Genomic DNA, 55,441 nt, shown 5'->3' with positions numbered 1-55,441 from the left:
GACGGCGGCCTGCATCTTGGTCGGATCCAGCTGGAAACGGCCGGTGAGGGCGTCGCGCAGCGTGCGGCCGACCAGCAGATAGAGCTGCTCGGCCAGGTCGCTGGACAGTTTCGGATGCCGGGCCAGGGGCGAGCGCAGGGCGACGACCTCGCGCGAACGGTTCACCAGCTTGCCCATGGCGCCGGACGAGATGTCGGCGGTGTCGTTCGAGGCCAGGGCCGTCAGGACGGCGGGCTCGTCGCGCTCGATGATCGCCTCGACCACCGAGGCCTGCAGCTTCGGCCGGCGGGCGATCTCGATCTGGTGTTCCAGCGTGGCCTGGACCAGCAGGCGGATCAGGTCGTGATCCTGCAGCACGGGACTGCGGGCGATGATCGGGCGGGCGATCTCGATCTCGTCGAGGGCCATGATGTTGATCAGGGCCGAGGGGGCCCAGTCGGCGTCGGCCAGGCGTTCGGACAGGCGGCGGCGGATGTCGCGCTCGGCCTCGACCACCAGGGTCATGAAGATAGAATTCAGAAGGGCCTGGATGTCGGGATGGGTCGGCTCGCCGCTGGCCTGGCCGGCCTCGCACAGATCGACGATCCCCGTGAGCAGACGCTCCCGGTCCCCTGGCTCGCGGCTGCGGGCCAGTTTCATCAGCGATGCGATCTCGACGGCTTGGATGGTCCCGCCTCCTCGAATCCGGAAGACCGGACGAGGATGACCTTGCTGCCCCCAAATGAAAACATGCTTAAACAGGGCAAGGACACGGACGCCGTTTGGCGCGGCGAGATGTCGCAAGCTTGAGTGGAGGATGCGTAGTTGGCTCAAGACCTGATCCTGGCCCTCGACCAGGGTACGACCAGCACCCGGGCCATCCTGTTCGATCGCGCCGGCCAGCCGCTGGCCGAGGCCTCGCGGCCGCTGCGTCAGAGCTATCCCGCCGACGGCTGGGTCGAGCATGACGCAGAGGAGATCTACGCCGCCTGCGTCGCGGTTCTGCGCGAGACGGCCGAGACCTCCGGGCGCGCCGCCGACATCGCCGCGATCGGGATCACCAACCAGCGCGAGACGGTGGTGATCTGGGACAAGGCGACCGGCCGGCCGATCCATCCGGCCATCGTCTGGCAGGACCGCCGCACCGCCGACGTCTGCGCCAAGTTGAAGGCCGAGGGCCATGAGCCGCGCGTCACCGAGCTGACCGGCCTGCTGCTGGACCCGTACTTCTCGGCCACCAAGATCGCCTGGATCCTCGACAAGGTCCCGGGCGCGCGGGCCAGGGCCGAGGCGGGCGAACTGCTCGCCGGCACGATGGACTGCTGGGTGATCTGGCGGCTGACGGGCGGGGCGGTCCACGCGACCGACGCCACCAACGCCTCGCGGACCCTGCTGTTCGACATCGGCGCCCAGGCCTGGTCGGACGCGATGCTGGACCTGTTCAACGTGCCGAGCGCCCTGCTGCCCAAGGTGCTGGACTGCGTTGACGACTATGGCGCCTCGCAGGCCCAGGTGCTGGGACGTGAGGTTCCGATCCGGGGCGTGGCCGGCGACCAGCAGGCGGCGCTGATGGGGCAGGGCTGCGTCGCCCCCGGCCAGATGAAGGCCACTTACGGCACCGGCTGCTTCATGCTGATCAATACCGGTGAAGAGCGGCCGATCTCTCGCTCGCGGCTGCTGACCACGGTGGCCGCGCGGGTGAATGGCAAGACCACCTACGCGCTCGAAGGCTCGATCTTCGTGGCGGGCGCGGCGATCCAATGGTTGGGTGAAGGACTGGGCATCACCGGCGGCCCCCGCGCCGCCGAAGCCTTGGCGCGAGCGGCCAAGGCCGATCACGGCGTCGTCGTCGTGCCGGCCTTCACCGGGCTCGGCGCGCCTTGGTGGGACGCCGGCGCGCGCGGCGCGATCTTTGGTCTGACACGCGACGCCGGTTTGCCGGAGATCGCGGCGGCCACATTCGATAGCTGCGCGCTCCAGAGCCGCGACCTGATCGAGGCCATGCGCGCCGACGCGGCCTCGGCCTTTGGCGAGGCGGCGCAACTGCGCATCGACGGCGGCATGTCCAAGAGCGCCTGGTTCTCGCAGCGCCTGGCCGACCTGACCGGCCTGCCGGTGCGCCGCGCCAGCTATCAGGAGACCACGGCCCTGGGGGCGGCCCTGTTCGCCGGCGTCGGGGCAGGGCTCTACGCCTCCGTCGAGGAAGCCGCCGAGGCCAGTCCGGCCGCCGAGACCCTGACGCCGGCGATCAAGGAGCATGCGCGGGAAGCCGCCTACGCCCGCTGGCTGGATGCGGTGCCGCGCGTCCGGTCCTGACGATCCCCGGTTGCGATGACATCGTTGTCATGGTCTCTAAGGTCTGACCAATCAGAAGCGGAGACCGCCATGACCACCCGACGCACCCTGCTGAGCGCCGGTGTCGCCCTGATCGCCGGAGGACGATCGATCGCCGAGGCCGCCGCGCCGGCCTATCCCAAGATCGGCCGCATCCGTCGCCTGTCGCCCGAGCTGGACGCGATCATCGACGCCAATGCGCCCATCGAGCAGATCGCGGATGGGATCGCCTGGGCCGAGGGCCCGGTCTGGCATTGGGAAGGCCAGTACCTGCTGTTCTCGGACGTGCCAGGCAACGTCATGTATCGCTGGAGCGCCAAGACCGGGAAGACGGTGTTCCTGAAGCCGTCCGGCTATGACGGCCCGCCGACCAAGATCTTCCGCGAGGCGGGTTCGAACGGCGCGACCATGAGCCTAGCCGGCGAGCTGGTGATCTGCGACTGCGGCAACCGCAGCCTGGTCAAGCTCGATCTGGAGACCAGGAAGAAGACGGTCCTGGCGTCCAGCTACAACGGCAAGAAATTCAACAGCCCCAACGATGTGGTCGAACGGCGCGGTCCGGAGGGCGTGCGAGGCTCGTTCTACTTCACCGATCCGCCCTACGGCCTGGAGGGGCTGGACGCCTCGCCCGCCAAGGAGATGCGGTTCAACGGTGTCTATCTGGTGCGCCCGAACGGCGAGGTGGCGCTGGTCGACGACAAGCTTTCCTTCCCGAACGGCGTCGCCCTGTCGCCCGACAACAAGCGGCTCTACGTCTCGGTCTCGGATCCCAAGCGGCCGGTGATCATGGCCTATGACCTGGGCGCGGACGGTCTGCCCAAGTCGGCCAAGGTGTTCTTCGACGCCACCGAGCTGCAGAAGGCCGGCGGCCCGGGCCTGCCGGACGGCATGAAGGTGGACGGCGAAGGCCGCCTGTTCGCCAGCGGGCCGGGCGGCATCATGATCCTGACGCCGCAAGCTAAGTTGCTGGGTGTCATCGAGACTGGCGGTCCGGTCGCCAACTGCACGTTCGGCGACCGCGACGGCAAGACCCTGTACCTCACCTCTAACCACGTCGTGGCGCGCGTGCGCACCAAGACGGTCGGTCTGGTTCGATAGCGATGAATCCTCTCGCCAAACACGCCGTTCTGGCGGCTTTACTGCTGGCCCCCGGCCTGGCCTGCGCCCAACAGCAGATTTCGCTATGGCCCAATGGCGCGCCGGGGTTCGAAAGCCGCAAGGCGATCCCCGAGCAGGCCGCCGACTACTGGGTCAAGAGTGTCAACAACCCCTCGATCACCGCCTATCTGCCGCCCAAGGAACTCGCCAATGGCGCGGCCCTGATCGTGCTGCCGGGCGGTGGTCACGTGCGGCTGGTGATCACCTCCGAGGGCTCGGAAGTCGCCAAGCTGATGAATCCCAAGGGCATTGCGGTCTTCGTGCTGAAGTACCGATTGTTCCGCGAGGAAGGCTCGCCCTACACGATCGACCACTCGCGCCAGGATGCGGTCCGAGCCGTTCGCTACGTCCGCAGCCATGCGGCTGAGTTCGGCGTGGACCCCAAGCGGATTGGCCTGATGGGCTTCTCCGCCGGCGGCGAGACGGTGAACCTGGAGGTCTACCAGGGCGCGGCCAACGACCCGAAGACCGACGCCGTCGACGCGGCCAGCGCGCGGCCGGACTTCCAGGTCTTGGTCTATCCCGGACCGCTGGGCGTACCCGACAAGGTGCCGGCCGACGCGCCCCCGGCCTTCATGGTCGCGGCCAATGACGACGAGTGTTGCTCGGCGCCGCTGGTGGACCTGCTGCCCAAGTTCCGCGCCGCCAAGGTCCCGGTCGAGCTGCATCTCTACCAAGCTGGCGGTCACGGCTTCAATCTGGGCCTGCGGACCACCAAGGCCTCGGTCAAGGTCTGGCCGGACCGGCTGCTGGAGTGGATGGCCGACGGGGGCTGGCTGAAGCCCAGATAGAGTCTGCAGGAGCAGGCTCTATCTTCTTAAGCAGAGGCGCGTCTGGCGGCGAAACCGCACACACTTTCGCCTGACGCGCGCCCCCTAGGGGTTCTCGTCCAGATACGCCTTCACCCGCGCGAACAGCTCCTCGAACATCGGCGTCGTCAGGCGGCCGGTGTTCGTGTTGAGCCGCGAGCAGTGATAGCTGTTGAAGATCCGATAGGGGCCGGCCTGGAACTCCGAGCCATGGCCCGGAATTCCCGCCGAGGCCTTCAGGCCCAGGGTCTTCAGCACATTGCGCCGTGCGACGTCGCCCAGGGTGACGATGACCTTCAGGTTGGGGAACATGTCCAGCCGCGCCTTCAGGAACGGGCGGCAGTTGTTCTCCTCGGAGGTCTCCGGCTTGTTGCCGGGCGGGGCGCAGCGGACCGCGTTGGTCACGGCCGCACCGACCAGCTTCAGCGAGTCATCGGGCCGCGCCTCGAACTTGCCGATGGCGAAGCCGTACTTGATCAGGGTCTCGTAGAGTAGGGTCCCGGCATAGTCGCCGGTGAACGGCCGGCCGGTGCGGTTGGCGCCCTTGCGCCCCGGGGCCAGGCCCGCGACCAGCAGGCGGGCGTCTTTGTCGCCGAACGAGGGGGCCGGGCCGTTGAACCAGTCCGGATAGAGCTCCTGGTTCTCGCGGCGATAGGCCACCAGGCGCGGGCATAGCGGACAGTCGCGCGGCGGCTCGGCGGGGTTCGGGACGACTTCGCCGACGATGTTGGAGGGCTGGCTCATCTCAATACTCGTCGTCGGCTTCGCGTTCGGCGGGGGTGCGGTTGTCCGTGTACTGGCGGGGCGGGGCGCGCTGCGGGCGGCCGATGATGTTCCCCAGGTCGGCGAGGTCGACGAAGTTGTCGGCCTGGCGGCGCAGGTCGTCGCTGGTCATCGGCGGCTGGCTCTTCATGGTCGAGACCACGGTGACCCGGCGGCCCTTGCGCTGCACCGCCTCGACCACGGCGCGGAAATCGCCGTCGCCGGAAAACAGCACGAGGTGGTCGGCCGTTTCCGCGATCTGCAGCATGTCGACGGCGATCTCGATGTCCATGTCGCCGCGCCAGCGCTTGCGGCCCTGGCTGTCGGTGAATTCGCGCGCCGGCTTCGTGACCAGGGTGAAGCCGTTATAGTCCAGCCAGTCGACCAGCGGACGGATCGGCGAATAGTCGTCGTTCTCGGCGATCGCGGTATAGTAGTAGGCGCGGATCAGGATTCCCCGCTTTTTGAACTCGTCGAGGAGCTTGCGGTAGTCGATGTCGAAGCCCAGCGCCTTGGCGGCGGAGTAGAGGTTGGCCCCGTCGATGAACAACGCCAACCGGTCGGTCGGGTAGAAGGTCATGGGTAATCCCTTGAAAAATCAGCTCGATCGAAATGACTTGGACGAGGCCGTGATCGTGGCGCTCGGCTGCAATGTGGCGGGAGCCTACACGAGTCGCGAAGCCTTGTTGGAGGCCGCCCTGGCGGCGCTGGTCGAGGCGGGCCTGGAGCTCGTCACGCACTCGACGTGGTGGGCCTCGGCGGCTTGGCCCGACCCCAGCGGTCCCGAATATCTGAACGGCGTCGCCATCGTGAAGACGGCCCTGTCGCCGGCCGAGACGCTGGATGTGCTGCACGGGATCGAGGACCGCTTCGGCCGGGCGAGGGAAGAGGCCAATGCCCCGCGCACCCTGGACCTGGACCTCGTCGCCCACGGCCGGACGGTGCTCGAGGGCGACCTCGTCGTGCCGCACCCCCGCGCCCACGACCGGCTCTTCGTCATGGGGCCGTTGGTGGAGCTGGCCTCGGCCTGGGTGCATCCGGTCAGCGGCGAGCCGGCCTTCCGCCTGGCGGCCAATGCGACCGTGGGGCGCGACGCACGCTCCATTGCCAAAGTTTAATCCCCGCCCGGCGCGAGCGGCGCCCATAGTCCGGCCAAATTTCCGCACCAAGCGTCCGGGGGGACGCCCAAAGGATCCGCTCACATGACCTTCACCCGCTCGCTGCTCGCCTGCGCCGCCGCCTGCGCGCTGCTGACCGCCGCGCCCGCCGCCTTCGCCCAAGTCAAAAGCGGCGTCGACCTGACCTCGATCGACAAGACGATCAAGCCCGGCGACGACTTCTGGACCTACGCCAACAACGAATGGATCAAGACCCACCCGATCCCGGCCGACCGCAGCCGCTATGGCATCACCGCGGTCATGGTCGAGGAGGCCAGCAAGCGCACCGTCGACCTGATCCAGGACGCCGCCAAGGGCGGTAGCGGCGACGGCAAGCGGGTCGGCGACTACTACGCCAGCTACATGGACGAGGCCGGCATCGAGGCGAAGGGCGTCACGCCGCTGAAGGCGGATCTCGCCCGCATCGCCGCCATCAAGGACAAGAAGCAGCTGGCGACCGTGCTGGGCGGCAATGTCCGCGCCGATGTCGACGCCTTGAACGCCACCGACTTCTACACCGACAACGTGCTCGGCCTGTGGGTCTCGCCGTCGTTCGACGACACCAGCAAGTACGCGCCGTTCCTGTTGCAGGGCGGCCTGGGCATGCCCGATCGCGAATACTACGTCTCGGACAAGGCCTCGATGGTCGAGGCGCGGACCAAGTATCTGGCCCACGTCGAGAAGATCCTGACCCTGGGCGGCGTGGCCGACGCGGCCGCCAAGGCCAAGGCGATCGTGGCCCTGGAAACCCAGCTGGCCCAGGCCTCGGGCACCCGCGCCGACAGCGCCGACGTCCAGAAAGCCAACAACAGCTGGACCCCGGCTGACTTCGCCACGAAGGCCCCGGGCCTCGACTGGACCGCCTTCTTCGCCGCCGCCAAGCTGTCGGGCCAGCCGCGTTTCATCGTCTGGCATCCGACGATGGTCGCGGGTCTGGGCAAGGCCGTGGTCGGCGTCTCGCTCGACACCTGGAAGGACTACCTGACCTTCCACCTGCTGGACCACTACAGCAACGTCCTGCCAAAGGCGTTCGTCGACGAGCGCTTCGCCTTCTACGGCCAGGCCCTGCAAGGCACGCCGGCCCTGTCGCCGCGCTGGAAGCGGGCGGTGAACTCGACCAACGCCGTGTTGGGCGAGGCGGTCGGTAAGCTCTATGCCGACAAGTACTTCTCGGCCCAGGCCAAGGCTGAGGTGACGGCCATGGTCGACAACATGAAGGTCGCCTTCGAGAAGCGCATCGACGGTCTGGACTGGATGGACGCCAAGACCAAGGCCGAGGCGCGCAAGAAGGTCGCCGTGCTGAAGGTCGGCGTCGGCTATCCCGACACCTGGCGTGACTATTCGACCTATTCGGTGGTGCGCGGCGACGCCTTCGGCAACGTCAAGCGCTCGGAGCAGTTCGACTACGCCACGGCCCTGGCCAAGCTGGGCAAGGCGGTCGATCGCGGCGAGTGGGTGATGACCCCGCAGACGGTCAACGCCGTGAACCTGCCGATGCTGAACGGCCTGAACTTCCCGGCCGCCATCCTGGCCCCGCCGAACTTCGACCTGAACAACGACGCGGCCGCCAACTACGGCGCGACCGGTGCCACGATCGGCCACGAGATCAGCCACAGCTTCGACGACCAGGGCGCCCAGTTCGACAGCCAGGGCCGTCTGCGCAACTGGTGGACCGACGCCGATCTGGCCCACTTCCAGAAGGCGGGCGAGGCCCTGGCCGACCAGTTCGACACTTACAAGCCGTTCCCCGATCTGGCCGTGAACGGCAAGCAGACGCTGAGCGAGAACATCGCTGACGTCGCCGGCCTGGGCGCGGCGCTGGATGCCTATCACGCCTCGCTGAAGGGCAAGCCCGCGCCGGTGATCGACGGCCTGACCGGCGACCAGCGCTTCTTCCTGGCCTACGCCCAGAGCTGGCTCGGCTATGCGCGTCCGGCGGCCCTGCGCCAGCAGATCATCACCGACGGCCACGCGCCGGACCAGTACCGCGCCTTTACCGTGCGCAATCTCGACGACTGGTACGCGGCGTTCGACGTGAAGCCGGGCGACAGCATGTATCTGCCGCCGGAGAAGCGCGTGAAGGTCTGGTAGGCGCGCGCTGCCTAAAGGGTAGACTTTGACTTGCGAAGCGGGCATAAGCGCCCGCTCGCAAAAGCTGATGTTTCGCGCGACATTGCGTGTCGCCGCACGGAAGCCTATTTTGCGATTGCTAATCGGCAGCCCGAGGAACTCATGGCCCGCGTCACCGTCGAAGATTGCGTCGAGAAGGTTCCGAACCGCTTCTCGCTGGTCCTGCTCTCGGCGCACCGCGCCCGTGGCATCTCGGCCGGCGCGGCTCTGATGGTCGACCGCGACAACGACAAGAACCCGGTCGTCGCCCTGCGCGAGATCGCCGACGACGTCATCGACCACGAGGCTCTGAAGGAACACCTCATCAGCACGCTGCAACGCGTCGATGAGCACACCGAAGCCGAGGAAGAGGCCGAGACCCTGGCCCTGCTGGCCGATCCGAGCCACATGCAGATGAGCGAGCTGGAACTGGTCCGCGCTCTGCAGAGCGACCGCGACGGTGGTCAGGAGGAGCGGTACTGAGCCCCGAAGGCGCAGACCCTCTGACCCTGGAAGCGGTCGAACAGACCGCTTCACCCCAACGCGCGCCCGATGCCGAATCGGGCGCGTCGCCGTCTCAGGCCCCTGCCGAGCCGACGCCCAGCGCGGTCAAGCCGCGCAAGTTCCTTCGCCAATACGAACTGATCGAGCGGGTCCACGCCTATGACCCGACGGCCGACGAGGCCCTGCTGAACCGCGCCTATGTCTACGCCATGCGCATGCACGGCTCGCAGACCCGGGCCAGCGGTGACCCGTACTACGCCCACCCGATCGAGGTGGCGGGCATTCTCACCGAGTACCGGCTGGACACCGCGACCATCGTCACGGCCCTGCTGCACGACGTGATCGAGGACACCCCGGTCACCAAGGAAGAGATCGCCAAGCTGTTCGGCGACGAGATCGGCGAGCTGGTCGAGGGCGTCACCAAGCTTTCCAAGCTGGAACTGCAGGCCGAGCACACGCGCCAGGCCGAGAACCTGCGCAAGTTCATCCTGGCCATCTCCAAGGACGTCCGCGTCCTGCTGGTGAAGCTGGCCGACCGCCTGCACAACATGCGGACGCTGCACTTCATCAAGAACCAGGCGAAGCGCGAGCGCATCGCCCGTGAGACGCGTGACATCTACGCGCCGCTGGCCCGCAACATTGGCTGCCATCGCATCTGTATCGAGCTGGAAGAGCTCAGCTTCCAGCACACCAACCCCGTGGCCCGGGACGCCATCCTGCGCCGTCTGGATACGCTGCGCGAAGAGCAGGGCGGGGCGGTGGCTCTGGTCAGCCAGGAAATCGCCGCGCGCCTGGAATCGTCGAACCTGCCGGCCCGCGTCTTCGGCCGCGAGAAGTCGCCCTATTCGATCTGGCGCAAGCTGCAGCGCAAATCGATCGGCTTCTCGCAGATGTCCGATATCTACGCCTTCCGCGTGATCGTCGACAGCGAGGAAGACTGCTACCGCGCCCTGGGCGTCGTGCACCGGGCCTGGTCCAGCGTGCCCGACCGTTTCAAGGACTACATCTCGACGCCGAAGCGGAACAACTACCGCTCTCTGCACACCACGGTCGTGGGTCCGCGCGGTATGCGCATCGAGATGCAGATCCGCACCGAGAACATGGATCGCGTCAACGAAGAGGGCGTCGCCGCCCACTTCCGCTACAAGGACGCCTCCTACGGCCTCGATCTGGAAGGCATGGAGGCGGCCGGCGGTCGCGATCCGCTGGCCAACCTGCGCCAGCTGGTCCAGGTGCTGGAACACGGCGGCGACAGCGAGGAACTGGTCGAGCACGCCAAGCTCGAGATGTTCCTCGACCAGGTGTTCGTCTTCACCCCCAAGGGCAAGCTGGTCAGCCTGCCGCGCGGGGCCATGCCGCTGGACTTCGCCTATGCTGTCCACACCAGCGTCGGCGACACCTGTATCGGCGTGAAGATCAATGGGGAGCTGAAGCCGCTGCGCACCCCGCTGGTCAATGGCGACGTGGTCGAGGTGGTGCGTGGCTCCAAGCCGGTCGTGCCGCCGGACTGGCGCTCGCTGACGGTCACGGGCCGTGCCCGTTCGGCCATCCGTCGCCACATCCGCCAGACGGAAAAGGAAGAGTTCCTGCGCCTGGGTCGGGCTTCGCTGGAGCAGGTCTTCGAGCGCGCCGGCAAGAAGCTGAAGGACGTGTCGCTGCGGCCGATCCTGGAGCGCTTCGCCCTGGAGAGCGACGAGACGCTGTTCGACGCCGTCGGGCGCGGCCGGGTCTCGCCCAGCCAGGTGCTGGAGACCGCCTATCCGGGCATGAAGGATTCCGAGCGCGAGGCCGCCACGGCCCGTCGCAAGATCGAAGGTGGCCAGGAAGCCGCGAGCCTCTATGTGCGCGGTGGTGGCCTGACGCCGGGCGTTTCGCTGCACTTCGCCCACTGCTGCAGCCCGGTGCCGGGCGACCGCATCGTCGGCATCCTGCGCGAGGACGGTGAGGGCCTGGACGTCCACACCATCGACTGCCCGCGCTTGGCCGAGTTCGAGGACCACGAAGAGCTCTGGCGCGACCTGAACTGGACGCCCGAGGCCGAGCGCTCGACCATCTCGCTGACCCGCCTGCACGCCACCATCCAGAACGCCCCGGGCGTGCTGGGCCTGGTCTGCACCATCATCGGTGAGGCCGGCGGCAACATCGTCAATCTGCGCATGCATCACCGGCAGAGTGACTTCTTCGACACCGACATCGACGTCGAGGTCCGGGACGCCAAGCACCTGACCAACATCCAGGCCGCCCTGCGCGCCTGTCCGTCGGTCGAGACCGTGGATCGGACGCGCGGCTAGATGAGCGACATGAACGAGGACGACTTGGAGCTGGTCCAGGCGTGCGTGAGCATCGAGCCCGAGAACGACTTCGAGCTCGACGACGATCCCTGGCAGCACCTGTCGGAACTGGTGGCGGAAGAGCCCAAGCGAGGCTTCGCCGTGGTGACCGAGATCGCCCGCCGCAGCGGCGACATCACCACCCTGTCAGGTTTGGGCGAAGGCCCGATCGAGGAACTGCTCGAAGCCAATCCGGCCATGGTCGACGCGGTGATCGAGGAAGCGCGGCGCTCGCCGGGCTTCCGCATCGCCCTGGGCTTCGCCTGGACCGGCGGCCTGGGCCGCGCCGACCAGCTGAAGCTGAACCACCTGCTGAAGAACTAGGGCGGATCGACATTCAAGTCTGCAGGGCCGTCCCCGCCCTTCGACAGGCTCAGGGTGAGGACTACTGTTTGCTCAGCGTTTCAGTAGAAACCTAACCCTGAGCTTGTCGAAGGGCGGGGTTTCGGTTCCTCAGCCTACAACGTTGATCCGCCTAAGCGCCGCCACCGCATCGATGCTTCCCGCCGTCATCGGCGAGGGCAGGGCGTCCAGCGCGAACCAGCCCCATTCGTGGATGGCGTGAGCCTCCTGGATCACCGGCTCGCCCTCGAAGCTTTCGACGGCATAGGTGATCGCCACCCAGTGGTAGTCCGGCGCGACCATGTCGGTGACGGCCAGCACGCGGCCGGCCTTGATGGTGATGCCCAGCTCTTCGTTGATCTCGCGCTCGGCGCACGAGCGAGCAGCCTCGCCCCAGTCCAGCTTGCCGCCGGGCACGCCCCAGTGGTCGGCCTCGGGGTTCTTGACCCGCTTGACCAGCAGCAGTCGGCCTTGAGCGTCGAGGATGGCAGCGCCGCAGCCGACGCGAGGACGTTGAGGTTCTTCGGTCATGGGGCGCGGTAAAACCTGAAACGCTTCTGTGAGCAAGCCGGCGCTTGAAGACTCGGCCGGCTGGGCTATACGCAGCGCTCATGACCAACGATGACGTCCTCGACGAATTCCGCGCCGCAGGGGCCCTGCGCGAAGGCCACTTCGTGCTGTCCAGCGGCCTGCACAGCCCGGTCTTCCTGCAGAAGAACCTGGTGTTCATGCGCCCCGAGCGCTGCGAGCGGCTCTGCAAGGCCCTGGCCGAGAAGATCATCGCCACGGTGGGCCAGGTCGATGTCGCGGTCTCGCCCGCCGTCGGCGGCATCATCCCCGGCTATGAGACCGCCCGTCACCTGAACGTGCCGTCGATCTATGTCGAGCGCGAGGGCGGCAGCTTCAAGTTCCGTCGCGGCTTCCACCTGGAGCCCGGCCAGAAGGTCGTGATGGTCGAGGACATCGTCACCACCGGCCTGTCGTCGCGCGAGTGCATCCAGTCGATCATCGACGCCGGCGGCGACGTCGTGGCCGCCGCCTGCATCGTCGACCGCTCGGGCGGCAAGGTCGATGTCGGCGTGCCGCTGATCTCGCTGTGCAGCCTGGAAGTCCCGGCCTATCCGGCCGACGCTCTGCCGCCGGAGCTGGCCGCGATCCCGATCGAGGATCCGGGCAGCCGCCGGCTGCGGTAGGCGCTTCGAAACCTCGCCCTTCGACAAGCTCAGGGTGAGGTTTCTACTGATCGGCCGCCAAAAATAGTCCTCACCCTGAGCTTGTCGAAGGGCGGGGACGGGCCCTCCGCGCCAGCTACTTCACCCCCGCCGGCGGCGTCAGCTGCTTGACCGGCCAGGCGATGCCCAGCTGCTCCAGATAGGTCTCGTACTTGTCGGGGTCGTAGTAGTACTTCTTCATCTCGGGCCGGAAGGTCGCCATGATGTTGGCGTTGATGCTGGTCTGCGGCTTGTCCGTGGCCGAGAGCATCGGCACGTACTTCTGCGTCTTGGTCTGGACGTCGGTGAAATAGGCCTTCGAGTCCGCCAGCAGCTTGGGCTGGGTCAGCAGGTCCAGCGCCGTCATCGCCACCACCTTCGAGCCCGCGACCACGCCCTTGTGGGCGATCGGCGTGGCCATCGAGATGGCGTTGGCCCAGTGGTGGCCCGGCAGGTCGGGGATGTTCGACGGATAGTTGATGGTGATCGTGGGCATGATCCACGAGATGTCGCCGATGTCGTCCGAGCCGCCGCTTTCGGGCTTCTCCTCGGGGGCTTTGAGGCCCTTCAGCTTGACGTCCAGGCCCTCTTGCTTGGTGGAGCCGACGTTCTTCTGCACGGCCTTGGCGAAGGCCTGCTCGTCGTCGCTCCACTTGGGCAGGCCGACCAGGTCGATGTTCTTCTGCGCCGCCTCGGCCATCGGGCGGTTGAAGTGGCGCGGCGCGGCCGTGCCGACCACGGCGCTGTCGACCGTGGTGTCGGTCATCTCGGCGGCGGCCTTGGCGATCTTCGTGCCGATCGCCCAGTTCTTCTTGATCGCGTCGAAGCTCTGCTCGCGGAAATAGTACCAGACGGTCGCCTCGGACGGCACGACGTTGGGCTGGTCGCCGCCGTCGACGATCACGTAGTGCGAGCGCTGCTCGGGCTTCAGGTGCTCGCGGCGCATGTTCCAGCCCATGTCCATCAGCTCGACGGCGTCCAAGGCGCTGCGGCCGCGCCAGGGCGCGCCGGCCGAGTGGGCGGACTCGCCGTGGAAGCTGTACTTCACCGAGACGAGGCCCGTGCCCGACGGCTGGCCCCAGGCCGTCTGCAGGTTCGAGCCGACGTGGGTGAAGATGGTGGCGTCGACGCCGCTGAACACGCCGTCGCGAACCATATAGGCCTTGCCGGCCACCAGCTCCTCGGCCACGCCCGGCCACAGGACCAGGGTGCCGGCGATGTTCTGCTTGGTCATCACGTCCTTGACCGCCAGGGCGGCCACGACGTTCAGGGCCTGGCCCGAGTTGTGCCCCTCGCCATGGCCCGGCGCGCCCGGGATGATCGGATCGTGCCAGGGCACGCCCGGTTTCTGCGAGGCCTTGGGGATGCAGTCGATATCGCTACCCAGGGCGATGGTCGGGCCGCCCGTTCCGTTGGTCCAGGTCGCGGTCCAGGCGGTCGGGATGCCCGAGACGCCGCGCTTGATGGTGAAGCCGTTCTGCTCCAGCACCTGGGTGATGTAGGCCGAGGTCTCGGTCTCCTGGAAGCCCAGCTCGCCGAACGAGAAGATCTTGTCGTTCATGACCTGGGCCAGCTTGGTCCGGCTCTCGACACCGGCGACGGCGTCGGCCTTCAGGGCTTTAAGCTTGCCGGCCGAGATTTCGGCGCTGCTCGCGCCGCTCGCCAGGGCGATGGCGAGAACACCCGCCGTCGCGGCGAACCAGGTCTTGTTCGAGATCATCACGTCCCCTCGGAATTCAGGGGGCAGACGATTGGGCGCCGGTGAAGCTTTGTCCATGCGCGGCCCTGGCGCCGTCGCCGGAAATTCCCACCTGCATAGCCGGGCGGCTCGGCTTATAGGTTTCAGCGAGTCTTCGGTTTGGACGGGAAGAGCGGATGAGTTTGCGTCTGGGCGTCAATATCGACCACGTGGCCACGATCCGTAACGCGCGCGGCTCCTCGTATCCCGAGCCCGTGCGCGCGGCCGAGCTGGCCCTGGCCGCCGGCGCCGACGGCATCACCGCCCACCTGCGCGAAGACCGCCGCCACATCAGCGACGCCGATATCGCCGTACTGACCGACCTCTGCCACAAGCGCGGCAAGCCGCTGAACTTCGAGATGGCCGTGACCGACGAGATGGTCGGCATCGCGCTGGGGGCCAAGCCGCACGCCGCCTGCCTGGTGCCCGAGCGTCGCGAAGAGGTCACCACCGAGGGAGGCCTCGACGTCGTGAAGGGCGCGAACCGCATCGCCGACGCCACCGCCCGCCTGCGCACCGTGGGCGCGCGGGTGTCGCTGTTCATCGAGGCCGATCCCGACCAGATCCGCGCCTCGGTCGCCGCCGGCGCCCAGGTGGTCGAGCTGCACACCGGCGCCTATTGCGACGCCGCCCGCGCCGGCGAGACCGCCCGCGCCGAGGCCATCCTGGAGCGCCTGACCAGGGGCGCGGCCCTGGCCGCCGAGCTAGGCCTGGAAGTCCACGCCGGCCACGGCATCGACTACGCCACCGTCAAGCCGATCGCCGCCATCCCGCAGATCGCCGAGCTGAACATCGGCCACTTCCTGATCGGCGAGGCGATCTTCGTCGGCCTTCCCCAGGCCATCCAGAGGATGCGTGTTCTCATGGACGCGGCTCGGGCGGAGTTGGCCGCGTGATCATCGGCATCGGCTCGGACCTCTGCGACATCCGCCGGATCGAGAAGTCGCTCGAACGGTTCGGCGACCGCTTCACCAACAAGGTCTTCACCGACATCGAGCGCAAGCGGTCCGAGCGCAAGCCCGACCGGGCCTCCAGCTACGCCAAGCGTTTCGCCGCCAAGGAGGCCTGCTCCAAGGCGCTGGGCACCGGCCTGAAGCGCGGCGTGCATCTGGCCGGCATGGGCGTGGTCAACCTGCCGTCGGGCAAGCCGACCATGGCCCTGACCGGCGGGGCGCTGGAACAGCTTAAGGCGATGACGCCCGAGGGCATGGAGGCGGTGATCCACCTCTCTTTGACGGACGACCACCCCTACGCCCAGGCCTTCGTGATTATCGAAGCGCTGCCCAAGACCTGACCGCGTCCAACCTTCGCCGTAAAGCCCGGCTAACGCGCGCCATGGGTCCCGACCCTTGCCCACGGGGCCGTCCCCGTCTAGCAAAGCCGAACCGGTTCGCCGGACATCCCTAGTCGAAGAGCTCCGCGCCCGCATGACCGACACCGTCGACACCACGCCGCCCGAAGAGAAGGGCGCCGTCGCCGAGCTCATCGAGATCATCAAGACCGTCGCCTACGCCCTGGGCATCGCCCTGGTGCTGCGCGTCCTGCTGTTCCAGCCCTTCACGATCCCGTCGGCCTCGATGGAGCCGAACCTCTACCAGGGCGACTACATCATCGTGTCGAAGTTCAGCTACGGCTGGAGCAAGCACTCGATCCCGTTCAGCCCGCCGATCATCAAGGGCCGGATCCTGGGCCACGCGCCCAAGCGCGGCGACATCATCGTCTTCAAGCTGCCGCGCGATAACCGCACCGACTACATCAAGCGCCTGATCGGCCTGCCGGGCGACAAGGTCCAGATCCGTGGCGGTCAGGTGTTCATCAACGGCAAGGCCCTGGCGCGCAAGGAGCAGCCGCCGGCCCTGGTCGACACCGGCTACGGCTTCACCCAGCAGGTCCAGCGCTTCGCCGAGACCAATCCGGAAGGCCGCCAGTACAACACCCAGGACTTCGGCCCCGACAGCCGCGGCGACAACACCGGCGTCTATACGGTGCCGGCGGGCTGCTACTTCTTCATGGGCGACAACCGCGACAACTCGGCCGACAGCCGCTTCGATCCGGGCGTCTCGCCCTTCTCGGAAGGCGCCTGCAAGTGGGACTACGAGCTGGACCAGTACATCGGCGACGAGATCGGCGTCGGCTTCGTGCCGGAAGAGAACCTGGTCGGCCGCGCCCAGATCATCCTGCTGTCGTGGAACGCCGAGGCCAGCCTGTTCAAGCCGTGGACGTGGTTCCTGAACGCCCGTCCCAGCCGCTTCTTCCACGTGCTGAAGTGATCGAGGCAGGTTCCCTTGGCCATGGATAAGCGGGTCGCCGCCGTCGGCGACCTGGAGCGCCGGATCGGTCATCAGTTCAACGACCGCGAGCTTCTCGAGCGCGCCCTGACGCACGCCAGTGTCGGGGACGGGGCCAAGAAGGTCCGCGACAACGAGGTGCTGGAGTTCATCGGCGACCGCGTTTTGGGCCTGCTGGCCGCCGAGGCCCTGGCCCAGCGGTTTCCGAAGGCCAAGGAAGGCGAGCTGGCCCCGCGCCTGAACGCCCTGGTCAGCCGCGAGACCTGCGCCCGCGTCGCGCGCCTGGCCGAGCTGGGTCCGGCGCTTCGCCTGTCGGCCTCGTCCAGCAAGATCGGCGGTCGCGAGACGGATTCGATCCTGGCCGGCGCCACCGAGGCCCTGATGGCCGCCCTCTATCAGGATGGCGGCCTGGACACCGCGCGCCAGGTCTTCCTGACCCTCTGGGCCGACGAGTTCGACCGGGCGGGCGAGGGGCGTCCGCGCGATTCCAAGACCGCGCTGCAGGAGTGGGCCCAAGGCAAGGGCCGGCCGCTGCCGACCTACCGCGTCCTGGACCGCACTGGCCCCGACCATGCGCCGGTCTTCACCGTCGAGGTCGCGGTCAACGGCGTCGATCCGGCCATGGCCAAGGGCAAGTCGCGGCAGGAAGCCGAAAAGGCCGCCGCCAAGGCGTTGCTGGAGCGCGAAGGCGCGGGGTAGGGCGCCAAAATCCCTCTCTCATAGAGAGGGATTCCTGAAGCGCCTTCGCGGGGATAGGCGGGCGTCTATCCTCGGAATTCGCGATATCGAACCCAGCGAAATCAATCGCTTATCACTTTTACGCCCTCACCAATCATCCGCGTCCAGAACCGCCGCACAATCATAGCCATCCCCGTCGCGGGGGAGGGCGTTTGGATCCGGCCCAAAACGGCGGCGGGGGTAGGTTGAGCGGGGCCGCTGGCGGCTCCCGGAGGCTCGAAGGTCGTCGCATCCTTCATGAGGATCGGCAGGCGATCGGGTTAGCGCCGGGACGAAGCCGACAGCGGAGCGACAGGGCGGTGATCGTACAAGCCGCCTATCGTGGATCGTCGGGGTCGAGACGGATGTAGCCGATCGACTTGGTCCGCGCCCGTCCGGGGGCTAGTGGGGTCCCGAGCTGAAAGACGCTCACGCCCCCCATCCTCACGGGCAAGAACAGCCTGGCGGAGCGGTCAGCGAGCCGAAACACAACAAACCAAACGGTCTCCGGGTTCGCCCGGCCGCTCCGTCGCCTCCCCATCACCTTCAGCGGCAAGCCGCGTGAAGCGGCGGCGCCATGTGTGGTTGTCTCCACCTTGACCATGGCGCTCTCGCCTCCTCTCATGCGTGTCGATTTCGCGATTCCCGTTCCGGAGAACCCTTCCATGCGCCGTCTCAGTGTCGCTATCGCCGCTCTGCTGGCCCTGGGCCTGGCCTCCTGCAACAAGAGCCAGTCGTACCAGGCGCTGCCGGACGACATGAGCCTGGGCAACAAGGACGCCAAGATCACCGTGGTCGAGTACGCCTCGGTCGGCTGCCCCGTCTGCGGGAAGTGGCAGAAGGACGTCTATCCGGCCTTCAAGGCCAAGTACGTCGACAGCGGCAAGGTCCACTATGTGTTCCGCGAGATGCTGGTCGGCGGCGACGCCGAGGTGGTCGTGGCCTCGGCCGGCTTCCTGCTGGCCCGCTGCGCCGGCAAGGACAAGTATTTCGAGATCAACGACGCGATCTTCGCCGCTCAGCCGGGCGTCTTCTACTCGCCGCGCGAAACCCTGCTGGAGGTCGCGAAATCGGCGGGCATGAACGAAGCCCAGTTCGACAAGTGCGTTCAGGACGAGCCGCAGGTCAAAGCGCTGAACGACCGCGTTCAGCGCAACGCCAAGGAGCACGACGTCGGCTCCACGCCGACCTTCGAGATCAACGGCCGCAAGATGGAGCCGGGCTACCACACCCTGGAGGAGATCGACGCGGCGATCGCCAACGCCGGCCAGTAGCGTCCGGCGCTTGGCCCACGAGCTCACGACCAGTCGCTTGAGGATGCGTCCGCCGATCCAGGCGGACCTCGAAGGTTGGGCGGCGTTCGACGCCGATCCCCTGGCCACCCGGTTCTTCGGCGGCCCGAAGTCCCGCGAGACCTCCTGGGAGGGCATGGCCCTGGCGACCGGCATGTGGACGCTGCGCGGCTGCGGGCTGTTCTCGGTCATCGAGGCGGAGACCGGCCGCTGGGTCGGCCGCGTCGGGCCCTGGGTTCCCGAGGCGGCGGGCCGCGCCGAGGTAGGCTGGGCGATTCTGCCCGCCTTCTGGGGGCGCGGATACGCGACCGAAGCCGCGGTGGCGGCCGTCGACTGGACTTTCCGGCATCTAGACTGGCGCGAGGCGGAGCATCGGATCGACCCGGGCAACCAGTCCTCGATCGCCGTCGCCGAGCGCATCGGCTCGCGGTGGCTGCGCACCGAGATCAACCCCGATGGCCAGCCTGTCGAGATCTACGGCCAGTCGCGTGGCGGCGTTTGATCCTCGGGGGGAGGAATTCCAGCCCCGCTGTGCTACACGCACGCGCAATGACTGACACCACCTCCCAAACCCCCACCCACACCAAGGCCGGTTTCGCGGCCATCATCGGCGCGCCGAACGCCGGCAAGTCCACCCTGGTCAACCGCATGGTCGGGGCCAAGGTCTCGATCGTGACCCAGAAGGTCCAGACCACCCGCTTCCCCGTGCGCGGCGTCGCCATCGAGGGCGACACCCAGATCGTGCTCGTCGACACCCCCGGGATCTTCAGCCCGCGCCGTCGCCTGGACCGCGCCATGGTCCGCTCGGCCTGGGCCGGCTCGGAAGACGCCGAAGCCACCGTCCACCTCGTCGATGTGCAGGCCGAGCTGGCCAGCCGCGCCGACAAGGCCACCCCGGGCGAGTTCCGCTCGGCCCAGGACGTCCAGACCATCATCGAGGGCCTGAAGGCGGCCAACCGCAAGGTCATCCTGGCCCTCAACAAGATCGACGGGATCAAGCGCGACACGCTGCTGGCCGTGGCCAAGGACTTCTTCGACCAAGGCGTCTATTCGGACGTCTTCATGATCAGCGCCACGACCGGCGCCGGCGTCGAGGACCTGACCGCCAAGCTCGTCTCGCTGATGCCGGAAGGCCCCTGGCTCTATCCGGAAGACCAGACCGCCGACCTGCCGGCCCGCCTGCTGGCCGCCGAGATCACCCGCGAGAAGGTCTACCTCCGCGTCCACGAGGAACTGCCCTATGCGGCCAGCGTGGAAACGACGGCCTTCGAGGAGCGCAAGGACGGCAGCGTTCGCATCGAACAGACCATCTTCGTCGAGCGCGAAGGCCAGCGGATCATCGTTATCGGAAAAGGTGGCCAGACCTTGAAATGGATCGGCCAAGCCTCACGTGAGGAGCTGTGCGACATCCTCGACCGCAAGGTTCACCTGTTCCTTCACGTGAAGGTCAAGGAGAATTGGGCCGAGGAGCGCGGTCTCTTCAGCGATATCGGTCTGGATTTCGATGTTTGATGCTCAAGTGGGGAAAGAGGGGGCGGCAGCCGCCTCGGTCGACCTAGACGCCTATTTCAAGCGCATTGGTTACGACGGCCCCCGCGAGCCCACGATGGCGACCCTGAGCGCCATCGCCCGGAAGCATCCCGACCTCATTCCCTTCGAGAACCTCGACGTCCTCCTGGGGCGCGGGATCAGCATCGTTCCGGCCGACATCGACGCCAAGCTGATCGGCGCCGGCCGGGGCGGCTACTGCTTCGAGCAGAACGGTCTCCTGAAGCGCGTGCTGGATACCCTGGGCTTCCAGGTCGAGGCGCTGATGGCCCGTGTGCAATGGATGCTGCCGGAAGGCGCGCCGCCGCGCCCGCGCTCGCACCAGGTGCTGGGCGTGACGCTGGATGGTGAGACCTGGCTGGTCGACGCCGGCTTCGGCGGCTGCGTGCTGACCGCGCCGCTGCGCCTGTTCTCGGACGAGGTGCAGGACAGCCCCAACGGCAAGTTCCGCATCGTTGATACGGCGACCGACGGCGTCGCCGAGCGTCAGGTCCAGGCCGATCTCTCGGGCCGCTGGGCGGCGCTGTACCAGGTGTCGAGGGGGGGCTGGGCCGAGGTCGACTACGAGCAGGCCAACTTCTACACCTACACCCACCCCAGCTCGCACTTCACCTGGAGCATGACGGTGGGCCGCACTACGCCGACCGCCCGCTACGCCCTGAAGAACAACCGCTTCACCCATCGCGACGTCACCGGCGCGGTGGTCGAGCAGCGCGACCTTTCGGTCGACGAGTTGGAAGCCACCCTGCGCGACGTGATCGGCCTGCCGGTCGAGCCCGACTGGAAGCCGGTGCTGGAGCAGGTCGTGGCCTGGGGAACGTCCGCTTGACCCTGGAATGGGAGGACGAAGCCTACGTCCTCTCGGCCCGCTCGCATGGCGAGACGGGGGCCATCGTCGAACTTCTCACCCAGGATCGCGGCAAGTTCGTCGCCCACGTGGCCGGCGCGGCCTCGCGGCGGATGAAGCCCTTCCTGCAGCCGGGCGCAAGGGTCATCGCCCGCTACCGCGCCCGGGTCTCCGACCAACTGGGCTCGGCCACCCTGGAACCGATGGGCGAGGGGCCTTCCTCGTTGTTCGACGACCGCTTGGCCCTGGCCGGACTTTCCGCGGCGGCCTCCGTCGCCGCGGCGGCGTTGCCCGAACGCGAGGCTCACCCCGGCGCCTTCCACGCGCTGGAGACCCTGATCCGCGTGCTGGAAATTCCCGAGATCTGGCCGGCCGTCTACGTCCGCTACGAGGCAGGGCTGCTGCAGGAGCTGGGCTTCGGCCTGGACCTCTCCAAGTGCGCCGCGACCGGGTCCTTCGACGACCTGATCTATGTCAGCCCGCGTACGGGCCGGGCCGTCAGCCGCGACGCCGGCGCGCCCTATCGCGACAAGCTGCTGCCGCTGCCGCCGTTCATGCTGTCCTCGCAGGGCGGCCTGGCCGAGGGCGACGTGAAGGCCGGCTTGGACATCACTGGCCACTTCCTGGAGCAGTTCGTGTTCGGCCCGCTGAACCGGCCGCTGCCCGCGCCACGCATGTGGCTGCTGGATCGCCTGACCGAGGCCAATCGCCTGTGAGCCGAACGCGCAAAAGCGTGGAACAATCGTCGAACTCGTCGGGGCACATCTGCTAAAGTGCCCGTCACACTTTACGAATCTGCCTGATGAACAAACCAGTCTTGCCTCCTGGCGGTCCCGACGACGGCGATCGCATCCTCGACGAGCCGCTGACGGAAGCCCTGTCGCGGCGCTATCTGGCCTATGCGCTCTCGACCATCGGCTCGCGGGCGCTGCCCGACGTGCGCGATGGCCTGAAGCCCGTGCACCGTCGCGTCCTGTACGCGATGAGCAACATGCGCCTGAACCCCGAGTCCGCCGCGCGCAAGTGCGCCAAGGTGGTCGGCGAGGTCATGGGTAACTTCCACCCGCACGGCGACCAGTCGATCTACGACGCCCTGGTCCGCCTGGCCCAGGAATTCAGCCAGCGCATTCCGCTGGTCGAGGGCCAGGGCAACTTCGGCAATATCGACGGCGATAGCGCCGCGGCCATGCGCTACACCGAGTGCAAGATGACGGAAGCGGCGACGCTTCTGCTGGACGGCATCGACGAGGACGCGGTCGACTTCAAGCCGACCTATGACGGCCAGGACGAGGAACCCTACGTCCTGCCGTCGGGCTTCCCGAACCTGCTAGCCAACGGCTCGTCGGGCATCGCGGTCGGCATGGCCACCTCGATCCCGCCGCACAACGCCGCCGAGCTGATCGACGCCTGCCACCTGCTGCTGGCCAATCCCGACGCGACGACCGAGGATCTGCTGGAGAAGGTGCCGGGTCCGGACTTCCCGACCGGCGGCGTCATCGTCGAGGGCCGCGCCAGCCTGCTGGAGACCTACGAGACCGGTCGCGGCGGCGTGCGCATCCGCGCTAAGTGGGAGAAGGAAGACACCGGTCGGGGCACGTATCAGATCGTCGTCACCGAGATCCCGTACCAGGTGAAGAAGTCCGATCTGGTCGAGCAACTGGCCGACCTGATCGACAGCAAGAAGGCCGCCCTGCTGGGCGACGTCCGCGACGAGAGCGCCGAGGACATCCGCCTGGTGCTGGAGCCGAAGTCCAAGAACGTCGAGCCCGAAGTGCTGATGGAGAGCCTGTTCAAGCTCTCGGCGCTGGAGAGCCGCTTCCCGGTCAATATCAATGTGCTAGATGCGCGCGGCACGCCGGGCGTCATGGGCATCAAGCAGGCCCTGATGGCCTTCCTGGCCCACCGCCGTGAAGTGCTGACCCGCCGGGCTCGTCACCGCCTGGCCAAGATCGAAGCCCGTCTGCATATCCTGGACGGCCTGCTGATCGCCTACCTCAATCTCGACGAGGTCATTCGGATCGTCCGCTACGAGGACAAGCCGAAGGAAAAGCTGATCGAGACCTTCGCGCTGTCGGACATCCAGGCCGACGCCATCCTCAACACCCGCCTGCGCCAACTGGCCAAGCTGGAGGAGATGGAGATCCGCCGCGAGCACGCCGAGCTGGTCGAGGAACGCGACGGCATTCTCGCCATGCTGGCCAGCGAAGCCGCGCAGTGGAAGCTGGTCGGCGTGGGCCTGTCGGAAGTCCGCGCCACGCTGCTGAAGATCAAGCACCCGCTGGACAAGGGCGGCCGCCCGACGGGCGCCATCGGCCGCTCGATCTTCGCCGACGCGCCGGTGGTCGACGCCGACGCCGCCATCGAGGCGATGATCGTCCGCGAGCCGATCACGATCATCCTGTCGGAGCGCGGCTGGATCCGCGCCGCCAAGGGCAAGATCGACGATCCGTCCGAACTGAAGTTCAAGGAAGGCGACAAGCTCGGCTTCCTGGTCCCGGCCGAGACCACCGACAAGCTGCTGATCTTCTCCAGCGACGGCCGCTTCTTCACCCTGGGCTGCGACAAGCTTCCCAGCGCGCGGGGCCATGGCGAGCCGGTGCGGATGATGATCGAGCTGGACGACAAGGTGAAGATCATCGACGTCTTCCCGTTCAAGGCCGGCCGCAAGCGCATTCTGGCCTCGAAGCTGGGCTACGGCTTCCTCATGCCCGAGGAAGAAGCCCTGGCGAACCGCAAGGCCGGCAAGCAGGTCCTGACCGTCGACGCCGCCGGCGCGGCCTTCTGTCTGGAAGCCGTCGGCGACCAGTTCGCGGTCATCGGCGACAACGGCAAGATCCTGATTTTCCCGCTGGAAGAGCTGCCGGAAATGCCGCGCGGCAAGGGCGTGAAGCTGCAGTCCTATCGCGAGGGCGGACTGCGCGATGGTCTCTCGTTCAACGCCGAGACCGGCGCCTACTGGATCGACACCGCCGGCCGCCGTCGCGATTGGGCGGAGTGGAACGAGTGGGTCGGCCGCCGCGCTGGGGCTGGCAAGCTGGTCCCGAAGGGCTTCGCCACCAACAAGCGGTTCAAGCCGAAATGAAGACGGGGCGGTTGCGTCGCCGCGCGCTGAGCCTTCTGGCCGGCGTCTTCGGCTTCGCGGCCGTCGCCGCGACTCCGGCCGTGACCCTGGCCCTGCCCAAGGGCAAGGCCGAGGAATCGGGCTTCAACATCGAGCGTCTCAAGCGCCTCGACGAGCACATGCAGACGATGGTCGCCAACGGCCAGGTCGCTGGCGGCGTGACCCTGCTGGCCCGCCATGGCCGCATCGTCCACGCCATGGCGTTCGGCCGTCGCGCCCTGGGCGGCGAGCCGATGCCGTTCAACGCCATCTTCCGCATCCGCTCCGAGACCAAGCCGATCACGGGCGTGGCGATGATGATCCTGTACGAGCAGGGTCTGTGGAAGCTGGACGATCCCGTAAGCAAGTACGTGCCGGAGTTCGCCAACCTGCGCGTCGCCACGGGTGTCGACGAGGCCGGCCAGCCGATCCTGTCGCCGCTGTCGCGTGCGCCGACCATGCGCGAGCTGATGACCCACACGGCCGGCTTCGCCTATGGCCTGGCAGACGATCCGGGCAGCCCGGCCGACCAGGCCTATTACCGCGCCGGCGTGCTGCAGTCGGCGTCGCTCAATGACCTCGTCCAGAAGGTCTCGGACCTGCCGATGTTCTCCGAGCCCGGGCAGCTGTGGCGCTACAGCGTCGCGGCCGACATCCAGGGCTACATCGTCGAGAAGCTGTCGGGCGAAAGCCTGCCGGTCTTCATGGAAGAGCGTATCTTCCAACCGCTGAGGATGAAGGACACGGCCTTCTACGTGCCGGAGCAGAAGCAGCGGCGACTGGCGGCGCTCTATGACGGCGACCCCGCGACCGGACAGCTGGTCCCGGCGGTCGAGGGGGCCTGGCGCGACGTCAGCAAGCCGCCGGCCGCGCCGCTGGGCGGGGGCGGGCTGGTCTCGACCGCCGGCGATTTCGCGCGCTTCGCCCAGATGATCCTCAACAAGGGCGCTCTGGACGGGGTGCGGATCCTGAAGCCCGAGACCGTGGCGCTCATGACCCAGAACCACCTGCCGGCCGGCTTCGTGGTCACCACCAACGGTACGGCGGGAGTCCTGAAGCCGGGGCCCAAGCCTTTCCCGTTCGCCGCCGGCATGGGCTATGGCCTGGACATGGCCGTGGCGATCGATCCGGCCGCCTCCGGGGCGCCAGTCGGACCGGGCACGGTCAGCTGGGGCGGCAGCGCTGGCACCTGGTTCTGGATCGACCCGGTCAACGACCTGTTCTTCGTCGGCATGATCCAGCGCCTGGGCGGCGTCGGGCCGGGCCTGGACGCTCAGTCGCGGTCGCTGGTCTATCAGGCCATCGAGCGCCCGCCGCTGGTTCCCGCGACGCCACAGCCCGCCAAGCCGCCCATCAAGACCGCCGCGCGCTAGGCCCACGAAAAAGCCCCCTCCGCCGAAGCGAAGGGGGCTCAACGCACATCCTAGAAGGGCTGAATTTCTAGGCGGCGAAGGTGATGTCGGCGACCTGGGTGCTCTTGCCGACGGTCAGGCCGACCACGCCGGTCAACTTGATCAGACCGTCGCCGGCATCCAGGCCCGGCGTGGCGTTCTGGTGGAAGACATAGGTGTCCGCGCCCCACTCGAAGACGGTATTGCTGTTGGCAGCGGTCAGGCCGGCATAGGCGGTCAGGGCGTCGTCGAAGGTGGCGGTGGCGATGAACATCAGCGCGCGCTTCTCGCCGGGACCGACCGAGCCGGCGAAGCTCAGCAGGTCGAAGCCCTTCTGGAAGTCGTCGATGACCGCGATGCTGGTCGCCTTGCCATTCGACAGGTGCAGCTCGGCGAACGAGCCGACGTCGATGTCGTCGTAGCCGGCGCCGGTGGTGATGCGGCCGTCGAACTTCTCGACGAAGATCGTGTCGTTGCCGGTTCCGGTGTCGATGTGGCCGCGCATATAGCCGTTGTCGACCCGCACGATGTCGTTGCCGCCGCCGGTGAAGATGTGGCGGCCGGCGTCGAGTCCGCCCTGGTCGGAGATCACGGGCTTGATGATGTCGTTGCCGTCGCTGGCCAGCACGTGGGTGTCCTGGCCCTCCTTTCTGGAGACGTCGACGTTCCAGTCGTGGGCGAAGGACGCGCGTTCGCCGGGCGCGCCCGGGTCTGACGCGCCGCCGGGCGCGTTGTCACCGCCCTTGCCATAGGCCGAGATGAACACCGGCCTGGCCGAGACCTGCCCGTCGACCGCGATGTCGGCGAGATAGGCGCGCACGGCCTCGGCATAGGGACCGACGCCTGCCTTGGACGCCTCGGCCATCAGCCAGCCGACCATGGCGGCGCGCGTGCCCAGGCCGTTGCCGCCGTCGCCGCCCAGCTCGGCGAAATACTCGCCGCGCGTATAGGTCCCGCCACGGCCGTTGGGGATGTCGTCGGACAGGATCGCGACGATGTCCTCGATCGACTTCTGGACGCCGAACAGCTTCAGATAGGCCTTCTGGAAGGTCGCGTACGTCGTGCCGTTCGCGCCGTACTCGGCGATGAAGCTCTGCTTGGCCTCGCCGAACTTCACCAGGTTGACGGCGAAGTTGATGTAGCGGTTCTCGACGCTGAACTTGGCGTAGTAGGCGCTGTTCAGGTTGTTGGGGTTCCCACCCGTGGGCGAGACCAGATAGTCGATGCCTGAAAGCCCCAGGGTGGCGTCGGCCAGGAAGCCGTAGGACATCACCGCGACCTCGGTGGTCGCCTTGGCGCTGTCCTGGATCCAGCGGACGGCGGTGGCGTAGGACCAGGGGTCGCCAACCTGGCCATTGCGGCCCGCGTCGATGCCCGAGGCCATGATCGCGATCTGGATCTCGGCCGTCGAAGGGATTTCCGCGCCGGCGGGCACGCGATGCACGTTACGATAGATGCTGATGAGATTGTCGAGCGTGGCCATGGCCGGGCTTCACCTGTAGATATTCGTAATCCCTCGTGCAGTAAGAAATATACATGAGTTTCGATCTGGCAACCCATTGTTCGATGAAAAAACCTTAAGCTTCGACGCAACCGAGCGCGTCCGCCTTGGTCGCTGAAAAAGCGGGTTTCAACGCAAACCCGGGCGCTCTAAGGTCGGCTCAAACAATTGTTTGGGAGGGTGGCGTGGCGTTCCGCAAATTGATCGCGGCCGGTTTGGTCGCGGCGCTGTTGGGTGGTGGGGCTTCGGCGGCGCTGGCCGCCTCCAAGGCTCCGGCGATTGTCGCCGCCGCGCCCGAGAGCGTGGGCTTCTCGGCGGAGGGCCTCAAGAAGCTGGACGCTCACATGCAGGGCCTGGTCGACACCGGCCACCTGCCGGGCGTCACCACCATGCTGGTCCGCCACGGCAAGATCGTGAACTACGAGGTCCACGGCCGTAAGGGCTTCGACCGCCCGCCGATGACCAAGGACACGGTGTTCCGCATCTACTCCCAGACCAAGCCGGTCACGGGCGTGGCTATGATGATCCTCTTCGAGGAGGGCAAGTGGCAGCTGGACGATCCGGTCAGCAAGTACGTGCCGGAATTCGCGAGCCTGCGCGTCTTCAAGGGCGTCAACGCTGACGGCTCGTTCGACACCGTGCCCGCCGACCGCCCGCCGACCATGCGCGAGATCATGAGCCACTCGGCGGGCTTCGCCTACGGCCTCAACCCCGACAACCCGATCGACAAGGCCTATGTCGACACCGGCGTTCTGGGCAGCAAGTCGCGTGAGGAGTTTGTCCAGAAGGTCGCCGCCCTGCCGCTGGTCGCCCAGCCGGGCACGCGCTGGAAGTACAGCGTCGCGGTCGACATCCAGGGCCTGATCATCGAGCGGCTGTCGGGCATGTCGCTGGGCGACTTCATGCGCAAGCGCATCTTCGACCCGCTGAAGATGGTCGATACCGGCTTCTGGCTGCCCGCCGAGAAGACGGATCGCCTGGCTTCGCTCTACGTCTGGGGTCCCAAGCAGAAGAAGCTGGTTCCGGCCGACGGCTTCATGGTGCTGGACATCAGCCAGCCGCCGCCGGTGCCGTCGGGCGGCGGCGGCCTGGTCTCGACCAACGTCGACTACGCCCGCTTCGCCCAGATGCTGCTGAACGGCGGCGAGCTAGAGGGCAAGCGGATCCTCAAGCCCGAGACCGTCAAGCTGATGCGGACCAACGTCCTCAGCGACACGATCATGAACTCGCAGGACTCGTCGTTCAGCACGGCGCGCGGTCAGGGCTTCGGCCTGGACTTCGCGGTGGTGATGGACAGCGCCAAGGCCGGTCCCTACGGGCAGGGCAGCTACAGCTGGGGCGGCGCGGCCGGCACCTGGTTCTGGATCGACCCGACCAACGACCTGTTCTTCCTGGGCATGATCCACGTGCTGAACAAGGGCGGCGATCCCGCGCTCAAGAGCATCGACGACGACAGCGCCGACCTCGTCTACGGCGCGCTGGTCGACCCTTCGAAATAACCAGAACAGGACCTCCAGGGAGGGCGCGATGAAAGCTGCTGTCTATTATCAAACCGGCACGCCGGACGTGTTCCGCTACGAGGATGTCGCCGATCCCGCCTGCCATCCGCAGGGCGTGGTGATCCGGGTCGCGGCGGTCAGCATCGAGGGCGGCGACACCCTCAACCGCGGCGGTGGCCAGATGGCGGACAGCCCGCACATCGTCGGCTACCAGGCGGCCGGCGAGATCGTCGAGGTCGGGGCGGAAGTCACCCACCTGAAGGTCGGGCAGAAGGTCGTCACCGTGAACGCCTTTGGCTCGCACGCCGAGCTGCGCGCGGTTCCGGCCCGCAACGCCTGGCCGATCCCGGATGGCTTCGACATTCAGAAGGCTTCCGCCATCCCGGTGCCGTTCGGCACGGCGCACGAGTGCCTGTTCGGCGCGGGTCGTCTGAAGGCCGGTGAAACCGTGCTGGTCCAGGCCGGGGCGGGGGCGGTGGGTATCGCCGCCATCCAGCTGGCCAAGCAAGCTGGCGCGACGGTGTTGGCCTCGGCGTCCAGCGACGAGCGGCTGGAGCGCCTGAAGGCGTTCGGCATGGATCATGGCATCAACTACGGCCGCGACGACCTGGTCGAGCAGGTGATGAAGCTGACCGGCGGCAAGGGTGTCGACCTGGTGGTTGATCCGGTCGGGGGCGCGACTCTGGCCGGCAGCCTGGGCGCTCTGGGCTATCGGGGCCGCATCTCGCTGGTCGGCAACGCCGGGCGCGAGCCGATGAAGGTCGACGTCTCGTCGCTGATGGGCGGCAACCGTTCGCTGACCGGGGTGTTCCTGGGCGCGGAGATCATGACCGACCGCGTCCACGACATGATCCAGGAGATGATCGACCGGGCGGCCAAAGGCGAGCTGGAGGTCGTGATCGACAAGACCTTCCCGCTCTCCGACGCGGCGGGCGCTCACGCCTATATCGAGAGCCGCCAGGCTGTCGGCCGGGTGCTGCTGATCCCATGAACCGTGTCCTTCAGCACACGGGCGCCAAGTACCCGATCATCCAGGCCCCGATGGGCTGGATCGCCCGCTATCCGCTGGCCTCGGCGGTGTCGCGAGCCGGGGGCCTCGGGATCATCGAGACCTCGTCCGGCGAGACCGAGAACTGCAAGGCCGAGATCACCAGGATGGCCGAGAGCGGCCTGCCGTTCGGGGTGAACCTGCCGATCCTGTTCCTGCGCGACGACGCCATGCTGCGGTTCGTCTGCGAGAGCGGCGTGAAGTTCGTGACCACCTCGGCCGGCAGCCCCGCCAAGTTCGTCGGCCCACTGAAGGAGGCCGGCATCGTCGTCTACCACGCCGTGCCGACGGTCGATGCAGCCGTGAAGTGCGTCGACGCCGGCGTGGACGGCCTGGTGGTCGAGGGCGCCGAGGGCGGCGGCTTCAAGAATCCGGAAGAAGTCTCGACCCTCGTCCTGCTGCAGGCGATCCGCGCCAGGGTCGATGTGCCGCTGGTCGCCGCCGGCGGCATCTGCGACGGGCGCGGCATGGCGGCGGCCTTCGCCCTGGGCGCCGAGGCGATCCAGATGGGCACGCGCTTCGTCAGCTCGGCCGAAAGCCCGGTGCACGACAACTACAAGGCCGCGATCACGAGCTCGAAGGAGACCGGCACCTGGGTGCTGAACAAGAAGGCCAGCCCCTGCATCCGCGCCCTGAAGTCCGAGCGCACCAAGGCGATCCACGACGAGGGGCTGATGCCGCCCGACGCCCTGAAGGGCATCCTTGGCGTCTACTTTGGCGGCGACATGGAGGCCGCGCCCGCGCTGGCCGGCCAGACCGTCGGCCTGATCGACGAAGTGAAGACGGCCCAACAGATCATCGACGAGACCGTCGCCCAGTTCCACGACATCACTGGCCGGCTGGGGGCTTTGGCCGCCGCCCGCGCCTTCTAGTCTTTTGTTTTAACGCATTTTCTTCAAGCGAACCGAAAGCCATTCGCCCGAAAATGCTCAGGGAGTTATCGACATGCAGAACTTGTTCTCGCTCGAAGGCCGCGTCGCGGTCGTGACCGGCGGCTCGCGCGGCATCGGCGCGATGATCGCCAAGGGCTTCCTGACCTACGGCGCCAAGCGCGTCTACATCACCGCCCGCAAGGCCGCCGCCTGCGACGCGGCCGCCGAAGAGCTCAGCCAATTCGGCGAGTGCGTCTCGCTGCCGGGCGACATCTCGACCCAGGAAGGCATCCAAGGCCTGGCCGACCGGATCAGGGAGCGCGAGAGCAAACTCGACATCCTGGTCAACAACGCTGGCGCGGCCTGGGGCGCGGCGTTCGACGAGTTCCCCGAGGCCGGCTGGGACAAGACCGTCGACCTCAACATGAAGACGCCGTTCTTCCTGACCCAGGCCCTGATCGGCGAGCTGCGCGCGGCGGGCAAGGACCGGGTAGCCAAGGTCATCAACATCGCCTCGATCGACGGCCAGTCGGTGGCGCGCGAGGAGACCTATCCCTACGGCGCGTCGAAGGCAGGCCTGTTGCACATGACCAAACGGATGGCCCTGCGCTTGGCGCCGGAGAACATCGCCGTCAGCTGCATCGCCCCCGGCGCTTTCGCCTCGGACATGAACAAGGTCGCGCGCGATCACGCCGAAGCGGTGTCGAAGGCCATCCCCGCCGGCCGTATCGGCACGGAAGAGGACATGGCCGGCGCGGCCATCTACCTGGCCTCGCGGGCCGGCGACTATGTGATGGGTGGCGCGGTCACGGTGGACGGCGGCGTCAGCTTCGCGCGCTAGGGAACGGCCTCAGCCGAGTTCGTCGATATCGGCGGGCTCGGCGTCGCTGAGCGGCAGGTCGCAGGGATCCTTGACGCCGCCGCGCATGCTGGGCGGACGCGAACCGCGCTCGCGGGCCGACATCAGCGACCACCCGCCGGGCTTGAGGATCTCCAGCGGCGAGAAGCGCGCCTTGTAGGCCATCTTCTCGCTGCCCGGGACCCAGTAGCCCAGATAGACGTAGGGCAGGGCGTTCTGCTGGGCCTGGACGATGTGGTCCAGGATGATGAACGAGCCCAGGCTGCGGCGGACCTGGTCCGGATCGTAGAAGCTGTAGACCAGCGACAGGCCGTCGGCGAGGACGTCGACCAGCACGCAGGCGACCAGGTCGCCCGGGCCGCGGTCCTGCGACTTCCTGCGGTATTCGATCAGGTGGGTGCGGACCGCCGTGTCCTCGACCATGGCCACATAGTCGGGCCAGGTCATCTCGGCCATGCCGCCGTCGGCGTGGCGGGCCAGGAGGTAGCGGCGCAGCAGCTCGAACTGCTCCAGCGTGGCCTCGGCCTCGACCAGATGGCGCTCGAGGTCGTCGTTGCGGTTCAGGGTCTTGCGCTCGGAGCGCGACAGCACGTACTCGGCCGCCGGCGCGCGGGCCGACTGGCAGGCGCGGCAGGTCTCGCAGGCCGGGCGATAGGCGATGTTCTGGGAGCGGCGGAAGCCGACCTGGGTCAGGCTGTCATTGACCGTTGGGCCATCGGACAGGGGCAGGTGGGCGAACACCTTCCGTTCCTCGCGACCGGGCAGGTACGGACAAGGCGTGGGCGCCGTCAGGAAGAACCGAAGCTGTCGCGTCGGAAAATGCTGCGTCACTGTAGCCCTTGCCCCTTTCAGCTCGTTGTCTGCTGCCCTGAAACGGGATTAGGGGCCATAGCGTTCGGTTGCGCAAGCTTCACGAAGGGCTCGCGCGGCTAACGGTCACAGGCCGCCCTATAGCCCATCGGGCAGAACGGGTTTTTCACGCAACAGAATGATCGAAATTCGACGATTGCCGGCCAGGGTCGGATCGTCGGCGTACAGCGGCTCGGAATTGGCCTTGCCGGACACCTGATAGATGCGGTCGTCGTCGACGCCCACGCTGCGCAGGACCTGGCGCGAGGCGTCGGCGCGCTGGGCCGACAGGGCCCAGTCGCCATCCTGCTTCTTGCCATAGGCGTTGGCGCTGGTGTGGCCCGAGATCGTCACGCGGTTCGGCAGCTGGTTGATCACCTTCGAGACGGCGCGCAGCAGGATCTTGGCCCGGTCGTTGGGGACCTTGGAGTTCTCCTGGAACATCGCCCGGCCTTCCTGGTCGACCAGCTGGATGCGCAGGCCTTCCGGGGTCTGGTCGATCAGGATCTGTTTCGACAGCTCGGCCAGCTCGGGCATGTCCTGCAGCGACTGGCGCAGCGACTGGGCGGCCGAGGCGAAGCTGTCCTGTTCCTTCTTGGCCAGGGCGTCGCGCAGGGCTTGCTCGCTGGCGGCGTCGAGGCTGGCGGTGGTGGTGCTTTGGCCGTCCTTGTTGACGTCGTCCGGCGCTTCCGGAGCCATTTGCTGGATGACCGACATCTTGCCGTCGGCCTTGGCGCCGTCGTCGCCCAGCGAAGTGCCGCCCAGGATGCCGCCCGAGCCGCTCGTCGTGGACGAGATCGAGGCGGGCGCGAAGTAGTCGGCAATGCCTTGCTTCTGCTCGGGGCTGGTCGTGTTCAGCAGCCACATCAGCAGGAAGAAGGCCATCATGGCCGTCACGAAGTCGGCATACGCCACCTTCCAGGCGCCGCCATGGTGCCCATGACCGCCGCCCTTCTTGACCTTCTTAATGATGATCGGCTGTTCGGAGTTGACCGCCATCGTGCTTAAGCCTGCTTAACCGTAAGGCCGCAACCTGACGAAAGGTGGTTAAGATGGGGTTGCCGAAGCCCGCGCGGGGCGCGTAATCCCGAGCCGTCTGAGAGGGAGTTTCGGCATGAAGACGGCGTTTATCGGCCTGGGCGTGATGGGTTTTCCGATGGCGGGCCACCTGAAGGCCGCCGGCCATGAGGTCTCCGTCTACAACCGCAGCCCCGAAAAAGCCCGCCGGTGGGCCGAAAAGCACGGTGGGCAGGCCTTCGAGACCATCGCCCACGCGGTGGCGGGCGCCGAAGTCGTGCTGCTGTGCGTCGGCAACGACAATGACGTCCGCGACGTCGTGGCGCAGGCCCTTCCGGCCCTGATCGAGGGCGCGGTGGTCGTCGATCACACCACGACCTCGGCCACCGTGGCCCGCGAGACGGCCGAGTTGCTGACCCAGAGCGGTCGCGCCTTCGTCGATGCGCCGGTGTCGGGCGGCCAGGCGGGCGCTGAGAACGGCCAGTTGACGATCATGGCCGGCGGCGACCAGGCCGCCTACGACCGCGTGCTGCCGGTGATCGACGTCTACGCCAAGGCCGTCCGTCGCATGGGCGAGGTCGGTGCGGGTCAGCTGACCAAGATGTGCAACCAGATCGCCATCGCCGGCGTGGTCCAGGGCGTGGCCGAGGCCCTGCATTTCGCCAAGCGCGCCGGCCTGCCGACCGACGACGTGCTGGCCGCGATCTCCAAGGGCTCGGCCCAGTCGTGGCAGATGGAGAACCGCTGGCCGACCATGGCGCGCGGCGAGTTCGAGTTCGGCTTCGCGGTCGACTGGATGCGCAAGGATCTCGGCATCGCCCTGGAAGAGGCGACCCGCAATGGCGCCAAGCTGGAGAGTACGGCGCTGATCGACCAGTACTACGCCGAGGTCCAGGCCTTGGGCGGCAATCGCTGGGATACGTCGAGCCTGGTGGCGCGGCTAGAGAAGTAGCCTCAACTCCGCTCATCCCCGCTTTCGCGGGGATGAGCGGTGAAAAGGCGATCGATCAACTCACCGGCGTTCCAGTTCGGATCGCGTGGCGCGACCACAATCCGCGTCCGCCGTTCGAACGCCCTCAGCATTTCCACTGTCTGATTGAGGTCCGGCGCGTCCAGGCTCTCGCTGATCACGATAGCGGCCACGACTAGCCCTCGCGCTCGCATGACCTCCAGCGCGGTCAGCAGATGGCTGGCCGTGCCGAGATAGCTGCCGGCGACCAGCAGGACGGGCAGGGCGAGGGCGGTCATCAAGTCGAGATTGGTGGCGTCGTCGGTCATTGGCGACATCACACCACCCGCGCCCTCGACGAGAGCGAGGTCGACATCTTGAGCTTCCAGCCAGGCCCGGCAATCGGCGACTAGGTCGCTCATGACCAGGGTTTCGCCCTCGAGCCGCGCGGCGATGTTGGGCGCGAGCGGAGCGCGGTAGCGGCGCGGCGAGACCTTCTCCCAGTCCTGGGGGCGGCCCATGGCGGCGGCGAGACGGGCGGGGTCGCTGCTCTCCGGCGCATCCGGATCGATGCCGCTGACCACGGGCTTGAAGGCGTCGACGCTCAGGCCGCGGGCCTGGGCGGCGCGGAGCAGGGCGCAGGCCACGTGGGTCTTGCCGAGATCGGTGCCGGTCCCGGCGACGAACAGGGCCTTCATGTCCGCAACTCGGCGATGGCGTCGGCCAGGCGGACGACATCGGCGTCGTCGTGCATGGCGCTGAAGGCTACGCGCAGGCGGGCCGTACCTTCCGGCACTGTCGGCGGGCGGATGGCGACGACAAGGAAGCCCTGCGCCTCCAGCGCGGCCGAGGCGGCGAGGGCGGCGTCGGCGCTGCCGAGTACGACCGGGACGATCGGACTTTCGGCGTCGGGCAGGCCCAGGCGGCGCGTGAACAGGCGCGCCTTGGCGACGGGCTGGGCTGTCAGTTCCGGCTCGGCTTCGATGAGATCCAGCGACGCCAGGGCGGCGGCCGCCGAGGCGGGGGGCAGGCCCGTGGCATAGACCAGGGTGCGGGCGCGGGTCTTCAGGAGGTCGATCACCGCCTGGGAGCCGCACAGATAGCCGCCGTATGAGCCCAAGGCCTTGGAGAGCGTGCCCATCTGCAGCGGGATGCTCGCATCCGGGAACAGGGCGCCGGAGCCTCGTCCTTCGGCCAGCACGCCGACCCCATGGGCGTCGTCGCTGAGCAGCCAGGCGTCATGGGCTTCGCAGAGGGCCGACAGCGCGCCGAGCGGGGCGATGTCGCCGTCCATCGAGAAGACCCCGTCTGTGGCGACCAGGGCGCGACGGGCGACGGGGCGTTCGGCCTTCAGCAGGCGCTCAAGATCGGCGACGTCGTTGTGGGCGAACTTGACGATCTTGGCGCCGGAGAGCTGCGCGCCGGCCCAGATGCAGGCGTGGGCCAGGGCGTCGACGAAGATCGCGTCGCCAGGGCCGACCAAGGTGGGGATGACGCCAGTATTGGCCAGATAGCCCGACCCGAACACGCAGGCCGCCTCGGTTCCCTTCAGGCGAGCCAGGCGCTTTTCCAGGTCGCTCAGCAGCGGATGGTCGCCGGTCACCAGGCGCGAGGCGGCCGCGCCCGCGCCGTAGTTCAGCGCCGCCTCGGCCGCCGCCGCGCGGACGGCGGGGTGCTGCGACAGGCCCAGATAGTCGTTGCACGAGAACGAGATCAGCCGCTTGCCGTCGCGCTCCACGACCGCGCCGTCGTGGCGACGGGTGGGCTTGAGGCGGCGGCGCAGGCTCTTGGCGTCCAGGGCCGTCAGCTTCTCGCCGGCGAAGGCGTCGAGGCTTTGCATGTCGTTTCCCTTTGCGGCGCTCAAGCGGGCGGCATAGGCAAGGCGCCCCGAGTCCGCAAACGGAAAGCGCCGTCATGTCCGATCCTGCTTGGCTGACAGCTGGCGCTGCCCACGTCTGGCGGCCCTACTGCCAGATGAAGACCGCGCGACCGCCGCTGCCGGTCGTGGCGACGCGCGGTTCGCGGCTGGTGCTGGCCGACGGGTGCGAGCTGGTCGATGGCCTGGCCTCGTGGTGGACGGCCTGCCACGGCTACAACCACCCGCACATCGCCGACGCGTTGCGCAAGCAGATCGAGACCATGCCGCACGTGATGTTCGGCGGCTTGGCGCACGAGCCGGCCTATCGGCTGGCGGAACGGCTGGCCAAACTGCTGCCGGGCGAGTTGAACCACGTGTTCTTCGCCGAGAGCGGCTCGGTCTCGGTCGAGATCGCCATGAAGATGGCGCTGCAGTTCCAGATCAATCGCGGCGTTCGGGGGCGGACCAAGTTCCTGGCCTTCCGGGGCGGCTATCACGGCGACACCCTGGCGACGATGACGGTCTGCGATCCGGAGGAGGGCATGCACAGCCTGTTCGCCGGCGTCATGCCCGATCAGGTGATCGCTGACCTGCCGCGTGATACGGCGAGCGATGCGGCGCTCGACAAGCTGCTGGCGCAGCGTAGCCATGAGATCGCGGCCATCCTGGTCGAGCCCTTGGTCCAGGGCGCGGGCGGGATGTTGCTGCATACGCCCGAAGTGCTGCGGACCCTGCGCCGCCTGGCCGACAAGCACGGTGTGTTGCTGATCTTCGACGAGATCTTCACGGGCTTTGGCCGTACCGGGACCCTGTTCGCCATGCAGGCGGCGGGGATCGAGCCAGACATCGTCACCCTGTCCAAGGCCTTGACCGGCGGGACCCTGCCGCTGTCGGCGGCGGTGGCGTCGCGCAAGGTGTTCGAGGCCTTCTGGTCCGACGATGCGGGCGCGGCCCTGATGCACGGCCCGACCTACATGGCCAATCCGCTGGCCTGCGCGGCGGCTAACGCCTCGCTGGACCTGTTCAAGGACGGAAGCTGGTCCACGAACGTGTCTCGGATCTCGGCGGCCCTGGCTGAAGGGCTGGAGCCGTGCCGGGCGGGAAAGGGCGTGGTCGATGTCCGGACGCTCGGCGCGATCGGCGTGGTGGAGTTCGACGCGCCAGTGCCGGTGAGCGATCTCTGTGTGCGTTTCGCTGAGCTCGGGGCCTGGATCCGGCCGATGGGCAAGGTGGTCTATCTGACCCCCGCCTTCACGACGCCGGACGCGGACCTTGCGCTGCTGGCATCGGCTGTCCGCAAGGTGGTCGGCGTCGCCTGACCGCGATTGACCCGGGGGACGGGGTCTGGTCCAAGCACGGCCATGTCCTCCAAGTCGTCTCCGCTCACGGTCCTGGAATATCTCGCGATCCTCGCGATCATCCTGACCTGGGGGATCAACAACGCCGCCGCCAAGGTGGCGACGGCCTATCTGCCGCCGATGCTGATGGGTGGCCTGCGGTTCGCCTCGGCGCTGGTTTTCCTGTTCCCGTTCATCAAGCCGCCGTTTCCGGAGCCCAAGAAGCTGTTGGCCATCGTGCTGCTGACCGGGCCGATCCACTTCGGCGTGATCTATGTCGCCTTCAGCATGGCCGACGCTCTGAGCCCTTTGGTGGTGGCCAGCCAGCTGTGGATCCCGTTCACGGCCATCTTCGCCTGGCGGATGCTGGGTGAGACCATGCGGTTGCCGGCGGTGATCGGGTTGGCGATCGCCTTCGTCGGCGTGGCGTGGATGAGCCTGGACCCGCACGCGGCCGGCGACCTGCCGGCGATCGTGCTGATCGTCTTCGCCAGCGCCTGCTGGGCCGTGGCGACGGTGTTGGTGCGCAAGACGCCGGGGATCAAGCCGCTGAAGCTACAGGGCATGACGGCGCTGATCGCCGCGCCGGCGCTGCTGGCCATGTCGGCGGTCTTCGAAACGGGGCAGGTCGCCAAGATGCAGGCCGCGCCGCCGATCGCCTGGCTGTGCGTGCTGTTCGCCGGTGTCGTCTCGACCATCGGGGCCAGCGCCTTGCTGTTCTGGCTGGTCCAGCGGCGCGAGGCCGGGCGCGTGACGCCGTATTTCCTGCTGACGCCGCTGGTGTCGTGCACCATCGGCGTGCTGCTGCTGGGCGACAAGCTGACGGTCCAGCTGCTGATCGGCGGCGGCGCGACCATGATCGGCGTCGCCCTGGTCGCCCTGACCGAGAAAAGGGCCAAGGCCTCGCAGGCCTTGGCCGAGGGCGCCTAAGCTACTTGATCACGCCGCAGGCGGCGCGCGCGCCGGCGCCGCCGATGGGCTGGCTGGTGTGGTCGTCCGGGCTGGCGTGGACCACGATGGCCGAGCCGTCGGCGTCCAGCAGGGCGGGGCGGCCGCCGGCGCCCTTCAGGGACACCAGGGTCGAATAGGCCTCGGCCGTGGCCGCGCCATCGGCGTTCGCGAAGACGTTCGGCAGGTCGCCGCTGTCGTTGGCGGCCGGGTTCAGCAGGCCGTGGACGGTCGTGGCGGCCGTGTGGACGTGGGCGCCGGCCGACTTGAAGTCCGGCGCGCCGCAGTCGCCCTTCTCGTGGAAATGGACCGCGTGCCAGCCCGGCGTCAGGCCCTTGAGTTCGAGCTTCAGCAGCACCCCGTGCGGGGCTTCCGTGACCGTCACCACGCCAGCATCCTTGCCGTCGCCGGTCTTGATCACGGCGGTCGCGGAGGTCTGGGCCAGGGCGGGGGAGGCGGCGATCAGGGCGGCCAGGGCGACACCGGTGGCCACGGGAAGGCGGATCATGCGTTTTTCCTTCGAATTCAAGCAAACAGCGGGGGAGTAAGCGCCCCAAAAGGTGGCGCCGTCCCTGTCCCAATGCTAACAGTTTAAGACTGTTCCGTGTCCGATTCTGACGGCGAAAAATCCCCTTGAGCGACGAACACACCACGATCCCCGCCGACGGTTCTCGCGGGGATGTTGCCCCGATCAATATCGAGGACGAACTCCGCCGCTCTTATCTCGACTACGCGATGAGCGTGATCGTCAGCCGCGCCCTGCCGGATGCGCGCGACGGTCTCAAGCCTGTCCACCGTCGGGTGCTGTTCTCGATGCACGAGCAGGGGCAGACGCCGGAGCGTCCGTACGTCAAGTCGGCCCGCGTGGTCGGTGATGTCATGGGTAAGTATCACCCGCACGGCGACGCCTCGATCTACTTCACCCTGGTCCGCATGACCCAGTCGTTCTCGATGGGCCTGGTGCTCATCGACGGCCAGGGCAACTTCGGCTCGGTCGACGGCGATATGCCGGCCGCCATGCGCTACACGGAGTGCCGCATGGCCCCGCCGGCCATGTCGCTGCTGGCAGACCTCGACAAGGATACGGTCGACTTCGCCGACAACTACGACGGCAAGGAGCAGGAACCGACCGTCCTGCCGTCGCGCATCCCCAACCTGCTGGTCAATGGCGCGGGCGGCATCGCCGTCGGCATGGCGACCAACATCCCGCCGCACAATCTGGGCGAAGTCATCGACGCCTGCCTGCTGGTGATCGACGATCCGGAGGTCACCACCGACCAGCTGCTGGACCTGGTGCCGGGTCCGGACTTCCCGACGGGCGGCGAGATCATCGGCCGCGCGGGTCCGCGTCAGGCGCTGCTGACGGGCCGTGGCTCGGTGATCATGCGCGGCGTGGCGACCGTCGACGAGATCCGCGCCGGCCGCGAAGCCATCATCATCACCGAGATTCCGTATCAGGTGAACAAGGCCAACCTGGTCGAGCACATCGCCGAGCTGGTCCGCGAAAAGAAGATCGAGGGCATTGCCGACATCCGCGACGAGTCCAACCGCGACGGCATGCGCATCGTGGTCGAGCTGAAGCGCGACGCCTCGGGCGAGGTGATCCTGAACCAGCTGTACCGCTTCACGGCGCTGCAGAGCTCGTTCGGCGTCAACATGCTGGCCCTGAACCGCGGCCGCCCCGAGCAGATGGGTCTGCACCAGCTGGTCAAGCTGTTCGTCGAGTTCCGCGAGGAAGTCGTCGTCCGCCGGACCAAGTTCGAACTGGGCAAGGCCCGCGATCGCGGCCACGTGCTGGTCGGCCTGACCATCGCCGTCGCCAATATCGACGAGTTCATCCACATCATCCGCTCGTCCAAGGATCCGACCGAGGCCCGCGAGCGCCTGGTGGCCAAGGCCTGGCCGGCGGGCGACATGCTGCCACTGGTCGAGCTGATCGCCGACCCGCGCACCCTGCAGGAAGACGGCGGCCTGATCCGCCTGACCGACGAACAGGCCCGCGCCATCCTGGCCCTGACCTTGTCGCGCCTGACCGGCCTGGGCCGTGACGAGATCGGCAACGAAGCCGCCGCGCTCGCCGACGCCATCCGGGGCTACCTGGAGCTGCTGTCGGACCGCGCCAATATCATGGCCGTGGTTCGCGAAGAGCTGGTCGAGGTCCGCGAGAAATTCGCCATTCCGCGCCGCTGCCAGATCGTCGACGGCGACGCCGACATGGAAGACGAGGACCTGATCGTCCGCGAGGACATGGTCATCACCGTCACCATGGGCGGCTACGTCAAGCGCACTCCGCTGGCCAACTACCGCACCCAGCACCGGGGCGGTAAAGGCAAGTCGGGCATGGCGACCAAGACCGAGGACGCCGTCACGCGCGTGTTCTCGGCCTCGACCCACGCGCCGCTGCTGTTCTTCACCTCGGGCGGCAAGGTCTACAAGCTGAAGGTGTGGCGCCTGCCGCTGGGCGTCGCCAATTCGCGCGGCAAGGCGTTCGTCAACCTGCTGCCGATCGAGCCGGGCGAGACCATCACCTCGATCCTGGCCCTGCCGGAGGACGAGGCGACCTGGGGCAGCCTGGACGTGATGTTCGCCACCCGCTCGGGCAGCGTGCGTCGCAACAAGCTCAGCGACTTCGTCGACGTCCGCCGCAACGGCAAGATCGCCATGAAGCTGGACGCCAATGAATTGGGCGGTCGCGACGGCATTGTCGGCGTCGCGGTGTGCAACGCCGACCAGGACGTGCTGCTGACCACGGCTGCCGGCCGCTGCATCCGCTTCTCGGTCGACGAGGTGCGCGTGTTCGCCAGCCGCGATTCCACCGGCGTGCGCGGCGTGAAGCTGGCGGGCGAGGACACCGTCATCTCGATGGCCGTGCTGCGGAGCGTCGACGCCACCCCGGCCGAGCGCGCCGCCTATCTCAAGCATCAGCGCGCCATGCTGCGCGCCACAGACGGCGAGGACGGCGAAGACGTCGCAACCGCTGCCGACGACGGTGACGAAGAGGTCGGGGAAGCCTCCCTGACGCCGGAACGCATCGCCGAACTAGGCGCTGCCGAGGAGATCCTGCTGACGGTGTCGTCGGAAGGCTTCGGCAAGCGCACCAGCGCTTATGATTTCCGTCGTACCGGCCGTGGCGGCCAGGGCCTTGCCGCGCAAGACCTGAGCAAGCGCGGCGGCCGTCTGGTGGGTTCGTTCCCGATCGACGAGAGCGACCAGATCCTGCTCGTGACCGACCAGGGCCAGCTCATCCGGGTGCCCGTCTCGCAAATTCGTGTTGCAGCGCGGAATACTCAGGGCGTAACCATCTTCCGCACGGCGCAAGACGAGCACGTCGTCAGCGTCGAGCGCCTCGCCGATTCCGGCGGGGACGACAACCAGGGCGAGGACAGCGGGGCGGACGAGACCCCGTAATCCTTCAAGCCCTTAGCGAAGGGGGTTGCATGCGGGTTGGGCTTTATCCGGGGACCTTCGATCCGGTCACCAATGGTCACCTCGACATCATCGGTCGGGCCGTGAAGCTGGTCGACAAGCTGGTGATCGGCGTAGCGGTGAACATCGGCAAGGGGCCGCTGTTCTCGCTGGAGGAACGGGTCGCCATCCTGGAGAAGGAGACGGCGCACCTGACCAAGATCGCGCAGATCGAGGTCAAGCCGTTCGAAAGCCTCTTGATGCACTTCGCCCGGGACGTAAACGCCCAGATGATCGTGCGCGGCCTGCGGGCCGTGGCCGACTTCGAGTACGAGTTCCAGATGACGGCGATGAACCAGCAGCTGGATCGCGAGATCGAGACCGTCTTCCTGATGGCCGACCCGCGCCACCAGGCGATCGCCTCTCGCCTGGTCAAGGAGATCGCCACCCTGGGCGGCGACATCGGCAAGTTCGTGCCGGCCGGCGTGGCGGAGCAACTGCTGGCGAAGGTAAAGCGGGGCTAGGCTCCGCCTTGACCTCCATGCCCTCCTGGTGGCCCAGGATCGAGCGCGTGGCGGCCGCCTTCAAGGCGACCACCCGCCGCGCCAAGGGCGCGCATCATTCCGTCTATGTCATCCTGCTGCGCGACTCCCGACGGGCCGACCCCTGGGGCGTCTATGTGGGGCAGACCAGCCTGGACCCCGACGTGCGGTTCGACCAGCACAAGAGCGGCTATAAGGCCAGCAGCGCCGCCAAGCGGTTCGGCGTCAGGCTCGTCCCCGACATTGTCGCCCATCTCAACCCGATGCGGGCTTGGGAATCCCTGGAGCTCGAAGCCGCTCTCGCCGAGGCCTTCCGCGCGGCCGGCGCACCCTGGGTCGAAGGCGGACATTGAAGGGGCTTGCCCCGATCCGGCCGAATTCCTGCGCTTCAAAGGCTGCCGCACTTGTCGGGGAGGCTGTGTCGTTCTACGCCCACCCCCGACCTATCTGTTCGGGGAATTCGATGAAGCTCGCCATGACCGCCGCCGTGCTGGCGCTCGCCGCCACCACGGCCTCGGCCCAGACCGCCGCTCCGGCTAGCGCGGACTGGCGCGTGCCTGATCCCAATAACGTCATCGTCGTCGAGACCAACAAGGGCCGGATCATCGCCGAGCTCTATCCGCAAGCGACCCCGGCCCACGTCGAGCGCGTGCGCGGCCTGGTGAAGAGCGGCTTCTACGATGGCCTGACCTTCTTCCGCGTCATTACCGACTTCATGGCCCAGACGGGCGACCCGCAGAACACCGGCATGGGCGGTTCGGACCAGCCCAACCTGACGGCCGAATTCACCTTCCGCCGCGGCGCGGGCCTGCCGTTGGGCGCCAGCTTCAAGGCCGGAACCAACGAGCAGGGCTGGATCGGCGTGCTGCCGGTGACCAGCCAGCCCTCGGCCCTGGCCGTGATGACGGCCGACCGCAAGGTGGCGAGCTGGGGCAACTTCTGCCCCGGCGTGCTGGGCATGGCCCGCGCCGGCGACCCCGACAGCGCCAACAGCCAGTTCTTTTTCATGCGCGCGGCCAACGCCTCGCTGGACAAGACCTACACCGCCTTCGGCCGCGTGCTGCAGGGCGTCGACGTCGTGCGCAGCATCAAGGTCGGCGAGCCCGCGCCGGATCCGCAAGACAAGATGATCAGCGTCAAGCTGCTGGCCGACCTGCCGGCGGACAAGCGGCCGACGATCCAGGTGATGGATACGCGCGGCGCGGCCTTCAAGGCCCTGGTCGCCAAGCGTCAGGGCGAGCTAGGCTCCAGCTTCACCAATTGCGATGTCGACATTCCTGTTCAGGTGAAGTGATGACCTTTTCGCGCGCGCTCCTGGCCGGGCTCTGCCTGGCGGCGATCACCAGCTCGGCCATGGCGGCTTCGACGCCGGCCAAGCCGACCGAAGCCGACTGGCGCACGCCGGCCCCGGAAACGGTGATGGTGATCGACACCAACAAGGGGCGCGTGCTGGTCGAACTGGTTCCGGAGGTCGCGCCCAACCACGTGGCGCGCCTTCAGGAACTGACCAGGACCGGCGTCTATGATGGCCGCACCTTCTTCCGGGTCATCGACAAGTTCATGGCCCAGACGGGCGACCCGTCGAACACGGGCGAGGGCGGCACGGACAAGCCGAACCTCAAGGCCGAGTTCACCTTCCGCCGCACGGCCGAGATCGGTTTCGTGCCGATGGCCGCGCCGGCGGGCCTGGAAGTGGGTTTCATCAAGTCGCTGCCGGTCGTCAGCCAGGCTTGGGCCTGGAGCGAGATGACCAGCGACAAGAAGGTCTCGGCCTGGGGCACCTACTGCCCCGGCGTGATCGGCATGGCGCGCGACGAGGACAACAACTCGGCCAACAGCCAGTTCTTCCTGATGCGCCAGCCCTATCCGTCGCTGGACAAGCGCTACACGGCTTTCGGCCGTGTCATCAGTGGCCTGGAAGCCGTGCGCGCCATCAAGACCGGCGAGCCGGTTCCGGCGCCGCAGGATCAGATGCAAAAGGTTCGTCTGCTCTCGGACATCCCCGAGGGCGAGCGGCCCAAGGTGCGCGTGATCGACCCCAAGAGCCCGTGGTTCGCGGCCGAGACCAAGCGTCTGCGGGCCTTGAAGGGGGCGGACTTCTCGGTCTGCGACGTCGACCTGCCGGTCGAGCTTCTCTGAGCCAATACCGGTTTCCGGGCAAACTTGGTTCACAGGCGGCGGTAAACCACGCTAGAAGCGCGGTCACACCATCTCCATCCAAGGGAAGACCATGTCGGCCGACCTCGAAAACACCCTGATCCTGACGCTCGAGAGCGGTCCGGTCACGATCAAGCTTCGCCCCGATCTGGCCCCCGGTCACGTCGCCCGCATCAAGGAACTGGTGCGCGAGGGCTTCTATGACGGCGTCGTCTTCCACCGCGTGATTCCGGGCTTCATGGCCCAGGGCGGCGACCCGTCGGGCACCGGCCGCGGCGGTTCGGACAAGCCGGACCTGAAGGCCGAGTTCAACGACGAGCCGCACGTCCGCGGCGTCTGCTCGATGGCCCGCACCCCGAACCCGGACTCGGCCAACAGCCAGTTCTTCATCGTGTTCGACGACGCGACCTTCCTGGACAAGCAATACACCGTCTGGGGCCAGGTGACCGAAGGCATGGACCATGTCGACGCGCTGCCGAAGGGCGAGCCGCCGCGTGCGCCGGGCAAGATCGTCAGCGCGCAGATCGCCGCCGACGCGTGACGCCTTCGCTGCGAGCCGCCTATGCGGAACCTCGGCGCCAGTATCACACGCTGGCGCATATCGAGGACTGCCTGGCGCGGCTCGCGGCGGTTGCCGACCTGTCGGACCGCGATCGAGCGGTCCTGACCGCCGCCATCTGGTGGCATGACGCGATCTACGATCCGACCCGTGGAGACAACGAGGCGCTGAGCGCCGAGATGGCGGGTCGCGATCTTCCCGGCCTCGGCTACGAGCCCGAAGCCGTCGCTGAAATCCAGCGACTGATCCTGCTGACAAAGGGACACCAGGTTCCGGCGGAGGACCCGCTCGGCGCCCTGATGGTGTCGATCGACCTTTCCATCCTGGGCGCGGATCGCGAGACCTACGACGCCTACGCGCGGGCCATTCGCGTCGAGTACGGGCATGTGCCCGATAAGGCCTATCGGTTTGGGCGGGCCCGCGTGCTGCGGCATTTCCTGGACGCGCCGGTCCTGTTTCCGAACGAGGCTTTCGCCGCGCGTTTCGACGAGGCGGCGCGCGCCAACCTCAGCCGCGAGATCGAGGCGCTTAGCGCCGCCTGAAGGTGACGACCACCGGCCGGTGGTCCGAGCCCAGCGCCGGGCCGCGTTCGATCTTCACCGCATGCCAGTCTTCGCCCGAATAGACGTGGTCGATCGGCAGGAACGGCGCGGGAGCGGGGGCCACGCGCGAGAAACGGCCCGCCGGCCAGGACGCCAGGGCCAGGGTCCAGCGACGCAGGCCCAGCGCCTTGTCTTGCCGCTTCAGCGAGAACGACCAGGGCGTCGAGTTGAAATCGCCGGTCAGGATCAGGCTCTTGCGATCGAACTGCTCCAGCGCGCCGGCCAGCTTGCGGCCCTGGGCCTGCTGGGGACCGGCCGGGATCGGCCAAGTGTAGTGGACGCCGACGACGGTGAAGGGGCCGTTCTTGTCGGCGAGGGTCGCCCAGGCGCCGGACAGGTAGGGCGCTTCGGGCGGCATGCCGCCGCGCGCCACCATCTTCTTGCGCGAGAAGATCCAGGTCTCGCAGCGGCTGGCCTTGTCGCACGAGGCGAACGGATATTCGGCACGCAGGGCTTTGACGACCGCCAGGGCGTCGCCGGCGCCTTCTTCCAAGACCACGACGTCGGCGTCCTGGGCCAGCAGCCAGTCCAGGCTCTTCTTGGGGGAGTGGTTCTCGTACCAGACGTTGAACTGGATGACCTTGAGGTCGCTGGGCGCTTCCGTCGCCGGCTTGAACCTGTTGGCGGCCACCAACTCCGGGCCCATCATCGCGGCGCAGGCCACGACCGCTGTCAGGCCGAGCCCGACCATCACCCAGCGTTCGCCCTCGCGCGCGAAGAGCCCGCCCAGCAGGATTGCGCCGGCGCCCATGGCCAGCCACAGCGGCATGGCGTGGGTGAAGGCGTCCAGGCGATCGCTGAACAGGCCGCCCAGGCACGCGACCGCCAGGCCGGCGCCGGCCAGCCCCAGCATGAGGGCGGTGCCGCGCACGAGCAGGCTCAGGAGTTGGACGATCAAGCGCATAAATCGCCCATAGCACGCCTCGCCGAGGGATGACCTGTGTCTATTCGCCGGGGTGGTAGAAGAAGCTGATGTTGCGGATGCGCTCGCCGCCGACTTCGAGGCTGCCGGTCATGACGATCCGCGCGGGGCCGCCGTTGGGGCCGAGCTTCCGGGCGGTCTCCAGCGCCTTCAGGTCCGGGACGAGCCACAGCACGACCTCGCCCACACGCGGGTCCTTGGCGCGGTAGGTCAGTTCCTTGGCGTCGACGCCGTAGCTGTCGGGCAGCAGGCGCAGGTCGACCTTGTGATAGGTCTGGCCCAGCTCGTTCTCGGCGGTGGGGCTGGTGACATCCTCGAAGTGCAGGAAGATCGGGGCGTAGGTCGTCGTGCGTTTGCCCGCTTCCCAGTCGGCGAAGTCCGATGGGCTGCCGATGCTGAGGGATTCCAGCTTCCAGTTGCCGGCCTGGACCGTCGTCTCGGTGAAATAGAAGCCCGTGAGGTCCAGGTTCGGGTCGTGCTTGAAGCCGCTCGCCGCTGTCTCCGCGGCCGGGGTGGGCGCCTGGGCCGGCGGTGCGGCGGCCGTCTTCTGCTCGGCGGGCGGGGACGGCGCTTCGGTCTTCGTGTCGCAGGCGGCGAGCATCGACAGCGATGCGAGGGCCGGAACCAGCAGGCGCTTCATGGCGATCTTCCCCCGGAGAATGTCGTTCGCCGAGACAATGCTTCGGCCGCCCCAGGGTGTCCACCAGGCCGCAAGTCTTGACCTTCCGGGCCCATCGTGCGCTTGAAACCCGCCCATGCGCCTTTCCGACTTCGATTTCGACCTCCCCGATGACCACATCGCCCTGCGCCCGGCCGAGCCGCGCGACGCCGCGCGGTTCCTGGTGGTTCGCCCGGGGCAGCCGCTCGCCGACCATGTGGTCCGTGAGCTGCCCGACTTCCTGCGTCCCGGCGACGCCCTGGTCTTCAACGACACCCGCGTGATCCCCGCGCGCCTGTCCGGCCTGCGTGAGGGACGGACGACCGGCGGCGCCGATGGCACGCCAGTGGCCGTCGAAGCGACGCTGCATCGCCGCGTCTCGCCCAGCCGCTGGAGCGCCTTCATGCGCCCAGGCAAGCGGCTGAAGGTCGGCGACCGCGTGGCCTTCGGCTCGCGCGACGACCGCGCCTGCGAACTCGACCGCCTGGACGCCACCATCGCCGAGAAGCACGAGGGCGGCGAGATCCTGCTGTCATTCGACCTTTCGGGGCCAGACCTCGACATCGGCATCGCCAAGCACGGCGACATGCCGCTGCCGCCCTATATCGCCGCCAAGCGGGGCGAGGACGAGCGCGACCGCGCGGACTACCAGACCGTCTACGCCCGCGAGGACGGTTCGGTGGCCGCCCCGACCGCCGGCCTGCACTTCACGCCCGACCTGCTGGAGCGCCTGAAGGCCAAGGGCGTCTCGCTACACTTCGTGACCCTGCACGTGGGCGCGGGCACCTTTCTGCCGGTCAAGACCGACGACCTCTCCGAGCACAAGATGCACGCCGAGTTCGGCGAGGTGACCGCTGAGGTGGCCGACGCCCTGAACGCGGTCCACGCCGCTGGCGGGCGGATCATCTGCGTCGGCACTACCAGCTTGCGTCTGCTGGAAAGCGCCACCGGCGAGGACGGCGTCGTCCGTCCGTTCGCGGACGAGACGGCCATCTTCATTACGCCTGGCTACCGCTTCCGCGCCGCCGACGTGCTGATGACCAACTTCCACCTGCCCAAGTCGACCCTGTTCATGCTGGTCAGCGCCTTCGCCGGTCAGGCGACGATGCGGGCGGCCTATGAGCACGCCAAATCCACGGGCTATCGTTTCTATTCCTACGGCGACGGCAGCCTGCTGTTCAAAGACGAGACCCGCTGATGGCCTTCCCCTTCGAGATCAAGGCCACCGAAGGCAAGGCCCGCACCGGCGTCCTGAAGACCCCGCGCGGCGACATTCGCACGCCGGCCTTCATGCCCGTGGGCACCGCCGCGACCGTCAAGGCCATGACGGTCGACCAGGTCAAGGACACCGGCGCCGACATCATCCTGGGCAACACCTATCACCTGATGCTGCGCCCTTCGGCCGAGCGGGTGCATCGCCTGGGCGGCCTCCACAAGTTCATGCGCTGGGACAAGCCGATCCTGACCGACAGCGGCGGCTTTCAGGTCATGAGCCTGTCGGGCATCAGCAAGCTGACCGAGGAGGCCGTGACCTTCTCCAGCCACGTGGATGGCTCCAAGCACGTGCTGACGCCCGAGCGCTCGATCGAGATCCAGGCCGACCTGCTGGGCAGCGACATCGTCATGCAACTGGACGAGTGCGTCGCCTGGCCGGCCGAGGAGGCCAGAGCGCGCAAGGGCATGGAGCTCTCCGCCCGCTGGGCCCAGCGCTCGAAGGACGCCTTCGGCACGCGCGACAGCCAGGTCCTGTTCGGCATCCAGCAGGGCTCGACCTTCGAGAACCTGCGCCGCGAGTCCTCTGACCGCCTGCGCGAGATCGGCTTCGACGGCTATGCTATCGGCGGCCTGGCGGTCGGCGAGGGCCACGAGGCGATGTGCGAGGTGCTGGACTACGCGCCCGGCCTGCTGCCCGAGGACCGCCCGCGCTACCTGATGGGCGTCGGCAAGCCCATCGATCTGGTGGAAGCGGTGGCGCGCGGCGTCGACATGTTCGACTGCGTGCTGCCCACCCGCTCGGGCCGCCATGGCCAAGCCTGGACCTGGGACGGGGCGATCAATCTGAAGAACGCCAAGTTCGCCGAGGACGAGTCGCCGCTCGATCCCGACAGCGACTGCCCGGCCAGCCGCGACTATTCGAAAGCCTATCTGCGGCACCTGTTCAAGGCCGAGGAGATCCTGGGCCAGGTGCTGCTGTCCTGGCACAACATCGCCTTCTTCCAGGCCCTGACGGCCGCTATGCGCGCGGCCATCGCGGAAGGGCGCTTCGAGCAATTCCGCCGCGACTTCCGAGCGCGGCACCTCAATCAGGGCTAATCCCGAGGCCCCTGCGGCACCAGCGGGGCTTCTTCCTTGACGATCGGGAAGCGCGGCTTGCGCGGACCGTAGGGATCGCGCGGCGGCGGCATGCCGGGCTCCACGACGGGCGGCCCGGTCAGCGGCTTGTGCTGCGGCGTGGCCGGCGGATTGCAGCCGCGCGCCTCGCCCAGACCCTTCAGATAGGCCCGCCGGACGTTGCCGGAGGTGATGGCGCTCTGGACCAACCGGTCGTGGCGCTCGGCCCCGGTCAGCTTCCGCACCCAGCCGCGCATGGGGATCATGTCCTGCGCCGTGCTGGCGATGGCGCCCAGCGCCGCCTGGCCCGCCGCCTTGCGGCCGCGATCCATCAGGTCCTCGTTCTCCTCGGGTGGATTGCGGTCGATGTCCTCGCCCAGCGCGGTGTCCAGCGGCGCGACCAGCTCGATCAGGCTGTTGCAGTCGGCGCGGACCGGGCGCTGGTAGGGATCGTCCATCGCCTCCAGCAGCACGCGCGGGATCTTGGTGCGAACCAGGTTCACGTCGCGCAACGGCGCGCTGACCGCGCCGCTGATCCCTTCCTTGTTGGCGTCGGAGGTCGATTTGATTCTGCCGTCGTCGGTGGGCTGGACGGGCGAATCCTGGGGCGAGGAGGGTGGTCCTCCGGACAAAGGCGGCGGCTCCTGCTGCTGCGCGAAGGCCGTTCCGGCCAGGGTCGCGCTGCAAAAGGCCGCCAAAAGCAAGGTTCTACGCATGACTCACCCTAACCCGCTCACAGCTTTACCATCATCCATCGGAAAAACGGCGAAACCATGCTTGCGGCGACCAGGACCCCCGACTATGGTCCGCGCCGCTTCCACCGGCGCCCGCCGGATCGTTAGCGGGCCGGTAGCTCAGTGGTAGAGCATTCGACTTTTAATCGAATGGTCGTGGGTTCGAACCCCACCCGGCCTACCAAACCTTCGAATAATCACTAAATAAAACAATTACTTATTCGAGGTTTGACAGTGAAGGTTTGACTTTCCTGTCTTGCTGGCGCCGTTTTTCGCGAAAATTCGACGGCCTGCGCATCCACTAGCACCCTCACATGGCCACCACTTCTTCCATGAGTGTCTGCTCCAGGCTAGATTCACTCTATGGACGTATTTGACTGGCTCGCAGAGTGGTACGAGGCGCAGTGCGACGGGGAATGGGAGCACAGCTTCGGCCCCGAGATCGGCACGATCGACAACCCTGGTTGGTCGGTAAAGATCGACCTGGCCGGAACGGATTGCGATGGGCGAACTATGGAGCGTCGCTCGCAAAGCTACGAGCATATGACGGAGTGGTGGACCTGTTGGGTGGAGGACAATGTCTTCCATGGAGCTGGTGGGCCACGCCAACTACGTCCCATGCTGGAAGCGTTTAGGGCCTGGACACTGACCGACTAGCGGCCCAGCCCAAGGTCCGCAACGGGGGCGGACGTCAACTAGAGCGCTGAAGTCAACCTTTCACATGTCTCTTGCACTATAGGCTCAGCCCAAGCCTGAGCGCGATCGTGCTTCTCGTCCTCGCGCGCCCGCACATCTGGATGCCAGAGTTCACGCCGTGAACCGAGCTGGATGGCGTCTGTTTCGCTGACGATGGCGACCATGTCGGTCAGATACCCCCGAATGTCCGGCGCGACGTCGTCTTCATATGGAGCGAGCGCCACGGCGGCTTCTAACGCTGAAATGCGTCTCTCCAGGAAATCCGCCGCGATCGATATCAGCGCTGCGCGCACTTTCTGTTCCATGAGTCCGAAGATCGCCGTGCCGATCTAGGTTCGCAAGCAGTACCTATGGCCGTCCTTAACGCGCTGAAAGCGAACCCTCGTCTCGGCGTGATTTCGAGACGGGAACGGGGTGGCTTCGCAGGTTTGACAGTCGCCAGCTAAGTGGTTGAATTGCCTCAAGGGCAATGCGGTGGGTTTGACAGCGTAAGGCTTTGACAAACCTCAGTTGTCACCTTCCCACCCGGCCTACCAATACTTCTATTCAGCAAGCGTTCGGGCTCAATCGAGCGACCGCGCTCCGCGTCAGTATTCTCATCTAGTGCCTTACGTTCAGTATCTCTCGCAGCTTTATGGCTGTCTTTGAGCGCTTGACCTAAGTGCCGCTTCCGTGGCGGACTCCCGGATAGGGGGTGATCATGAATGATGCGGCTATAGAGAGATTGAAAGCGGTTGGCCTGCTGCTGATTGGCGTATTCCTGGTTTTTGGGCTTATGGACCTCTCGCCAAATTTCTACGGCCCCTTTGCGTGGATGGCGCACCACAAGTCTATGGCGCCTTGGTTTTCTGGATTTGCTACCACGACGGGTGTCATCGTTGCGCTGACGAACGCTCAGCTCAAAGAGTTGAGCGATGACCGTAGGGCCGCGCTCGCGATAAAGCGCGCTGAACGGTCTCTTGCAGAGTCCGCCTGTTCGATAGCGAATGGGGCTCATGTTATTTGTGTGATTATAATAAAATGCCTTTTGGAAGATAATTGGATAAGGTGGCGGTCAGATATTTCTGACCTAGTTTCTCCTTCGCTTGATATATTTCGGGGGAATTCCGGAAGATTGCCTGCGTATCAGCTCCCATCAAAGGGTGTTAGGGTTTGGTATCGTATTGATACATATGTTTTTCATGTAATTGTTGGTGTAAAAAGATTTTCGGAAATTTCTGAATCCGAAGATTTGAAGAAATTATCTTCGATAAGAAGTTCCATTCTTAGAGATTGTGTTTTTGTTATTGAGTGCGCCCGAGGGCTTGCTGATATATTGAAGATTGATGTTGAGTGGGATTTTGGAACAATTGAGCCCTTTGATGCGAAGTCCGCTGTAGAGGAAGCTTTGGGCGAGGCGGCTTTCTGATCGGTCAAGGGTTGTTGTTTTGTCTTGCGGTTTGGGGGGCGATCATTTGATGGGGCCAGTTTTTCTCCCACCCCCACCAGCCTTTTCTCGTTTGCCCCATTGCACCGGTAGAGATTTAAGCGGCTCAGTTTCAACGACGCCGTCGGGACCCTTAACCGTCCTGGCGCGTTCAACCTTTGCCTTGAGCTATGTGGCGAGCCCGGACCCTGGACGACGATCAGACGATGACCGCCGACACCGCCGCGCGCCGGGCTTCCCATAACTCGGGTAGTGGGCCGCCGGCTAAGCGGCCATTTTTCCGCAGGCGCTCCGCCATTCCGGGCTTTGGCCTGACGATGGGCGTGACGCTGACCATCCTGTCGCTGATCGTCCTGATCCCGCTGACCGCCGTGGTCCTGAAGGCCTCGCAGCAATCGCCGGCCGACTTCTGGGCCGTGGCGACGTCGCAGCGCTCCATGGCCGCCTATCGCCTGAGCTTCGGCGCGGCGTTCGTGGCCGCCGTGGTCAACGGCATTTTCGGCGTGCTGACGGCCTGGGCGCTGGTCCGCTACGAGTTCCCGGGCAAGACCATCGTCAACGCCCTGGTCGACCTGCCGTTCGCCCTGCCGACCGCCGTGGCCGGCATTGCCCTTGCGACGCTCTATTCGCCGAACGGCTGGGTGGGGCAGTTCCTGACGCCGCTGGGCATCAAGGCCGCCTACAACCCGGTCGGCGTAACCATCGCCCTGATCTTCATCGGCCTGCCGTTCGTGGTCCGCACCATCGAGCCGGTCCTGCGTGACGCCGCCGAGGACGTCGAGGAGGCCGCCGCCAGCCTGGGCGCCAACCGCGTCGACACGATCCTGCGGATCGTTCTGCCGGCCCTGGCGCCAGCCTGGCTGACCGGCTTCGCCATGGCCTTCGCGCGCGGTGTTGGCGAGTACGGCTCGGTGATCTTCATCGCTGGCAACATGCCCTACAAGTCCGAGATCGCGCCGCTGCTGATCATCATCCAGCTGGAGCAGTTCGAGTACGCCCGCGCCGCGACGATCGCCGTCGTCATGCTGACCGTCTCGTTCACGATGCTGTTCGTGATCAACGCCATCCAGGCCTGGGCGCGGAGGTTCGACTGATGGCTAGCGCCACCCATCACCGCCGGGCCACCGATGATCCGACCTGGGCGAAGGTCCTGATCGTCGGCGTCGTCATGGCCTTCCTGGCGCTGGTTCTGATCCTGCCGCTGGCCGCCGTGTTCGCCGAGGCGCTGCGCAAGGGCCTGGGCGCGGCGTTCGAGGCGATCAACAACCCCGACGCTTTGGCGGCCGTGAAACTGACCCTGATCACCGCCGCCATCGCGGTGCCGTTCAACGCCGCCTTCGGCCTGTGCGCCGCCTGGGCGATCGCCAAGCACGAGTTCCCTGGCAAGTCGCTGCTGATCACCCTGATCGACCTGCCGTTCTCGGTGTCGCCGGTCGTGGCGGGCCTGATCTATGTGCTGATCTTCGGCCTGCAGGGCTGGTTCGGCGAGACCCTGGTCGACAACGACATCAAGATCATCTTCGCCGTGCCCGGCATCGTGCTGGCGACCGTCTTCGTGACCTTCCCGTTCGTGGCCCGCGAGCTGATCCCGCTGATGCAGGAGCAGGGGACCAGCGAGGAGGAGGCGGCTGTCTCGATGGGCGCCGGAGGGCTCTACACCTTCTGGCGGGTGACCGCCCCCAACGTGCGCTGGGGCCTGATGTACGGCGTACTGCTGTGCAACGCCCGCGCCATGGGCGAGTTCGGCGCGGTGTCGGTGGTCAGCGGCCACATCCGCGGCCTGACCAACACCATGCCGCTGCACGTCGAGATCCTCTACAACGAGTACGACTTCGTCGGCGCCTTCGCCGTAGCGGCCCTGCTGTGCCTGCTGGCCGTGGTGACCCTGGTGCTGAAGACGGTGGTCGAGGCGGCCCAGCCGGGCATGCGCGGCCGCGGCGGACACTGAATGGACTTCACGAGCCTATGACCATCTCCATCCGCTCCGTCGAAAAGAAGTTCGGTCGCTATCCGGCGCTGAACAAGGTCGATCTCGAGATCGCCGATGGCGAACTGCTGGCGCTGCTGGGGCCTTCGGGCTCGGGCAAGACGACGCTGCTGCGCACGATCGCGGGCCTGGAATTCCCGGACGCCGGCCAGGTGCTGTTCGACGGCGAGGACGTGACCTTCGCCTCGGCGGCCGACCGCCGCGTGGGCTTCGTGTTCCAGCAGTACGCGCTGTTCAAGCACATGACCGTGGCCAAGAATATCGCGTTCGGCCTCGACGTCCGGAAGGGCAAGGACAAGCCGCCCAAGGACGAGATCGCCCGCCGCGTCGAGGAACTGCTGAAGCTGGTCGAGCTGGACGGCCTGGGCTCGCGCTATCCGTCGCAGCTGTCGGGCGGCCAGCGCCAGCGCGTGGCCCTGTCGCGGGCGCTGGCCGTGCAGCCCAGCGTGCTGCTGCTGGACGAGCCGTTCGGCGCCCTGGACGCCACGGTCCGCAAGTCGCTCCGCAAGGAGCTGCGCCGCGTCCATGACGCCACGGGCGTGACCACCATCTTCGTGACGCACGACCAGGAAGAGGCCCTGGAACTGGCCGACCGCGTGGCCATCCTGAACAAAGGCTCGATCGAGCAGATCGGCACGCCCGACCAGGTGCACGACACCCCGGAGACGGCCTTCGTCTGCGGCTTCGTCGGCGAGGCCAACTGCTTCGAGGGCCAGGTCGGCGGCGGCCAGTTCAACGCCGGCGCGCTGCGCCTGCCGGCCTCGGGCGTGCGCGAAGGTTCGGCTACGGCCTATGTCCGTCCGCACGACTTCGTGCTGGACGACGGCGGCTTCGAGGTGAACGTCGACCGGGCGCATGTGCAGGGCGCCCTGACCACGGTCAACGCCACCGCCGCCGACGGCCGTCACATCGAGATCAGCGCTTCGCGCGCCGAAGCGACCCGTTTCCAGGGCACGGTCAAGATCGCTGCCCGCAAAGCCCACGTTTACGCCGCTTAAGCTCTCCGCGCGCTAAGCTTGACTGGGCGAACAGGGTTCAACGTTCGCGAGCGAAGCGGCTTGTGTTGCGC

At 67.1% G+C, this 55,441-nt stretch carries 56 protein-coding genes and 1 tRNA gene (1 of these 57 cut by a window edge); 42 read left to right on the top strand and 15 right to left on the bottom strand.

From position 1 onward, the window contains the following. Positions 1–639, bottom strand: partial view of a DUF2336 domain-containing protein gene (locus tag AC07NN_RS19175; protein WP_494644669.1) — the 5' portion only. Its footprint begins 447 nt before the window's first position; the window shows 639 of its 1,086 coding nt (coding positions 1–639); it begins with the start codon at positions 637–639; its stop codon lies off the left edge, out of view. 165 nt (positions 640–804) lie between these two features. Here AC07NN_RS19175 and glpK point away from each other — a divergent pair, with 165 nt between their 5' ends. From glpK to AC07NN_RS19160, 3 genes are all read left to right on the top strand, one after another. Next, positions 805–2,295: a glycerol kinase GlpK gene (gene glpK, locus AC07NN_RS19170; RefSeq protein ID WP_494644667.1), complete on the top strand. Its 1,491-nt coding sequence runs from the start codon at positions 805–807 to the stop codon at positions 2,293–2,295. Positions 2,296–2,364: 69 nt separating this feature from the next. Then, entirely contained in the window at positions 2,365–3,411 is a 1,047-nt protein-coding gene (locus tag AC07NN_RS19165; RefSeq protein ID WP_494644662.1) for an SMP-30/gluconolactonase/LRE family protein, read from the top strand. 2 nt (positions 3,412–3,413) lie between these two features. Further along, the gene (locus AC07NN_RS19160) at positions 3,414–4,262 is read left to right on the top strand and encodes an alpha/beta hydrolase (protein ID WP_494644657.1); all 849 of its coding nucleotides are present in this window, start codon (positions 3,414–3,416) and stop codon (positions 4,260–4,262) included. 84 nt (positions 4,263–4,346) lie between these two features. On the opposite strand, the gene AC07NN_RS19155 is transcribed toward AC07NN_RS19160, so the two are convergent. Then, positions 4,347–5,024 (bottom strand): uracil-DNA glycosylase, encoded by a 678-nt coding sequence (locus AC07NN_RS19155; RefSeq protein WP_494644652.1) that lies wholly within the window; start codon positions 5,022–5,024, stop codon positions 4,347–4,349. Position 5,025: 1 nt separating this feature from the next. Then, positions 5,026–5,622: a LabA-like NYN domain-containing protein gene (locus AC07NN_RS19150; RefSeq protein ID WP_494644650.1), complete on the bottom strand. Its 597-nt coding sequence runs from the start codon at positions 5,620–5,622 to the stop codon at positions 5,026–5,028. 49 nt (positions 5,623–5,671) lie between these two features. On the opposite strand from AC07NN_RS19150, the gene folK reads away from it, so the two are divergent. From folK to AC07NN_RS19125, 5 genes are all read left to right on the top strand, one after another. Then, positions 5,672–6,160 (top strand): 2-amino-4-hydroxy-6-hydroxymethyldihydropteridine diphosphokinase, encoded by a 489-nt coding sequence (gene folK / locus AC07NN_RS19145; RefSeq protein WP_494644648.1) that lies wholly within the window; start codon positions 5,672–5,674, stop codon positions 6,158–6,160. An 84-nt stretch (positions 6,161–6,244) separates the two neighbouring features. Continuing rightward, positions 6,245–8,290 (top strand): M13 family metallopeptidase, encoded by a 2,046-nt coding sequence (locus AC07NN_RS19140; protein WP_494644644.1) that lies wholly within the window; start codon positions 6,245–6,247, stop codon positions 8,288–8,290. A gap of 141 nt (positions 8,291–8,431) precedes the next feature. Further along, entirely contained in the window at positions 8,432–8,791 is a 360-nt protein-coding gene (rpoZ, locus tag AC07NN_RS19135) for a DNA-directed RNA polymerase subunit omega (protein WP_047413437.1), read from the top strand. 26 nt (positions 8,792–8,817) lie between these two features. Further along, on the top strand, positions 8,818–11,103 hold the full coding sequence (locus AC07NN_RS19130) for a RelA/SpoT family protein (protein WP_494645028.1): 2,286 nt from the start codon (positions 8,818–8,820) through the stop codon (positions 11,101–11,103). Further along, positions 11,104–11,466, top strand: a complete 363-nt coding sequence (locus tag AC07NN_RS19125) for a DUF6869 domain-containing protein (protein WP_494644641.1) — start codon at positions 11,104–11,106, stop codon at positions 11,464–11,466. 129 nt (positions 11,467–11,595) lie between these two features. Here the strand turns inward: AC07NN_RS19125 and AC07NN_RS19120 are convergent, their stop codons facing one another. Continuing rightward, positions 11,596–12,015, bottom strand: a complete 420-nt coding sequence (locus AC07NN_RS19120) for an NUDIX domain-containing protein (RefSeq protein ID WP_494644638.1) — start codon at positions 12,013–12,015, stop codon at positions 11,596–11,598. An 80-nt stretch (positions 12,016–12,095) separates the two neighbouring features. Between AC07NN_RS19120 and pyrE the strand changes: the two genes are divergently transcribed. After that, positions 12,096–12,677, top strand: a complete 582-nt coding sequence (gene pyrE / locus AC07NN_RS19115) for an orotate phosphoribosyltransferase (protein ID WP_494644636.1) — start codon at positions 12,096–12,098, stop codon at positions 12,675–12,677. 115 nt (positions 12,678–12,792) lie between these two features. Here pyrE and AC07NN_RS19110 read toward each other — a convergent pair whose 3' ends face one another. Further along, positions 12,793–14,415, bottom strand: a complete 1,623-nt coding sequence (locus AC07NN_RS19110) for a M20 family metallopeptidase (protein WP_494644634.1) — start codon at positions 14,413–14,415, stop codon at positions 12,793–12,795. Between the two features lie 155 nt (positions 14,416–14,570). On the opposite strand from AC07NN_RS19110, the gene AC07NN_RS19105 reads away from it, so the two are divergent. The 11 genes from AC07NN_RS19105 (at position 14,571) to AC07NN_RS19055 (ending at position 25,598) form a co-directional block, all read left to right on the top strand. Further along, positions 14,571–15,329 carry a pyridoxine 5'-phosphate synthase gene (locus AC07NN_RS19105; protein ID WP_494644631.1) on the top strand — a complete coding sequence of 253 codons (759 nt, stop codon included), beginning with the start codon at positions 14,571–14,573 and terminating at the stop codon, positions 15,327–15,329. Then, positions 15,326–15,727: a holo-ACP synthase gene (gene acpS, locus AC07NN_RS19100; RefSeq protein ID WP_494644629.1), complete on the top strand. Its 402-nt coding sequence runs from the start codon at positions 15,326–15,328 to the stop codon at positions 15,725–15,727. Before AC07NN_RS19105 ends, acpS begins: the two co-directional genes overlap by 4 nt. Positions 15,728–15,860: 133 nt before the next feature. After that, entirely contained in the window at positions 15,861–16,703 is an 843-nt protein-coding gene (gene lepB / locus AC07NN_RS19095) for a signal peptidase I (RefSeq protein WP_494644625.1), read from the top strand. A 21-nt stretch (positions 16,704–16,724) separates the two neighbouring features. After that, positions 16,725–17,420 (top strand): ribonuclease III, encoded by a 696-nt coding sequence (gene rnc / locus AC07NN_RS19090; protein ID WP_494644620.1) that lies wholly within the window; start codon positions 16,725–16,727, stop codon positions 17,418–17,420. A 683-nt stretch (positions 17,421–18,103) separates the two neighbouring features. Continuing rightward, a complete protein-coding gene (locus AC07NN_RS19085) occupies positions 18,104–18,712 on the top strand; it encodes a thioredoxin domain-containing protein (protein WP_494644615.1) in 609 nt (202 codons plus the stop codon). A gap of 43 nt (positions 18,713–18,755) precedes the next feature. Then, on the top strand, positions 18,756–19,232 hold the full coding sequence (locus AC07NN_RS19080) for a GNAT family N-acetyltransferase (protein WP_494644613.1): 477 nt from the start codon (positions 18,756–18,758) through the stop codon (positions 19,230–19,232). A 47-nt stretch (positions 19,233–19,279) separates the two neighbouring features. Beyond that, positions 19,280–20,242: a GTPase Era gene (era, locus tag AC07NN_RS19075; RefSeq protein ID WP_494644611.1), complete on the top strand. Its 963-nt coding sequence runs from the start codon at positions 19,280–19,282 to the stop codon at positions 20,240–20,242. Further along, complete coding sequence (locus AC07NN_RS19070; RefSeq protein ID WP_494644607.1) at positions 20,235–21,107, top strand: arylamine N-acetyltransferase family protein; 873 nt, start codon at positions 20,235–20,237, stop codon at positions 21,105–21,107. The genes era and AC07NN_RS19070 overlap by 8 nt, the downstream gene beginning before the upstream one ends. Positions 21,108–21,109: 2 nt before the next feature. Further along, positions 21,110–21,841 (top strand): DNA repair protein RecO, encoded by a 732-nt coding sequence (gene recO, locus AC07NN_RS19065; protein WP_494645026.1) that lies wholly within the window; start codon positions 21,110–21,112, stop codon positions 21,839–21,841. Positions 21,842–21,927: 86 nt separating this feature from the next. Next, a complete protein-coding gene (gene parC / locus AC07NN_RS19060; protein ID WP_494644605.1) occupies positions 21,928–24,207 on the top strand; it encodes a DNA topoisomerase IV subunit A in 2,280 nt (759 codons plus the stop codon). Beyond that, positions 24,204–25,598 carry a serine hydrolase domain-containing protein gene (locus AC07NN_RS19055; RefSeq protein ID WP_494644603.1) on the top strand — a complete coding sequence of 465 codons (1,395 nt, stop codon included), beginning with the start codon at positions 24,204–24,206 and terminating at the stop codon, positions 25,596–25,598. Before parC ends, AC07NN_RS19055 begins: the two co-directional genes overlap by 4 nt. Positions 25,599–25,665: 67 nt before the next feature. Here the strand turns inward: AC07NN_RS19055 and AC07NN_RS19050 are convergent, their stop codons facing one another. Beyond that, positions 25,666–27,099, bottom strand: coding sequence for a hypothetical protein (locus AC07NN_RS19050; RefSeq protein WP_494644601.1), 1,434 nt, complete (start codon positions 27,097–27,099; stop codon positions 25,666–25,668). A 203-nt stretch (positions 27,100–27,302) separates the two neighbouring features. Between AC07NN_RS19050 and AC07NN_RS19045 the strand changes: the two genes are divergently transcribed. The 4 genes from AC07NN_RS19045 to AC07NN_RS19030 all read left to right on the top strand — a co-directional run bounded on the left by AC07NN_RS19045 (position 27,303) and on the right by AC07NN_RS19030 (position 31,377). Then, positions 27,303–28,616, top strand: coding sequence for a serine hydrolase domain-containing protein (locus tag AC07NN_RS19045; RefSeq protein ID WP_494644599.1), 1,314 nt, complete (start codon positions 27,303–27,305; stop codon positions 28,614–28,616). Positions 28,617–28,644: 28 nt separating this feature from the next. Next, positions 28,645–29,607: a quinone oxidoreductase family protein gene (locus tag AC07NN_RS19040; RefSeq protein WP_494644597.1), complete on the top strand. Its 963-nt coding sequence runs from the start codon at positions 28,645–28,647 to the stop codon at positions 29,605–29,607. Next, positions 29,604–30,536, top strand: coding sequence for an NAD(P)H-dependent flavin oxidoreductase (locus AC07NN_RS19035; RefSeq protein ID WP_494644594.1), 933 nt, complete (start codon positions 29,604–29,606; stop codon positions 30,534–30,536). Before AC07NN_RS19040 ends, AC07NN_RS19035 begins: the two co-directional genes overlap by 4 nt. 73 nt (positions 30,537–30,609) lie before the next feature. After that, entirely contained in the window at positions 30,610–31,377 is a 768-nt protein-coding gene (locus tag AC07NN_RS19030; protein WP_494644590.1) for an SDR family NAD(P)-dependent oxidoreductase, read from the top strand. 9 nt (positions 31,378–31,386) lie between these two features. On the opposite strand, the gene AC07NN_RS19025 is transcribed toward AC07NN_RS19030, so the two are convergent. Further along, positions 31,387–32,226: an arginyltransferase gene (locus tag AC07NN_RS19025; protein ID WP_494644588.1), complete on the bottom strand. Its 840-nt coding sequence runs from the start codon at positions 32,224–32,226 to the stop codon at positions 31,387–31,389. A gap of 117 nt (positions 32,227–32,343) precedes the next feature. Further along, the gene (locus AC07NN_RS19020) at positions 32,344–33,243 is read right to left on the bottom strand and encodes a flagellar motor protein MotB (protein WP_494644585.1); all 900 of its coding nucleotides are present in this window, start codon (positions 33,241–33,243) and stop codon (positions 32,344–32,346) included. 115 nt (positions 33,244–33,358) lie between these two features. Here AC07NN_RS19020 and AC07NN_RS19015 point away from each other — a divergent pair, with 115 nt between their 5' ends. Next, positions 33,359–34,213 (top strand): NAD(P)-dependent oxidoreductase, encoded by an 855-nt coding sequence (locus tag AC07NN_RS19015; protein ID WP_494644581.1) that lies wholly within the window; start codon positions 33,359–33,361, stop codon positions 34,211–34,213. A 2-nt stretch (positions 34,214–34,215) separates the two neighbouring features. Here the strand turns inward: AC07NN_RS19015 and bioD are convergent, their stop codons facing one another. Both bioD and bioF read right to left on the bottom strand, forming a co-directional pair. Next, positions 34,216–34,908 carry a dethiobiotin synthase gene (gene bioD, locus AC07NN_RS19010; RefSeq protein WP_494644579.1) on the bottom strand — a complete coding sequence of 231 codons (693 nt, stop codon included), beginning with the start codon at positions 34,906–34,908 and terminating at the stop codon, positions 34,216–34,218. After that, a complete protein-coding gene (gene bioF, locus AC07NN_RS19005) occupies positions 34,905–36,050 on the bottom strand; it encodes an 8-amino-7-oxononanoate synthase (protein ID WP_494644577.1) in 1,146 nt (381 codons plus the stop codon). The genes bioD and bioF overlap by 4 nt, the downstream gene beginning before the upstream one ends. A gap of 74 nt (positions 36,051–36,124) precedes the next feature. On the opposite strand from bioF, the gene AC07NN_RS19000 reads away from it, so the two are divergent. After that, complete coding sequence (locus AC07NN_RS19000; protein ID WP_494644573.1) at positions 36,125–37,387, top strand: adenosylmethionine--8-amino-7-oxononanoate transaminase; 1,263 nt, start codon at positions 36,125–36,127, stop codon at positions 37,385–37,387. Positions 37,388–37,393: 6 nt separating this feature from the next. Beyond that, a complete protein-coding gene (locus tag AC07NN_RS18995) occupies positions 37,394–38,335 on the top strand; it encodes a DMT family transporter (RefSeq protein WP_494644569.1) in 942 nt (313 codons plus the stop codon). A gap of 1 nt (position 38,336) precedes the next feature. On the opposite strand, the gene sodC is transcribed toward AC07NN_RS18995, so the two are convergent. Then, complete coding sequence (gene sodC, locus AC07NN_RS18990) at positions 38,337–38,861, bottom strand: superoxide dismutase[Cu-Zn] (protein ID WP_494644565.1); 525 nt, start codon at positions 38,859–38,861, stop codon at positions 38,337–38,339. 125 nt (positions 38,862–38,986) lie between these two features. Here sodC and gyrA point away from each other — a divergent pair, with 125 nt between their 5' ends. The 7 genes from gyrA to AC07NN_RS18955 all read left to right on the top strand — a co-directional run bounded on the left by gyrA (position 38,987) and on the right by AC07NN_RS18955 (position 45,558). Next, complete coding sequence (gyrA, locus tag AC07NN_RS18985; RefSeq protein ID WP_494644562.1) at positions 38,987–41,761, top strand: DNA gyrase subunit A; 2,775 nt, start codon at positions 38,987–38,989, stop codon at positions 41,759–41,761. Between the two features lie 29 nt (positions 41,762–41,790). Then, positions 41,791–42,282, top strand: coding sequence for a pantetheine-phosphate adenylyltransferase (gene coaD / locus AC07NN_RS18980; RefSeq protein ID WP_494644558.1), 492 nt, complete (start codon positions 41,791–41,793; stop codon positions 42,280–42,282). Positions 42,283–42,290: 8 nt separating this feature from the next. Further along, positions 42,291–42,653 (top strand): hypothetical protein, encoded by a 363-nt coding sequence (locus AC07NN_RS18975; RefSeq protein ID WP_494644556.1) that lies wholly within the window; start codon positions 42,291–42,293, stop codon positions 42,651–42,653. Positions 42,654–42,763: 110 nt separating this feature from the next. Further along, complete coding sequence (locus AC07NN_RS18970) at positions 42,764–43,594, top strand: peptidylprolyl isomerase (RefSeq protein ID WP_494644554.1); 831 nt, start codon at positions 42,764–42,766, stop codon at positions 43,592–43,594. Beyond that, positions 43,591–44,439 (top strand): peptidylprolyl isomerase, encoded by an 849-nt coding sequence (locus AC07NN_RS18965; protein ID WP_494644552.1) that lies wholly within the window; start codon positions 43,591–43,593, stop codon positions 44,437–44,439. The genes AC07NN_RS18970 and AC07NN_RS18965 overlap by 4 nt, the downstream gene beginning before the upstream one ends. A gap of 91 nt (positions 44,440–44,530) precedes the next feature. Beyond that, positions 44,531–44,998 carry a peptidylprolyl isomerase gene (locus tag AC07NN_RS18960; RefSeq protein WP_494644550.1) on the top strand — a complete coding sequence of 156 codons (468 nt, stop codon included), beginning with the start codon at positions 44,531–44,533 and terminating at the stop codon, positions 44,996–44,998. Beyond that, on the top strand, positions 44,995–45,558 hold the full coding sequence (locus AC07NN_RS18955) for an HD domain-containing protein (RefSeq protein WP_494644547.1): 564 nt from the start codon (positions 44,995–44,997) through the stop codon (positions 45,556–45,558). The genes AC07NN_RS18960 and AC07NN_RS18955 overlap by 4 nt, the downstream gene beginning before the upstream one ends. Here the strand turns inward: AC07NN_RS18955 and AC07NN_RS18950 are convergent. Both AC07NN_RS18950 and AC07NN_RS18945 read right to left on the bottom strand, forming a co-directional pair. Continuing rightward, positions 45,545–46,522, bottom strand: coding sequence for an endonuclease/exonuclease/phosphatase family protein (locus AC07NN_RS18950; protein ID WP_494644545.1), 978 nt, complete (start codon positions 46,520–46,522; stop codon positions 45,545–45,547). The two genes, AC07NN_RS18955 and AC07NN_RS18950, sit on opposite strands and share 14 nt — an antisense overlap. Before the next feature lie 40 nt (positions 46,523–46,562). Next, complete coding sequence (locus tag AC07NN_RS18945; RefSeq protein ID WP_494644542.1) at positions 46,563–47,180, bottom strand: hypothetical protein; 618 nt, start codon at positions 47,178–47,180, stop codon at positions 46,563–46,565. A gap of 115 nt (positions 47,181–47,295) precedes the next feature. On the opposite strand from AC07NN_RS18945, the gene queA reads away from it, so the two are divergent. Together queA and tgt are read left to right on the top strand one after the other, a co-directional pair. Further along, positions 47,296–48,396 (top strand): tRNA preQ1(34) S-adenosylmethionine ribosyltransferase-isomerase QueA, encoded by a 1,101-nt coding sequence (gene queA / locus AC07NN_RS18940; protein WP_494644539.1) that lies wholly within the window; start codon positions 47,296–47,298, stop codon positions 48,394–48,396. After that, positions 48,393–49,511: a tRNA guanosine(34) transglycosylase Tgt gene (tgt, locus tag AC07NN_RS18935; RefSeq protein WP_494645024.1), complete on the top strand. Its 1,119-nt coding sequence runs from the start codon at positions 48,393–48,395 to the stop codon at positions 49,509–49,511. The genes queA and tgt overlap by 4 nt, the downstream gene beginning before the upstream one ends. Here tgt and AC07NN_RS18930 read toward each other — a convergent pair. After that, on the bottom strand, positions 49,508–50,245 hold the full coding sequence (locus tag AC07NN_RS18930; RefSeq protein ID WP_494644536.1) for a hypothetical protein: 738 nt from the start codon (positions 50,243–50,245) through the stop codon (positions 49,508–49,510). The genes tgt and AC07NN_RS18930 overlap by 4 nt on opposite strands. Positions 50,246–50,372: 127 nt before the next feature. On the opposite strand from AC07NN_RS18930, the gene AC07NN_RS18925 reads away from it, so the two are divergent. After that, a tRNA-Lys gene (locus AC07NN_RS18925) sits at positions 50,373–50,447 on the top strand. A gap of 179 nt (positions 50,448–50,626) precedes the next feature. Then, positions 50,627–50,920: an immunity 53 family protein gene (locus AC07NN_RS18920; RefSeq protein ID WP_494644534.1), complete on the top strand. Its 294-nt coding sequence runs from the start codon at positions 50,627–50,629 to the stop codon at positions 50,918–50,920. Between the two features lie 38 nt (positions 50,921–50,958). Here AC07NN_RS18920 and AC07NN_RS18915 read toward each other — a convergent pair whose 3' ends face one another. Continuing rightward, positions 50,959–51,264, bottom strand: coding sequence for a hypothetical protein (locus tag AC07NN_RS18915; RefSeq protein WP_494644531.1), 306 nt, complete (start codon positions 51,262–51,264; stop codon positions 50,959–50,961). A 395-nt stretch (positions 51,265–51,659) separates the two neighbouring features. Between AC07NN_RS18915 and AC07NN_RS18910 the strand changes: the two genes are divergently transcribed. From AC07NN_RS18910 to AC07NN_RS18895, 4 genes are all read left to right on the top strand, one after another. Beyond that, on the top strand, positions 51,660–52,367 hold the full coding sequence (locus tag AC07NN_RS18910; protein ID WP_494644527.1) for a hypothetical protein: 708 nt from the start codon (positions 51,660–51,662) through the stop codon (positions 52,365–52,367). A 224-nt stretch (positions 52,368–52,591) separates the two neighbouring features. Further along, positions 52,592–53,479 carry a sulfate ABC transporter permease subunit CysT gene (gene cysT, locus AC07NN_RS18905; RefSeq protein WP_494644524.1) on the top strand — a complete coding sequence of 296 codons (888 nt, stop codon included), beginning with the start codon at positions 52,592–52,594 and terminating at the stop codon, positions 53,477–53,479. Then, on the top strand, positions 53,479–54,333 hold the full coding sequence (cysW, locus tag AC07NN_RS18900) for a sulfate ABC transporter permease subunit CysW (RefSeq protein ID WP_494644522.1): 855 nt from the start codon (positions 53,479–53,481) through the stop codon (positions 54,331–54,333). Before cysT ends, cysW begins: the two co-directional genes overlap by 1 nt. Positions 54,334–54,350: 17 nt before the next feature. Then, the gene (locus AC07NN_RS18895) at positions 54,351–55,370 is read left to right on the top strand and encodes a sulfate/molybdate ABC transporter ATP-binding protein (RefSeq protein ID WP_494644520.1); all 1,020 of its coding nucleotides are present in this window, start codon (positions 54,351–54,353) and stop codon (positions 55,368–55,370) included. Positions 55,371–55,441 lie beyond the last annotated feature (71 nt).

It is taken from the genome of Caulobacter sp. GW821-FHT09H08 (assembly GCF_059415885.1).
Note: the sequence above shows the minus strand (reverse complement) of the source record. Positions and strands in the feature narration are given on the sequence as shown.

Coding starts and splice junctions, on each gene's coding strand:
- AC07NN_RS19140 (WP_494644644.1), top strand. CDS start 6,245: ATGACCTTCACCCGCTCGCTGCTCGCCTGCGCCGCCGCCTGCGCGCTG.
- AC07NN_RS18930 (WP_494644536.1), bottom strand. CDS start 50,245: ATGCGTAGAACCTTGCTTTTGGCGGCCTTTTGCAGCGCGACCCTGGCC.
- AC07NN_RS19055 (WP_494644603.1), top strand. CDS start 24,204: ATGAAGACGGGGCGGTTGCGTCGCCGCGCGCTGAGCCTTCTGGCCGGC.
- era (WP_494644611.1), top strand. CDS start 19,280: ATGACTGACACCACCTCCCAAACCCCCACCCACACCAAGGCCGGTTTC.
- AC07NN_RS19120 (WP_494644638.1), bottom strand. CDS start 12,015: ATGACCGAAGAACCTCAACGTCCTCGCGTCGGCTGCGGCGCTGCCATC.
- parC (WP_494644605.1), top strand. CDS start 21,928: ATGAACAAACCAGTCTTGCCTCCTGGCGGTCCCGACGACGGCGATCGC.
- bioD (WP_494644579.1), bottom strand. CDS start 34,908: ATGAAGGCCCTGTTCGTCGCCGGGACCGGCACCGATCTCGGCAAGACC.
- pyrE (WP_494644636.1), top strand. CDS start 12,096: ATGACCAACGATGACGTCCTCGACGAATTCCGCGCCGCAGGGGCCCTG.
- AC07NN_RS19110 (WP_494644634.1), bottom strand. CDS start 14,415: ATGATCTCGAACAAGACCTGGTTCGCCGCGACGGCGGGTGTTCTCGCC.
- coaD (WP_494644558.1), top strand. CDS start 41,791: ATGCGGGTTGGGCTTTATCCGGGGACCTTCGATCCGGTCACCAATGGT.
- bioF (WP_494644577.1), bottom strand. CDS start 36,050: ATGCAAAGCCTCGACGCCTTCGCCGGCGAGAAGCTGACGGCCCTGGAC.
- AC07NN_RS19030 (WP_494644590.1), top strand. CDS start 30,610: ATGCAGAACTTGTTCTCGCTCGAAGGCCGCGTCGCGGTCGTGACCGGC.
- lepB (WP_494644625.1), top strand. CDS start 15,861: ATGACCGACACCGTCGACACCACGCCGCCCGAAGAGAAGGGCGCCGTC.
- AC07NN_RS19085 (WP_494644615.1), top strand. CDS start 18,104: ATGCGCCGTCTCAGTGTCGCTATCGCCGCTCTGCTGGCCCTGGGCCTG.
- cysW (WP_494644522.1), top strand. CDS start 53,479: ATGGCTAGCGCCACCCATCACCGCCGGGCCACCGATGATCCGACCTGG.
- AC07NN_RS19105 (WP_494644631.1), top strand. CDS start 14,571: ATGAGTTTGCGTCTGGGCGTCAATATCGACCACGTGGCCACGATCCGT.
- AC07NN_RS19035 (WP_494644594.1), top strand. CDS start 29,604: ATGAACCGTGTCCTTCAGCACACGGGCGCCAAGTACCCGATCATCCAG.
- AC07NN_RS19020 (WP_494644585.1), bottom strand. CDS start 33,243: ATGGCGGTCAACTCCGAACAGCCGATCATCATTAAGAAGGTCAAGAAG.
- AC07NN_RS19050 (WP_494644601.1), bottom strand. CDS start 27,099: ATGGCCACGCTCGACAATCTCATCAGCATCTATCGTAACGTGCATCGC.
- AC07NN_RS18920 (WP_494644534.1), top strand. CDS start 50,627: ATGGACGTATTTGACTGGCTCGCAGAGTGGTACGAGGCGCAGTGCGAC.
- AC07NN_RS18910 (WP_494644527.1), top strand. CDS start 51,660: ATGAATGATGCGGCTATAGAGAGATTGAAAGCGGTTGGCCTGCTGCTG.
- AC07NN_RS18895 (WP_494644520.1), top strand. CDS start 54,351: ATGACCATCTCCATCCGCTCCGTCGAAAAGAAGTTCGGTCGCTATCCG.
- AC07NN_RS19125 (WP_494644641.1), top strand. CDS start 11,104: ATGAGCGACATGAACGAGGACGACTTGGAGCTGGTCCAGGCGTGCGTG.
- AC07NN_RS19015 (WP_494644581.1), top strand. CDS start 33,359: ATGAAGACGGCGTTTATCGGCCTGGGCGTGATGGGTTTTCCGATGGCG.
- AC07NN_RS18960 (WP_494644550.1), top strand. CDS start 44,531: ATGTCGGCCGACCTCGAAAACACCCTGATCCTGACGCTCGAGAGCGGT.
- AC07NN_RS18970 (WP_494644554.1), top strand. CDS start 42,764: ATGAAGCTCGCCATGACCGCCGCCGTGCTGGCGCTCGCCGCCACCACG.
- rnc (WP_494644620.1), top strand. CDS start 16,725: ATGGATAAGCGGGTCGCCGCCGTCGGCGACCTGGAGCGCCGGATCGGT.
- AC07NN_RS19000 (WP_494644573.1), top strand. CDS start 36,125: ATGTCCGATCCTGCTTGGCTGACAGCTGGCGCTGCCCACGTCTGGCGG.
- AC07NN_RS19080 (WP_494644613.1), top strand. CDS start 18,756: ATGCGTCCGCCGATCCAGGCGGACCTCGAAGGTTGGGCGGCGTTCGAC.
- AC07NN_RS19165 (WP_494644662.1), top strand. CDS start 2,365: ATGACCACCCGACGCACCCTGCTGAGCGCCGGTGTCGCCCTGATCGCC.
- cysT (WP_494644524.1), top strand. CDS start 52,592: ATGACCGCCGACACCGCCGCGCGCCGGGCTTCCCATAACTCGGGTAGT.
- AC07NN_RS19160 (WP_494644657.1), top strand. CDS start 3,414: ATGAATCCTCTCGCCAAACACGCCGTTCTGGCGGCTTTACTGCTGGCC.
- sodC (WP_494644565.1), bottom strand. CDS start 38,861: ATGATCCGCCTTCCCGTGGCCACCGGTGTCGCCCTGGCCGCCCTGATC.
- AC07NN_RS19155 (WP_494644652.1), bottom strand. CDS start 5,024: ATGAGCCAGCCCTCCAACATCGTCGGCGAAGTCGTCCCGAACCCCGCC.
- AC07NN_RS18945 (WP_494644542.1), bottom strand. CDS start 47,180: ATGAAGCGCCTGCTGGTTCCGGCCCTCGCATCGCTGTCGATGCTCGCC.
- AC07NN_RS18950 (WP_494644545.1), bottom strand. CDS start 46,522: ATGCGCTTGATCGTCCAACTCCTGAGCCTGCTCGTGCGCGGCACCGCC.
- queA (WP_494644539.1), top strand. CDS start 47,296: ATGCGCCTTTCCGACTTCGATTTCGACCTCCCCGATGACCACATCGCC.
- rpoZ (WP_047413437.1), top strand. CDS start 8,432: ATGGCCCGCGTCACCGTCGAAGATTGCGTCGAGAAGGTTCCGAACCGC.
- AC07NN_RS19040 (WP_494644597.1), top strand. CDS start 28,645: ATGAAAGCTGCTGTCTATTATCAAACCGGCACGCCGGACGTGTTCCGC.
- AC07NN_RS19070 (WP_494644607.1), top strand. CDS start 20,235: ATGTTTGATGCTCAAGTGGGGAAAGAGGGGGCGGCAGCCGCCTCGGTC.
- AC07NN_RS18915 (WP_494644531.1), bottom strand. CDS start 51,264: ATGGAACAGAAAGTGCGCGCAGCGCTGATATCGATCGCGGCGGATTTC.
- AC07NN_RS19150 (WP_494644650.1), bottom strand. CDS start 5,622: ATGACCTTCTACCCGACCGACCGGTTGGCGTTGTTCATCGACGGGGCC.